This window comes from Desulfoscipio geothermicus DSM 3669 (assembly GCF_900115975.1).
GTDB classification, from domain to species: domain Bacteria; phylum Bacillota; class Desulfotomaculia; order Desulfotomaculales; family Desulfallaceae; genus Desulfoscipio; species Desulfoscipio geothermicus.
The window spans coordinates 1-57,671 of record NZ_FOYM01000020.1 but is presented as its reverse complement, the minus strand read 5'-3'; the positions used below and the strand labels follow the sequence as shown (position 1 = coordinate 57,671).

Sequence of the window (57,671 nt, the reverse complement as noted above, 5' to 3'; positions counted from 1 at the left end):
TTTGCGGCCCCGGAACCGGTCGTTGTCGGCGCCGATGCCATCCAGGCTTATCCCCACGTAACTGATGCCGATTTTCTTGATGTGCCGGGCTACCTCATTGGTAATCAGCGTTCCGTTGGTGGAAATGGTGGCCCGGATACCCCTGCTGCGGGTGTATTCGGCCAGAGTAAAAAAGTCCTGCCTCAGCAGCGGTTCGCCACCGGAAAAAAGCAGCACCGGCACCTTGTATGCTGTCAGGTCGTCTATAAACTGTTTCGCTTCCGCTGTGTTCAGTTCATTGGCAAAGGCGCGGTCCTCGGCGCTGGCGTAGCAGTGCAGGCATCTCAAGTTACAGGTACGGGTCATGTTCCAGACAACTACGGGGCCCATCCCAGCCGTGGTCCCGTTGCGCTGGCAGCCTGAATCATTTTGATAACGCAGCGAATCACCGTAGTATTTGGCCCCGCAAATCAATCTGCTGACGCTGATCATTTTTTTCTCCTTTATACTTAGAAAAAGTTCGCTTAGTCGGGGACTACTAACCCCGCATGTTTTATACCCAACTATCCATGTTAAAAAAATAGGTGTTTACCGATCAGCCGGCCGATAATAATCCAAAATGGCCTTTAACAGCCCGGCAATGGTATATTCCTGTGCCGTTATGTCCACCGGCAAACCCAGTTCACCGGCGGTTCGGGCTGTGATGGGGCCAATGCAGGCCACCCGGGCCTGACCCAGCAGACCTTTCGGGTCGCCGCCGGCGCCCAGCAGGTTTACAAAATTACGCACGGTGGATGAACTGGTAAAGGTGATAATATCAATTTCGCCGCCGGCCAGCATTTCCCGGATTACGGGCGCGTTGCCGGAACCGGCTATCGTGCGGTATGCCGTTACTTCATCAACCACCGCGCCCAGTTCGGACAATGCCTCGGGCAGTAGTTGTCTGGCAATGTCAGCGCGGGGCAACAGCACCCGATCGCCGGCTTTAATGCTATCCCGCAATCCGGCCACAATGGCTTCAGCCCGGTATTCCGCAGGGATATAATCAACTTGCAGGGCCATGGCCTGTAAAGTTTTGGCAGTTTGTGGTCCGATGGCGCATAGCTTGATCCCTTTCAAGTCGCGTATATCGCCGTTTAAATAACGCATGCGGTTGAAAAATGCCCTGACCCCGTTAATACTGGTAAAAATAATCCATTTATATAAGGGAAGATTACCGATAGTCCGGTCCAGGGGGGCGTAATCTGCCGGTTCGGTTATGGAAATGGTGGGAAATTCCACCGGCTCGCCGCCCAGCCGTTCAATGGAGCGGGAAAGCGCGCTGGCCTGCTCGCGGGAACGGGTCACCAGTATTCTTTTGCCGAACAGCGGCTTGTTTTCAAACCAGCGCAGCCTTTCACGCAGCTTGACCACTTCCCCCACAATAATGATGGACGGGTTTTTAAAATTTTTTTCCACCGCCAGTACGGTAATGTTGTGCAAATTGCCCACCAGGGTTTTTTGTTCCGGCCGGGTGCCCCACCTGATAAGTGCTACCGGCGTTTGGGGGGAGCGGCCGTGCTCTATTAGTTTTTGTGCTATCGCGGGCAAATTGCTCATACCCATGAGAAATATCAACGTCCCGGCGCCGGTGGCGATTTGCGACCAGTTAATATTAGAGGTTTGCTTCAGGGGGTCCTCATTGCCGGTAATAATCGCCAGAGAAGAAGTGAAATCCCTGTGGGTCACCGGTATCCCGGCGTAGGCCGGTACGGCTATGGCGGAGGTTATACCGGGGATGATTTCAAAAGGTATACCGTGCCGGGCCAGTTCTTCGGCTTCTTCGCCCCCGCGACCGAAAACGAAAGGATCCCCCCCCTTGAGCCGGGCAACGGTAAGGCCCCGCAATGCTTTTTCCACCAACAATTTATTTATTTCATCCTGTGTCAGGGTGTGCCGGTCGGGTTGTTTACCCACAAAAATGCATTCGGCGTCCGGGCGGCGCTGTTCCAGCAATCGAGGGCCGGCCAAGCGGTCATAAACGATTACGTCCGCTTCTTTTATGCATTCCAGGCCCTTTACTGTAATCAGCCCCGGGTCTCCCGGCCCGGCGCCTATGAGATATACGGTTCCCTTGTTGTTATTCATGAATTCCAAACTCCTGTCTTGCTTGCTGCAGAATTTTGTCCGCGCCCATTTCTATCAAAATTTCGGCGAGCTGATTGCCCAATTGCCCGGCGTTTTCCGCCGGGCCGGAAATGCTGCGGCGGATGGCGTTTTTCCCGTGCAGATCCGCCACCGTGCCTTCCAGCGACAGCCGGTTGCTTTCCACCCGGGCGTAAGCGCCGATAGGCACCTGGCAACCGCCTTCCAGTCTTTTCATAAAGGCTCTTTCCGCTTCGATGGCCAACCTGGATTCCCGGTGATCGAGGGGCGATATAATAGCCCGGGTAGCATCATCATCACTGCGTATTTCGATACCGATGGAACCCTGTCCCACCGCCGGCAGGCATATTTCAAAAGGAATCATTTGAGAAAGCAGATTTTCGTAGCCCATGCGCTTGACACCGGCATAAGCCAGGATAATTCCGTCAAGGTCCATTTCCCTGAACTTGCGCAGCCGCGTGGGCAAGTTACCGCGTATATCAACCATTTGCAGGTCCGGCCGGTAATGTAACAACTGGGCACGGCGCCGCAAACTGCTGGTGCCGATGCGGGCGCCCGGTCTCAATTCCTGCAAGGTTTTGTTATTCTTGGCGATTAAAACGTCCCCCGGGTATTCCCTGCTGCAAACGGCTCCAATGGTCAGGCCATCCGGTAATTGCGTAGGCAAATCTTTCATGCTATGTACGGCCAGGTTGATTTTACCTTCCAGCAGCGCAACTTCCAACTCCTTGGTGAAAAGACCCTTATCGCCGATCTTGGCCAGCGCTACATCTAAAATGTTATCACCCTTGGTTTTCATGGCGGTAACGTGAAAGTTCAGGTCGGGATGGGCCCGACGCAGTCCCCCGGCCACCCATTCGGCCTGCCACATGGCCAGAACGCTATCCCGGGAACCCAGTGTTATATTGTTTAGCATATCGGCCTCCGCATATAGTTCGGCATTATTTTATAGCTCTCAGGCAAAGGATGCCCATATTCCTGTTAAAAATTTCGGGTGTGGCTCATATGCCTTGCCCCACCCGAAATCAAAGCGTTTTTAGCGCCGGCTTGATGCTTTGGCTGGCATTTCCATCCGCCCGGAGTCATTTGCATCTTGCATCATTTCCTCCAGGCGGAACAATTTATTGATGGTCTCGGTGTAAAGTGGTCCCTGGTCAGTCAAGGCATACGTCTTAAGTTGGGTTATGGGGGTGTGTAGCAATTGATTAACAATGGAATTGGCCAGAGATCCAATCACCTTGCGTTCCCGCTCGGACAGATCGCCCAATCGGTTGTACGCCCGAATCAGTTCCTTCTGCTTGATTTCTTCACCGCGTTGCTTCAGGGCCGCTACCGTGGGAATGACAAATTGCATACCCTGCCATTTGGCAAACTCATCTACTTCTTGATCGATAATGGCTTCGGCCAGAATGGCCGCGCGTTTGCGTTCCATGAGATTGTTGTCCACCACGTTTTGCAACGCGTCTATGTCATAAAGCGTTACGCCTGGTAAATCCCGCACGTCGGGTTCAATATCCCGCGGCACGGCAATATCAATCATCATTATTTTCTTATCCGGGTTTTTATTTAGCACTTCTTGCACCTGGGCGGCATGCACCACGTAGTGGGACGCGGCGGTACAGCTGATTACAATATCAGCCGAATGAAGGTGGCAATAAAGTTCATCAAATTTTACGGCCCGGCCGCCGAACTGGCGGGCCAGGCATTCAGCCCGGTCATAGGAGCGGTTGGAAACAATAACCCCCGATACGCCGTTGGCCACCAGGTGTTTGGCGGTAAGTTCGCTCATTTTGCCGGCCCCGATTACCAGCACCGACCTGCCCGTAAGGTCGCTGAAAACCTGCCTGGCCAATTCCACTGCGGCATAGCTGATGGAAACGGCATGGTGATCAATGCCCGTTTCGGTGCGCACCCGCTTGCCAGCGGAAATGGCTTTATTAAACAAAGTATTGATCACTTTATCGGTGGCGGCGTACTTGTGGGCTAACTGATAGGCGGTTCGCACCTGGCCCAGAATCTGGGTTTCGCCCAGCAGCATGGAATCCAATCCGGCCGCCACTCGGAAAAGGTGCTGGGAAGCTTTGTTTTTCCTGTAGGCATAGGTATATTTTTTGATCAGTGTGTAATCCACGCCGGATTTTTGCTGCAAAAAACAGCGAATAGTTTCAATACCTTTTTCTATGTCCGCTACGTGGGCGTAAATTTCGGTGCGGTTACAAGTAGAAAGAATGACACAGCCTAAAATCGCCGGGTTGTCAAGCAGCCTGAAATAAGATTCCTGTAAAGAATTATCCGAAAATGACAGCCGTTCCCGGATTTCTACCGGAGCAGTTTTATGGTTGACGCCGATGGATATGATAGACATTTTTTACCCGCTCCTTTGCCTTCTCTATATCTCCCTGCTTAACCAGTGCAAGCGTGGTTTCATCCGTCAGATTTTTTAAAATTTGTTTTCTCCGGGAAGGGTCTGTAACCCTGTCCAACACCTCAGCACGCACGTTACCCAGAAAATCAACAAATTCTGCAAACTGGGGCCCGAATTCTTTTTCCAAACTTTGGCGCAATGTTTTAGCCAGGTGCGGGCTTTTGCCGCCGGTGGAAATGGCAAGTTGCAACGCACCCCTGTGTACCACGGAGGGGACAAAAAAATTGCACCGGGGTGGATCGTCCACCACATTGACCAGGATGTTGCGACCAGCGCAATCGACGGCTACGACATTATTCACCTCTTCATTATCCGTGGCGCTGATTACCAGGAAAACGCCATCCAGGTCGGCGGTTTGATAAAAACCCCGCCGGTAAATGATTTGCCCGTGATCGAGCATTTCCTGCAACCCCGCGGTTAACACGGGGCTGACTACATACACATGCGCGCCGCAGCGGACCAGGGCCCTGACTTTACGTTCCGCTACCCGACCGCCGCCCACCACCAGGCACTTTTTCCCTTGGAGGTTCAAAAATACAGGATAAAATTCCAACCTATCATCTCCGGTTTTAAAATTTCCTGATGGCAATAAAATCGGCAATGATCTGCATGGTTTTTTTGACCGGAACATCAGGCAACCGGCTCAGCTCTTTTTTTGCCTTTACAATGTATTTGCGGGCCATTTCAGCTGAATAATCAATTCCCCCGCATGCGGTTATCAGCGCAATGGCTTCGTTTATTTCTTCCTCGGCTTTGTTGGGCTTGGTGATAAGTTCATGCAGTTTTTGGCGCTCACTGCTGTGTTGCAGGGCATAAATGGTCGGTAAGGTAATGATACCCTGCTGCAAATCACCGCCCACCGGTTTGCCCAGTTTAATCTGTTCCGCCGTCATGTCCAGAATATCATCGGTAATTTGAAAGGCCATGCCGATATGATGACCAAAACGCCGTAGGGATTGATGCAGGGGTGCGGGGGCTCCACAGGCCACCGCACCTAACTGACAGGAGGCGGAAATTAATAAAGCTGTTTTCCTGTTAATTCTATAGAAATAATCCCGGATGGTTTGATCGGTATTATACGAAGTCGTAATTTGTATTATTTCCCCTTCACACATCTTTACGCTGGTATCGGCCAGCACTTTGGGAATGAGGGGATTTTCATACCGGGATATTAGAATTAACGATTTACCCAGCAAGTAATCACCGATATGCGTGGAGATCCTATTTCCCCACTTCGCTTTAACGGTAGGTATCCCCCTTCTGGTGAGGGATGAGTCAACCACATCATCGTGTACCAGGGTGGCCATGTGAATCAATTCCAGCGCCACGGCCAGTGGGATTAACTTGTCCAGGTTAAAATTATAAAACTTACCACCCAGTAAGCAAAATGCGGGTCGCAATCGTTTTCCACCCGCATTTATCAAATGAGTGGAAGTTTCGGTCAATAACGGGTCGGAAGAACGGACAGCCAACTTAAGTTCATCTTCCACAATACGTAATTCATTTTTAATCTCGTCGAAAAAATTCAGCATCATTTATTCCACCCACTTATTGTGAAAGATAGCTTTTTTTAATCAAACTTGCTGTCCGCACACTCCTAAACTTTCGACGGGGCCGGGCAATTTTCCTTCCCCACTGAATATTCCCTGCTTGTGCTTAAATGGTAGTATAAAACGCTTCACAAATCCACTATAATAGATTATTATATTTTGCGTTGAAAATCAATGGAATGTATACACGCAACTTGTTTATTTAACTCTGATTTGCTATAATAAACAATGTCGCAAAAATGCATACCAGTGGGGGTGGATGGGGCCTGGTGGCCCTCCTGGTCTTCAAAACCAGTCGTGGGGCGGCGATCCCGTCCCTGGTGAGTTCGATTCTCACACACTCCCGCCAGTAATGACAAGGCCTCCGGGGTTCGGAGGCTTTTTTGTTTATGGTGAGATAACGATTCATCCCACATTTTATCCCACATTTTATTTTTATTGCACCAGTTCCTTCTATAAGCATACTCTCTCCGCTTTACAAAAATACAAGATTGTTGTCATACTCAGTTGGGGGTTCTATCATTAAATTTAAGTGCCAGAACTGTAAAAATTGAAGCTCTTTTAATCGCCTTTGAAGCCTGCGTTTTTCTTTTGTGTTAATGATTTGTTCAATATACTTTAACTGCAAGCGGTAAATAATTCATATATAGGCGGGCGAAATCCCCAGCCCGGAATTATTTATTGGTCAGTATGGCAGACTCGGTAGTATTGCTATCACCGATGAGTAGCAGGCTTAGTTCAAAAATTACATGGTTTTAATTTTGTTGTGAGAGCAAGTCATTTTGTTCAATAAGCTTCCGCAGCCCGGCGGAAGGGCGTGCGCGGTAACGCGCGTGGGGCCGCAACTGCGGCCCCCGTCCCTGGGGCGGCAACGACGCCCACCCGGTGGTAATAAAACCCTGCGCGCACGCAAGCCTGTACGCTGGGCGGGTGTGCGGGACGATACCACTATCGCGCGGATACGGCTGCGGGCGAAGCCGGCCACACTCCGGGCCGGACCCGAAAGCCATTCAGGAAAAGTCGGCCTGGTGTGTGGCCGACATGCACGCATCGGCCCGCCACCCATGTTTCTTCCTGGCAAGGTGCGGCCGGCAATGACCCGTAAGTATAACCGGTAAGTGCCGGCCACACTTTGCCCGGCAGCAGGGGGTTTGCCGGATTCGTCTACCACCAGGCCCGCGGTTACAACCACCCGGGTAAGGCGTACTTCGGAGCGGGGTGGTAATTTTCCGCTGTTTATGGCCTCGCTCCAATGTGCGCCGGGCCGTAAAGGGGATCAGGTGAGCACTACCGCCCAGCCAGGCACACGACGGCTCGGGCTGTGGTATGCCCGGGGAAAAGCCAGGTGTGCGCGTTGGCAGCCGCAGCAGCGGTGCCGCAACCCAGATAAAGTAGTACCAGCAAATGTTGCGTAATGCTTGAGCGGCTCCGAGTGTTGTACAAGCGCAGCTGCGTCATCCCATCCGACCCGGGGCGCAACTGCGCCCCGGTAGAAGGGGGACGGGATACCGGCGCGACCAAAAAAAGAGCCAGGCATCAGTCCAGCCCCGGCAGCTGCCGGTATGCACTGCGTGCCGCCACAGCCGCGGCCAGCTCCGCCATAGCCACAAAGGCGATGTGCTTGCAGAGCACCCCACGTGCCACCGCATCGTCGCAGCTGCACCGCGCTGTGCAGCGGGCGCCCCGCTGCTCAATCACCCGGTACCGCTTATCGCTATAGTGCACCAACCCTTCAACCCGCTCCGCGCGGCGCACCGTGCACCCCCACTGCCAGCCGGCATATAGACCCACCAGCGCCCGGTCGAACCGACCACCCTCAATTCTTCCAAGCAAAAAAAATCAAAAGGAAAGTCCCTATTCGTAATGGGAATACCCAATGGATTTTTATTCTATCCAAAAGGGACAATGGTTTAGTAACTGCTTTTATTACCCGTTGCAGCATTTATCTAATTATGGGGTGAGTAAGCTCTACATCGAAGATCATAAATTATTTAATATCCCGCTTAAATATGAAAAGAAACAAATTATTGACCTTGCTTTAAATCACGAACTTCAAATCGATGGCCCAGCCAAGTGGGAGGCAATTTCTGAGTTGGTTGAAGACTTAGGTCAGGTAGATGCAGGATTTTTTAAGCAAAGAGTAAAAGAATTTTTTGGAATATGGAAGAATCGAAAAGGTTTTAGAAGAAATAGATAAGGAAAATGTGGATGAAACCAATGAAGAGAATGAACAAAAGGAGGAGTTTTTAGAGAATTAGTAAAAAAATAAAAAACTACCAAAGAAGTTTGGTAGTTTTGAGGACTGATATTAGCGCGTTCACGAGAACGAACTTATCAGTCTCAATATTTGCTCGCACTCACAAGAATGAGAACAAATATTACACTGTTATAGTATCTAATCGAACACAATTTGTCAATCTTGATTATTAGAGAAATGAGGTTTTATCATGCAAAGAGAGCAATCGATCAAAGTGTTTTTTGATGAAAGTGGTAAAGGTTCGGAAAAACCAAATTTAATGGCTGGACTTGTAATCCCGGCTATTATTTATAATTCTCCAGACCTGGAATCATATTCTCAACAATTGAGGGATAATAAACTAAAGCTTCATTGGAAGTCCTATGCCGGAGATGCCAAAAAAAGAGAAGATATCACCGGTGTTATAGAAATTTTTAACAAGTATTGTGGTATGACCAAGTTAAACGTCATTAATTATGATTATTCAGTTCTTACCGGTCGTAAAGAATTCGACAGTAAAACGGTTGAGCGGATGATTTATACCAAGTTCCCGGAAAGAATTATTTACGGACTTCTTCGAGGCTATGGGAAAAATGTTTATATCAAGACCGATATCTTTATTGAACATTCAAGCGAATATGAAGTTCTCCGGCTTCATGATGTTGTCAAGGAACAACTGAATACTCAATCACTTTACAGGGGAGAGCATTACATCGTTGAGAATAGTAAACTTGTTCCTAAAGGCGTGGAAATTGGTGTCGAATTAACCGATTTGTTAATTGGGATTATTCGTACGATAATCAAAAATCAACCTGATGATAAATCAAAGTCTGTAAATAGTAAAAATAATTTGGTTATTCAGTTATTGAAAAACAAGATCTTTCATTCATTTATCGAAAACATCAGGTATTTTGAATGGACAAGCTCAAAAGAGCTGATGGAAATTAATTTTAAGGATTATTTGCAATTATTCTTATCCAATCATTATGAAAAATGGGTCGCTAATACTTAGTAGGATTTTGGAATGATACATGCGAAAGAATATTCCTTCTGTTTTTTCCCTTTATTAGCAGAATTCGTGTTTTTGCTCATCACCGCGCTATCTTGTAGTACAGTTTGGCCCGGACGCGCTCGCCATCACCCGTGCTATCTTGCAAGACTGTTTGGGCCAGGCGGTCCCGCACCTCCGCCAGTGGAAAATATTTACCAGGGCATAGAGTATTCGCCCCCAGGACTTCCCGGTGGCCCAGTATATTTTTCGCCGGGGTATCGTGCGGCTTCATCAGCCGGGCCAACAGCTCAAGCAAGGCCTCCACCTTTAAATTAAACTTCGGAAGCAACCTTGACATGTTTAAACTGTACATCCGGCAACACTTTAAAATGGGCCTTGCCGCATCTGATCTTGTCCCACTCGCTGTCGCGCAGCTTGGTTGGATCGGTGGTAGATTTGGTTTCGCTCACCAAATATAGTTTTTCATCCTCTCCCTCCGCCTGTTTAACTATGGCCCAGTCGGGGTTATAGGTGCCCAGCGGCGTGTCCACTTTAAACCAGCGCGGCAGCTTAATAAACAATTTAATATCAGTGCGGCTATCCAATTCTCGGGCAAAATCTGCCTCCACTTCAGAGTCAAACTCTATGACATCATAGATGGATTTTTTCACTTCCAAGCATCCGGCTGATATATCCCTGGATTTCATGGCGGGGATCTTCAAAAAGAAACATTTCGTATTCGGCCCCGGCAATGCGCTCATATTTAATCCCGTCAACCATAATATCGTTTAATGTTTTACGAATCGCCCGGGTGGTCTGTTCCAGGAACCGCTGGGGGTTTACCATTACATCGTCCAGCCTGCCCGACCTAATGAGAATATCGGCAATGGTGCCCCGGATCAGTTCGGTTTCCCGCTGAATATAACCTATTAAAATCGGGTATTTGTAAGGTTTCATACGCAACATTACTTTCCTGCACCGCCAGCATGCGCTCGGTTACGCCTTGTTTGGTGATATCCAGGCTCATCTTTTGGGCAATTATTTTCGGGCTTTCGATCGCGGGCATGTTGCGTACTTCCCGGGCGGCTTGGGCAATCAGGTCCTCTGTTTCATATTTAACTGAATAGCGGGTTTGTGTTTTGCCGGTCCCGGGCGGTCCGGTAAACAGTAGTCCTTTGCGCACGTCGGGCCATTATTGATTAAATACCTGGCCATGCCGGCGGCTTCTCTGTTTCCGGCATGTGCCGTCAGGCATCGTAGCCAACGGTCCGGTTGACATAGCCGGTATATTTGCTCACACCTCCCTGCGCCCGCCCGGGCGCTTTGGATTTATCTTTTAAAAAGTTTGTCCGGGGGTCGCTCTCGGATTTGAACTTATCAAGCCCGCGCAGCAAGAATTCGTCCAGGCGCCACTTGTGGGTCCAGTAGTAATCGTCACCGTGCACCACTTCCGCGTAGTTGTCGATGGCCTCCAGGATTTCACCCACCGTGTAACCCTCGGCCAGCCTGGCTTTAATGTGCCCCCATAGATATGTCTTTAGAAATGTGGCCCGGGGTAGCATGCGTGGCTGGAATTTTATCCGGGATTATAATACCCGGTTGGAATAATTAAAGCTAATCAAAAATTAATTCATTTCTGCGTAAGATGTTTAGCAAGTACCCGGAAAAACCGATAAATACGTTGATTACACCAAAGATCAAGTATAGGGAGCCGATAAAATCGGCTTGCAGAGCGGCAATCACCAGAAACGCCGTCCCCAGCAAAACAAAAAGCAGCGCTCTTTTTTTAGATGTCAATATGTTTTCTTTAATGGACAGGGCCATTTCCAAGCCGGTTATGGCATATTCGTTGTTTTTCTGCCATTTTTCTTCCGGAAAAATAGGGTGCCCGGCGTGTTTTGCCATGCGCAGTACAGTATAACCGTCAAAAAGATGGATCTTTTTCTGCCCCTTCATGCGCCTTACAAACCGGTGGGCATCATCCGAAAATGCCCCGGTGGTTACTACCAGGCCTACATCAAAATGATATCGTTTTATGTCCTCAAAAAATTCTTTAATTTGTTTGTCACAAACTTTAAAATCATCTTTATCGGCACTGATACATAATACAGCTATTTTATGTTTGCCAAGTTCGCCATGAAGGTCAATACTGGATTCATCCTTGATGAAAAAAGTTTCTAACTCCTTCATAGCATATGTTTTGGTGAGCAAATCTTTCACCAGCAGCACAAAATCCTGCCGGGAATCAATGTTTTTAATTCTTTCCCGGCACTTGCGGGCGGAAAACCAGATATTTCTGTGCATACGGAGGTGACAATTTTTTCTTACTTTTAAAGTTACGATTAGTGCGGTTTCCAAGACCAGGATCAAAGGCAGCAATATGTTCAACGTTCGTTGTTCCAGATGCGTTATTTGGATGGCCGAGATGGTTATAGACCAAAAAAACAACAGTGGTAACATTAAATCCAGGGCGTGGGCCAATCGGGTGCGGTCATCACGCGGCGGATTATGCATAAAGTAATGCAACCGGTCTTTAAGCATGCACTAAACCTCCATAATTATTGCTATTGGTATCAAGAAAAGTATTGCCATTTTGTTGATTTTATAGCCATTAAAAAACAGTACCCTAATAATAATTGCACTCTACAATACCACCAGTGAATGCGTAAAACCGCCCGGAGCAGGGCGGTGTCAATGCTTGTATGTTAGGATTAAACGGCTTTTTTCTCTGTTTCCGGGTTCTTTATTTCTCCCACCCGGAAATGTTGCACCATGTCGCTTTCAACAAACTTCCAAGTTTCTTCCGCGTTGGTCCGCCAGTTTGTCGGGCAGGATGACAATGCTTCCACAAAGGAAAATCCCCTTCCGGCCATTTGATTTTGCAATGCTTTTTTGATATAACCTTTTAGCTGTCTGAGATTGGCTATGGTACCCCGGGCCACGTATGCTCCTTCCTGGGTGATGGCGGCTACCATTTCCGGTCCCAACATGGGGTAACCCGTTGGTTTGGGATCTCTGCCGTATGGGCTGGTTTCCGTTTTCTGGCCGGGCATGGTTGTAGGGGCCATTTGCCCGCCGGTCATGGCATAAACGGTATTGTTGGCCAGCAGGACCATGATATTTTCGTTGCGGGAGGCCGCGTTGACCAGATGCTGGGAACCGATGGCGTATCCGCCGCCATCGCCCATGTAAGCTATAGCCAACAGGTCGGGGTTGGCCCTTTTGATACCGGTTATCACCGGGGTGGTGCGACCATGGTGGGTCTGCACGGTATCAACATTGAAAAAGTCCCATGACAGTAGTGAGCACCCGATGTCGCAACCGAATACGGTGCGGTCCTGGATATCCAGTTCGTCAATTACTTCACCCAGGGCCTTTAACACCAGCCCGTGGCCGCAGCCCGGACAGAATTTATGCGGCTTGGTTTCCACGCGCCAGCTACGGGGCATTACCGGTTGGGGCATGTCATTTCCTCCTTTTATACTTCATTCCTTTAATATCACCCGGTAAAGCCCTTGCTATACTAAAACCCGGCTAAATCATTCTTTTTGCGGATATGTTTACATTTACAGGTTTTTAATCACGGCCACTTCTTCACATTTGGGGAACTTGGGGCAATTAATGCATTCTTTCCATACTTTTTGCGGCAGATCTTCCTTGGCAATGATCTGAAAACCGCACTTAACAAAAAAGGGCGCCTGGTAAGTCAGGGCAAAAACCCGGGGTATTTCCAGGTCAATTGCTTCTGCCAGGAAAGCGTCAACCAGCCCGCGTCCGATTTGCCGCCGCTGGTATTGTTCGTGTACTGCCAGGGCCCGTATTTCCGCCAGGTCTTCCCAGATAATGTGCAGAGAGCCTACTCCGACAATCCGGCCCTCCAGTTCGGCCACGGTAAACTCCCGCACACATTCATAAAGGGAGGAGCGGGACCGCGCCAGCATCAAATCTTTTTCGGCGTAATAATTAATAAACTCGTGAATGGTTTCAATATCGGAAATTTTAGCTTTGCGAAAAAGCATGATGTTCTACCTACCTTTATTTATTTAGCGCGTAATCAACGGCGTTGCGGAACAATGCCATGCCGTGCGGTTCGGAAAAAACGATGCGCCGCCAGTTCGGGTGGTGATGGGTTTCCACAAACCTTTCCGGGTGCGGCATCAGTCCCAGCACGCGACCGGTCTGATCGCATATGCCGGCAATGGCATGCAAGGACCCGTTGGGGTTAGCCGGGTAATCCTGCGTGGGGTTTCCCCGGGCGTCCGCATACCTGAAAACAACCTGACCGGCGCCCTCTATTTCTTGCAGCGTTTGTTCATTAGTATAAAATTTACCTTCACCGTGCGCCACCTGGTACTGTAAGATGGTTCCTTCCAGACCCCGGGTAAATACACAGTTGCTGTTTTCCACCCGTAAGTTGACCCATCGGCATTCAAATTTCCCGCTATCGTTTTGCATCAGGGTGGCCCGGATATTACCCAGTTCTCCCCGGGGTAGCAATCCGGTGCGGACCAGTACTTGGAAACCGTTGCAAATACCGATAATCAATTTGCCGTCTTCAATAAATTGCCTTAACTGATCTTGTAAAAACGAGGCTAATTCAACGGATAAAACTTTGCCGGAATGAATATCGTCGCCGTAAGAAAAGCCACCCGGTATAGCCATTATCTGGTAGTCAGCCAATTTTTCTCCGCCGTTTCTTAACTGGTTGACATGTACCAGGTTGCAGTTACCGCCCGCTTTGGCAAAGGCGTGTAAAGTTTCCCGGTCACAGTTTGTTCCGTCCGTTCTCAATATACAAACCCGGGGCTTCATGCTCCGAACACCTCCTGCATGGGCTTTTGCCAGGCATTGAACAGCTTATGCGTGGAAACGGTAAACAATTTGTTTGGGCCCCGGCATACAGTTATTCGTTTTTCGTTTGTGGTTCGCCCCAGTACCAGGTAAGGAACATCACCAAATACTTGCGCGGGATCGGTGGAGTTATCCATTTCCACCAGGAAACACCCCGCTGTTTCATTAAACAGGAAATAATCGGGCCGCTGCGTTTCGGGTATGGTGATTTGCGCGCCGGTATCCCCGCCGAAACACATTTCCGCCAGCGTGGCCAGTAGACCCCCTTCGCTGATATCATGGCAGGCTTTGATGTTTCCGTTCCGGCAGGCCCGGTAAATAGTTTTAAGGGTTTTGGGTAACAGTCGCATATCAATAACCGGTACCCGGGGTGAAACGGCATTGTAAATATCATAGTAGGTGGAGCCGCCCATCTGGTCGATATCGCGCCGGCCTACAAGGACTACGGTGCTGTCGATACACTTGAAATCAGCCGATACTGTGGCGGTAACGTCATCTATCCGGCCGAAACAGGATACACACAGCACGGGCGGTATTTTAATCACTGCTCCGTCCTGGCCCCGGTAAGTGCTGCTCAGGCTGTCCTTCCCGGAAATAAAGGGCATGCCGGTGGCTCTGACAAAATCCACACAGGCGTCCACGGCCCGGTCCAGGTCGTACAACGATTCCTCGTCAGGATAGGGCCAGATGAAGTTATCTATTAAAACCAGTTCGTCGGGATTGGCGCCCACGGCTACAGCGTTAGATACTGCTTCTGTAGCCGCCCAGATGCTGCCGGCGTAAGGGTCAAGTTTATTTAACACGGGGTTCATACCGTGGGCGATAACAGCACCGTATTTTTTACCCAAGATAGGGGCAACAACCACGGCATCGTTGGGCGCGTCCCCCTGGACTCCGCCAAACGGGGGTAGCGCGCTGGAGCCCTGCACGCCGTGATCGTACATACGTACAATGGGCTCTTTGGAACACACGTTCAAGTGCTGCATTACCAGGGTGCACGCTTGTTCCCAATCCCGGGGGGGATCAGGTTCCTTGTGCTCAACCGGCTGCGGCTCTTTACGGGCCGTCATGGTGCGCGCAGGTAGACCGTGGTGCAAGAACTCCATGTCCAGCTCGCATACCATATCCTCCCGGTAATATACTTCCAGTTTGCCGGTATCGGTGAATTGCCCGATTACGGTTGCCTCCACATTGTGTTCATGGCAAATTTGCAGCAGGCTGGCCAGGTTTTCCGGGGCCACGGCCAGGGCCATTCTTTCCTGGCTCTCGGACAGCCATATTTCCCATGGCGCCAGCCCCGAATACTTAAGCGGGGCCCGGTCCAGGTGGATTTTAACCCCGGTTTGCTGGCCCATTTCTCCAAAGGCAGAGGCGAAACCGCCGGCGCCGCAGTCTGTGATAGCCCGGATCAAGTTCTGGTCCCGAGCCCGCAAAAGAGCGTCACTCATACGTTTTTCTTCAATGGCGTGGCCTATTTGCACGGCGCTGGCGTTTACGTCAATGGTACGGTCGGTCATTTCACCGCTGGAAAAGGTAGCTCCGTGGATGCCGTCCCTGCCGGTCCGGCCGCCCATAACCACGGCGATATCACCGTTTTGGGGCCGCCCTTTTTGCGCGTCCCGGGCGGGCATTATCCCGTAGGCGCCAACGATTATAGTAGGCTTGGCCCGGAAATCCCGGTGAAAGTGCACCGAGCCGTTGTTGGTAGGAATGCCCATGCGGTTCCCGTAATCACGAACCCCGGCCACTACCCGGCGCAGCAGGTATTGCGGGTGCAGGCATCCCCGGGGCACGTCCGACGCAGGAAGTTCCGGTGGGGCAAAGCAAAACATGTCCGTGGAGGCGATTACTCTGGCTCCCTTGCCGGTACCCATGATATCGCGAAAAACGCCGCCGCTGCCGGTCATGGCCCCGCCGTAGGGCTCAATGGCCGACGGTGAGTTGTGGGTTTCCACCTTGCCGCACAGCGCCATTCCTTCATAGAAATCAATTACGCCCGAATTGTCTTCAAAGGCGGATAAAACCAGTGGGTGCCCGGCGGCGGCAGTGGCTTCCTGCAACCGTTTAAACAAGGGCTTTTTGGTTGCGTCGCCCACAATTAAAGTTGCTTTAAAGGTTTTATGCACGCAGTGTTCCGACCAGGTTTGGGCCAGGGTTTCGATTTCACAATCGGTGGGGTCCCGGTTCAGTGCCATAAAATATCTTTGGATGGCCTTCATTTCCTTAAGGTTGAGAAACAGGTTATCCCGGCTGAGTTCCATTAACTCGGCTTCGTTCATGGACCGGATGGGAATGACCGCGGTCCGGCCGGGCCGGCCCTGGATCACCAGCGAGGACGGTTTTTCATGCACTACCCGCTCCACCGTTTCATTGACCAACAACCTCGACAGGATAAGTTGCATATCGGCATCCGTAACAGAGCCGAAAAAGCCATATTCATAACTGGAGTCAGCCGCCACCAGCCCCCTGACGCCTAAATCGGCGGCAGCCTTCAGGATGGAGCCGGCTTCCGGGTTCATCACGCCCGGTTTGTAGGCAACTTCCACCAGTTTGTCGGCATTTTCAATAATAGGTTCATTAACCTTATATTGTTGAAACACTTCTTCGGCCAGCAAGTTGCGGGCCAAAAAATCGGCGTCCGCGGCGGAGATGCCTTCAAATCGGTAAACCTTGGCGGTTACTATGTGGTTAATGGTAGTGATATGCAACGTGTCCTTGATTTCCTGCAGTAAATTTTTCCCTCTGGCATCTGTAATATGAGGCAGGTTGATAACCCGCACTTCCTGGACGGCCATAAAATTACACCTCCGGGTTAAAACGGCATTGAAAAAATAAAATTCCGGCCCACTGGGGGCCGAAAAGCACAGAATTTATTACTGTTCTATTTTATTATAAATAATAATAAAAAACAACTTGAATATTACCTGATAATTAATACCGGGCAATGTGCGTGTCGGGTTACCCGGTTGCTCACGCTGCCCATCAGATATCCCTTTATTTCACTCAATCCACGGCTGCCGATAACAATCAGGTCATAATTCCCTTCCCGGGCTTCCAGGCAGATTTCCTGGGCCGGGTTGCCCCAGGTTAACTTTTTATTAATTGTTACACCCCGGTCTTTTAAATCTTCCATTGCTTCATTAAGAATATTTTCTCCCATGGTTTCAAATTCCTTGACAATTGTTTTCTGAGCAACCCCCAGGCGATCTCCGTATGGACCTACCAGGGGAGTTAAGTTGGGTGCTACATGAAGTAAGGTTATATTGGCATTTACCTTGGCCGCGATTTGAATGGCATGTTCCGTTGCCGCCAGGGAACGATGGGAACCGTCCAAGGGAACCAGTATTTTATTGTACATGGTGCCACCCCCTTACAAGGAAGTTTTCACTTATATAAATATAAAAACATATTTTGATTAAATATTCAATAATTTAACGATAGTTTAAAAAAATATTTACTATGTAATAATATTCACAAGTGCTTCTGGTACTTCCCCGGTTTCCATAATAAATGACCGGTGGTAACCTTCGTTGGGGATATCATTTATTGTTTTTTTTAGCTGTCTTTGATGCTTTAAGATAACAGCGGGGTCAACAGTTCTTTCCCTGGATGCATTTTGCTTGAGGCAAAGTTCAAGCGGAAAATTAAAAAGTACCAGGGTAGTGTAAAAATTATGTTTATTTGCCAGTTTTTTTAATCTTTTTCGGGCTGGTCTGGTCAGTGCGGTGGAATCGGCGACGGTGAGCCGATTGAAGGACAGCCGCATATCTATAAGCATGTGAAATAACTTGAATGCCTTGCCCGAAACCGCCATGTTTTCTTCATCGTCGCTGATCATGGCCCGGCACCTGTCTGAAGATACAATTTGCGTTTCTTTAAAATGCTTGCGGGCAAAGGTGGACTTGCCGCAGCCGGCCGGTCCACATAATATAACCAATGACCGATAGGGGATCTCAATTGTTTGCACGCTGCATCCTCCTGCGTCAAAAGAGCGTTGGTCAATGCCAATGGCTGTCCTACACTGGCTTTTATAAATTATTATTGTAAATTATTATGATCAAAAAAAGAAAAAAACACCCGAAAAGGTGTTAATAATTTAATCGATAAATCTAACCCGACCGCCCGCCAGGGAGGCGATGGGCGCCAGGGATTCAATGCGGATGCCCTTTTCCCGCAGCGCCTGCCCGCCCCCCTGGAAGACCTTTTCAATCACTATGCCCACGCCCACCAGGGTAGCCCCCGCTTGGTTGATAATATTCACCATCCCCCGCAGCGCTTCGCCTTGGGCCAGAAAGTCATCAACAATTAAAACCCGATCTTCCCGACTGATAAATTTCTTGTTAACATAAATGTCCACCGCTTCCTGCTTGGTAAAAGAAAAAATATTGCTGCTGTAAGAATGGGGGGCCTGGGTGGCGGCCTTATTTTTTTTGGCGAATACCACCGGAACCCCCAGCGCCAGACCGGTGGTCAGGGCTACCGCTATTCCCGATGCTTCGACGGTCAATATTTTGGTTATACCGGTTCCGGTGAACCGGCCGGCCAATTCCCGTCCCAGTTCCATGGTGAATGCGGGGTCAACTTGATGGTTTAAAAAGGAATCTACTTTCAATACCTTATCGGATAAAACTTCTCCCTCGTTTAAAATTTTTTCTTTTAATTTTTGCATGATAAATCCAATCTCCCTTTATCATTCATCCTATCTTTCTTCCCGGTCATAGGGCAGCCCCAGCGCCTGAGGGGCGCCTATATGGTTGGTTATGTTGCGTTTGGTTACTAAAATAAGCACAACTATGGTAAATATATAAGGCAACATTTTTAAAAAATACGGAGAAATCATGACGTTAAGGGTTTGCAGGCGAAATCCGAGGGCGTCCAGGCCGCCGAAGAAATACGCCCCCCAGAGGGCATTAGCCGGGTTCCAGGTGGCAAAGATCACCAGGGCAACGGCGATCCATCCTCTGCCCGCGGTCATGTTTTCCATCCAGCTGGGCACATAATGCAGGGACAGGTAGGCGCCGCCTATGCCGGCCAGCATACCGCCGATAATAACGTAAATATAACGTATAAAGAATACATTTATGCCCATGGAATCAGCTGCCGCGGGGTTTTCACCCACAGCCCGCAGGTGTAATCCGGCACGGGTGCGAAAGACAAAAAACCATAGCGCCGGAACCAGGATATAGCTAAGGTAAACCAGAGGGTCGTGCTGGAAAAAAACCGGTCCGATGACCGGTATATCGCTCAGCACGGGAATGGGAGTCACCTTGAACGGGACAGGCAGGGGTTTGCCCACATAAGCTTTACCCAGGTAACCGCTGAGACCGGTGCCGAACATGGTCAGGGCCAGGCCGCTGACTACCTGGTTGGCTTTCAGGGTTACCGTCAACAAGGCGTGTATCAGGGCCATCAATCCGCCGGCCAGCATGGCTACCGCCAGACCGGTCCAGGGGTTGGCGGTATGCAGGGCTAATATGAATCCGCTGACGGCGCCGACCAACATAATCCCCTCTACCCCCAGGTTTAAGATGCCGGCGCGCTCCGCCAGCACTTCCCCCAGGGCCGCGTATAAAATTGGTGTGCCCGCAGTAATGGCGGTGGCCAGGATGGCCACGATAATTTCCTGGTTCATACGCTATCATCTCCTGCCGGAGCTGCCGTAACCTTTTTTGCCGGCACCTTTTTAACTTGATAATTGGTCAACAATTCTCCCCCCAGGACAAAGAAAAGCAATAATCCCTGCAGCATGGTTACCATGGAGGACGGGATACCGCTGGTTTGGACGATATAACCGCCCACCTGCAGACCGCCGAAAAGGAAGGTGACTATGACGATAACAAATGGGTTGAGCCGGCTTAACCAGGCGATAATAATACCCGTGAAGCCGTATCCCGGGCTGAGGCCGTGCTGCAGGCGGTGGGCAATGCCGGATACTTCCGACATGCCGGCCAGTCCACAAACGGCTCCGCTGAAAAACATAACCAGCATAATATTTTTCTTGATGTTTATTCCGGCGTACCGGGCAGCACCGGGATTTTCCCCGGTGACTCTAATCTCGTAGCCCCAGCGGGTTCGGTAAATGACTACGTAAAATATGACAGCCAGAATCAGCCCGAAAAACAGGCCGGCGTGGATGCGGGAGTTTCCCAGGCTGGGCAAAATGGCCCCGGAAGAGAATGTCGCGGTTAGGGGGAAATTAAAACCGTGCGGGTCCTTCCAGGGTCCGTAAACAAGAAAATCCACCCAGAATATGGCCACATAATTTAGCATCAGGGTGGTGATAATTTCGTTTACACCCCATATGGCCCGGGGAATGGCCGGCAACAGCGCCCATAACCCCCCTACCAGCATACCAAGTAAAATCATGGCCGGCATGACCCACCAGGCGCTGCCCCCGGGAAAGGTCAGGGCCACCCAGGTGGCGGCAAACGCACCCATGTAGAGCTGACCTTCGCCCCCGATATTCCATAGCTGCATGCGAAAGGCCAGGGCTACCCCCAGGCTGGTCAAGGTAAGGGGTATGGTCCTAACCACCGTTTCCGATAACCCGTAGGTCGAGCCGAAAGCGCCGCGGAACATGGCGGTGTACACCTCGAAAAAGTTATGTCCCGAAAGCACCAAAAAAGCCGCGCCCACCAGCAATGCAAGGATGATGGAAGAAAATGGAATAACTACGTATGCACTGGAAGAGGGTGCCAGTTTTTTCTCTATGACATATTTTGTACCGTATACAATCATAGTGCTATTTCTCCCGCTTGATCAGATCCCATCATTAATAGGCCAACCTCCTCGATGTCAGTCATTTCCGCTGGAATAATGCCGGTGATCTGCCCGTTGCAGAGCACGCCGATACGGTCGCTCAGTTTAAATATTTCGTCCAGGTCCTCCGAAATAAGCAGTATGGCCATACCCTTTTCCCGCTGCTGCAAAAGCAGGTTATGAATGGCTTCGGTCGCTTTGATGTCCAACCCGCGTACCGGGTATACCGCCACCAGCAGGTGCGGTTCAGCGGTGATTTCCCTGGCTAAAAGCAATCTTTGCAAGTTGCCGCCGGATAAGAGTTTTACCGGCGCATCAAGACTGCTCAATTTTATTTCGAAACGGTTAACCAGGTTCTTGGTATTTTCCCGGGCCTGGCGGAGGTTTAAAAAAGGGCCGCGTTGCAGCTTGCCGGTGCGGTAATCTTTAAGTATAAGGTTGTCCACGGCTCCCAGGTTGGGAACCAGGCCCGTACCCAGCCGGTCTTCAGGGACCAGGGCCACGCCGTGGTCGATTATCCGGCGGGGAGAGCCACCGGTTATTTCGTTGCCTTTAATGTAAATGCTGCCGCCGGTGACGGGGCGCAAACCGGATACTACCTCGGCCAGTTCCCGCTGCCCGTTCCCAGCCACGCCGGCGATACCGAATATTTCGCCGCTGTGCACGGTAAAGGTGACATTTTGCAGGCAGGGGCGTCCCAGGTCGTTCATACAGTGGACCCCTTGCAGTTCAAGGACTTTATGTTCCCCCGGCGGGCTTTTTTTCTTGTATTGCCGTACCACGTCCTGGCCCACCATCAGCCAGGCCAAGTCGCGTCGGTTTATTTGCTTTTTCTCCAGGGTGGCCACGGCTTTCCCTTTGCGCAAAACGGTGACCCGGTCTGCTATTTCCATCACTTCTTGCATCTTGTGCGTTATTACCACTACGCCCCGCCCCGACCTGGCCATTTCCCGCAGGTTTTTGAAAAGCTCCGCTGTTTCCTGGGGTGTGAGGACGGCGGTCGGTTCATCCAGAATCAGTACCCGGGAGCCGCGGTATAACATTTTAACTATTTCCACCCGTTGTTTTTCGCCCACTGATAGCTGCCATACCCGGGCGGAGGGATCTATATGTAATCCATAGCGCTGGGAAAGCTGCGCCAGGTTGTTTTCAATGTCTTTCATATTTAAAACCGGAGCCACGTTATGATCGCCCAAAATTACGTTTTCGGCCACGGAAAAAGAATCAATCAGTTTAAAATGCTGGTGCACCATTCCAACACCGGCGCTGATAGCGTCGCCGGGTGAGCGGAAAACCATCTGGGTGCCGCGGACAATTATTTCACCTTCATCCGGCCGGTACAGGCCGGCTAAAACCGACATCAGCGTGCTTTTTCCCGATCCGTTTTCCCCCAATAAAACGTGGATTTCACCCTGCTTGACATTGAAATTAACTTTATCGTTGGCTATAACACCGGGAAATCTTTTGGTAATATTTTTAAGTTCAATGAGGTATGGCTTTGTCATGGTTTAACTTGACCCCTTAGCAGCGGTTGCTGGCAGTGAAACTGCCAGCAACCGGTAATCTGTGTATAAATTATTTGATGGTACCTTCCACGCCTTCGACAAACCAGTTCATTTCCAACAACTCTTGATCGCTCATCTTCTGACCGTCCGGAATCTTGATTTCGCCCTTCTGATCTTTGATGGGCCCGGTAAACACATCCCATTCGCCGCCGATGATGCGTTGTTTTTCCTGTTCAACCAGCTGTTTGGTGTCTTCCGAAACCATGGGACCGAAGGGGGCAAGTCCCACTACGCCTTCGGCCAGGCCGCCCCAATAAGTCAGGCTGCCGTATTTGGGTGTGCTGTCAAAGGTGCCTTCCTTGATGGCCTTTACCGTATCCACATAATAGGGACCCCAGTTCCATACCGGCGAGGTCATGACGGCTTTGGGTGCCATTTTGCTCATATCGCTGTTGTAACCGATCCCCAGCTTACCAACTGCCTCGGCTGCCTGCTGCGGTCCGGGGGAATCCTGGTGCTGGGCAATCACGTCGGCCCCGGCGTCCAGAAGCGCCACGGCCGCATCCTTGGCGGCGGCGGCATCAATCCAGGTATTGGTCCAGACCACCTTGACTTTGGCGTCCGGGTTGACCTTTCTCACGCCCAGGGTGAAACCGTTAATGCCGCGGATTACCTCTGGAATCGGGAAGGCGGCTACGTAGCCGATGATATTGCTTTTGGTGGCTTTACCTGCGACCAGACCGGAAAGATAACGCGCCTGGTACATCCTGCCGAAATAGGCGCCTACATTTTCAGCGGTTCTGTAGCCGGAGCAGTGCAGGAAAGTTACGTCGGGGTATTTCTTGGCTACGTTGATGGTGGGATCCATATAGCCGAAACTGGTGGTAAAGATAATCTTGTTGCCCTGCTCCACCAACTGGGTTATCACCCGCTCGGCGTCGGAGGGGTTTTCGGGTACGTTTTCCACATAATCACTGGCATCCACATAAGGAAGCTGCTCCTCCAGGTACTGGCGGCCCTGTTCGTGCGCGGCCGTCCAGCCGGCATCATCCACCGGTCCTATGTAAACAAATCCAACTTTTAATTTCTCTTCACCCTGTTGATCCTTGGACTGCTCACTTTGCTTACTTTCCTGGCCGCCGCATCCTGTGGCCAGCAGTGCCACCAGTAGCACGGTTGTCAAAGCAAGCACGGCTTTAAAATTAATTTTTTTCATTTTCTTTTACCTCCTTCCAAATTTGAAAGATAGAAAAATATAACTGTACTTCCCTCCCCCTCCGGCGATTGTGAAGGTAAAACATACCTAATCCGTATTCTTTGTTTTAACGTAAAATCCTGCTGGATACGACAAAAAATATGTTGGTGAAATGGGATATAATATTGCCGGAATATAACAGGCATGGTAAAATTACCAGGGTTCTAAAAACTTTTTTCAAGGCAGGTGATAGGGTATTAAAGAAGTGGAAATTTATACCGACGGGGCATGCAGCGGCAACCCCGGGCCGGGCGGCTACGGAACCATTCTCAAGTACGGCCCGCATGAAAAGGAATTAAGCGGTGCGTACGACAATACTACCAATAATCGCATGGAACTGATGGCCGTGATCAAGGGGTTGGAGAGCTTAAAAGAGCCCTGTCAGGTCACCTTATATTCCGATAGTAAATATATAGTGGATGCCATGACCAAGGGTTGGGTAACCAGGTGGCGGTCCCGCGGGTGGATGCGCAACGATAAGGAACGCGCCAAAAATGTGGACCTCTGGGAAAGGGTTTTGCAGCTGTCGGACAGGCACCGGGTGCGGTGGGTATGGGTGAAAGGACATGCCGACAACGAATTTAACAACCGCTGCGACAGGCTGGCGGTGGAAGCTATCAAGCACAAGCCCCGGATTATGGATAATCCCCAGTAATATTTATTAAAGCGATATCAAATAATATAACCGGGGTGAAATAGGTGAACACAAAAAAAAGAAACAGCTTTATCAGCCAGGTACAAAACAGGATTGACGCAGAGGAAATCGGCGAGGAAGTTTTACGGGACGCCGGGAAGAGAAAGAAAGATGTGGCCGATTTTCAGCTGAACGAGGCCGGCGGGCCGCTGGCCGAGGAGTTTGACGAACAGGATTAATGGTAAACGGCCCAGAAAAACCAAATGATCATAATTATTTCTATAGCCAGTTTCAGCAAGCTGCCGCTCAATAGGCCCACCATGGTGCCGATGCCGGACCGTACGGCGGTGTCCAGGGTCTTTTTATTAAGCAGTTCCCCCGCTACGGCCCCGACAAAGGGGCCGAAGATAATGCCGGCGGGCCCGAGCAGGACCAGGCCTAAAACGGTGCCGATCACGCTGCCGTATATGGCGGAACGGGAGCCGCCATAGCGTTTAACTCCCCAGGCCCCGGCTAAATAATCTGTTAAATAAACCAGGAGCACCGCCAGTGCCTGGCCGATATAAAAAACAAGGCCTAATGTGGCGAATTTGGTTAAATAACCGTAAACCAGCATGCCCAGCCAGATTAATACGGCTCCCGGTAAAACCGGTAACACAGACCCGGCGATACCGGCGACAAAAAAGATAATGGCCAATATCATGGCCAGCGTATTCATCACCAGCCCTCCTTTATTCCCGAGTTATTTAATTTATATATGTACTTCGAATATTTATGTCAAGAATAAACGGGGCTGTTGGGCCCCGTTTCAAAAATTTACAAGTCTTCTGTGGAAGATTCTGCGGAACAACCACTTTCTGCGCTGGAACTCTCCAGCGATTCCTCGCAGGGCGATTTGCCGGTCAAAGTGGACTCGCTTTTGGGACATTTGGATTTGCTTGAACTTGAATTTGAACTGGAACTGCTGCCGGAACTGAATGGAAATGTCAAGATTATCACCTCCTGACCTTATTCTGCCCGGCAGCAACGTTATTTTTACCCGGTGATACTAACCGGTAGAGGAATTTGCTAGAAAATTATCCACCAGGTCACGGCACAGACGGGTGATCTGTTCTATATCAGCGGTACCGGCCTTGTCAACGTGGATACCCGCTACCAGTACCACCGGGCTGTTCATTTTTTTAGCAATTTTTTCGGCCAGCGGCTTGGCCAGTTCGTCCTCCTTGTGGCCCAGTTCGGGAATGACAATGGAATTGCAGCTGACCTGCTCCGCGGATAGCAGGCTGGGTCTGGGGTGGGTAACCACGGTGGCGCCTATGTGCGGCCGGTCGCCGCCCAGCAGTTGCACGATGATGCCGGAAGCGGTCTTTGTGACCAGCATGTGCACTTCCAGGGGATGTTCACCGGCGTGGAAATGTTTGACTTCCATTATTTTTCCCTCCGGTGTTTATTATTAAACTGATAATTTTCTTTTAAAACCGCTCAAACTCGGCACAGGATCAAAACCCTTGCTCAGCGCCAGCACCTTGAATATGCCGCCCATCCCACCGGGCAGGACCAATTGTTTAATGGCCGAGGTAATCTTGGCTATTTCCGGGTTATAAGTAAAATCTTCCTGCCTCCGTAAAACGTCAAGGATACCCAGGTTCAATAAAAACTGCGGCTGGGTAACCAGGCCCAGTTTTTGTAGACCCAGTTGCTCGCCCCATAAAGCCAGGGCCGCGAAATTGACGTGGGCTGTGATATCCTGCCGACCGATATTTATAAAGGGGTCTTCCACCAGCCGGTGCTTGTGAAAACAGCGCAAGGTGCCGTTAAAACGTTGTGGAACGTATAATTCCGCCGTGGTAGCGCCGTAATCCACGGTTAATAAAAACCCTTGTCGAAGACTGGCGGCCACTTCCGCCAGCCATTTTCGGGCCTGCAGATTTACTTCGGCTTTCTGGCCAGAAGCCAAGGTTATATTTTGCATGTCAAAATAATTTGCCAGGTCTGCTGACGAAAGGGGCCCTGCAACAAAAGTAAATCCGGCGGTGCTGTCTAAATTAACGTATAGTTCCTGCAGGCCGGTGCTGCCCATTTCCACCAGGTGCACAGGAAAGGCGTCCACCAGTTCGTTGGCAAAAACACAACCGCCTTCGATACCGGCAGGGTCAATATCTGCCAGGTTGTTTACCCACTTGAATACAGCCCCGGCGGGTGCACGATGATTCAATTCATTCTGTTGGCATTTCCGCAAGGCGGGGCTAATTTCTATTAAATAGTAATCCAGCGCCGTCCGGAATTCAGGATGGTTACGGTAAACGGCGCTGGTTATATCCCGGGCCAGCACCCCGGTGCCGGGACCGTATTCAACCAGCGCCCAGGAGGACGGGCAGCCGGCCAGGCGCCACATTTCATGGAACTGTCGGGCCAGCACGGCACCGAAAAGCGGGCTTACCGTGGGTGCGGTGTAAAAATCGCCGGTACGGCCGATTTGGGTCCCGGGCGAGGTATAGTAGCCCAGCTCGGGGTGATAAAGGGCCTGTTCCATAAACCGGGCAAAGGTGATGGGTCCGTTGGTTTTTATTTCTTCTTTGATTAAGTCGGCCAGTCTTGGCATATCACACCTCGTTGGTTTTTTTCGGGTTTATCCCGATGAAAGCGCCCGGCCCGCCACGCGTATGTCGCCCACCCGGCGGGTTATTTTTTCTCGGTCCAGATATTCTAAAAGCGGTAGCGTGTATTTGCGCGAGGTTTGTAATAAATCCCGAACTTCTCCCAGGGAGAGTTCGCCTTTTTGGGTTAGGTGGCCTTTAACAAGGTCTATCGCACTTTGCAGGGCCCGGCTGTGGAAATACAGTCCTTCGGCTATTTTTACCAGTATGCCCCGGTTCAACAAGTAACTCAAGTACTCCGATTCGTCTCCCGCCAGTCCCGCTTCCTTGGCGGCTTCCGGCCACCCGGGGGGCTGGAAGGGACTGGCCAGATACATTTCTTCGAGCCGGTTGATTTTTTTGCCCTGGGTTGGCGTTGGCTGTGGTCTGAAACCCTGCAGCGATACGGTTTGCGGCTGGACGGCCAGTATTTTGTTCTTTGCAAAATGATTCAATAGCATTTGAAATTGTTTATTGTTTATGGCGGGGAAAAGGCGGGACCGCATTTCTTCCTTCGGGTATCCTTCCCGCAGGGGGTACTTGGCATGGTATTCCGTCAGCGCCCGTATTATTTTTTTCTCCCATTCCGCCAGTACCCGGGTGGCAAGGTATACCTTCTCCCCTTCTGCTTGAATAGCCGCCGCCCGATTGTCATCCAGCAATTCCCGCAGGGCGGACGCGGTTTCTTCGCCGGTCAGGCCGACCCCTGCGGCTAATTCGACCGGGGTAAATACGCGGCTGTTTGTCGCCAGATATTGCTCCAGTAGTTCGTCGGGCGTACCTTTTTCCGCCGTGGCCAGGGCCTGGATAACTTCCTGGCGGTTGCGCCTGTGCTTGCCGGCGGCGGGGTTGATTACCGTGCCGCCCCCGATGGTGCGCATTGGCGAGTACGAGCGGATGACGAAGTGATCTCCCCGGGCCGCAGCCACTTTGGTTTCCAACTGCAATTGCACGTAAGCATCGCCGCCGGGCTGCAGTTCCTCCCGGTCCAGGAGTATGACCCGACCCAGAATTTCAGCCGTTCCAAGGTAAACCCGGACCCGGGCCCGGTGCTTTAAAGGCTTGGGGACGTCAGGCAACAGCTTTAACTTGACGTCCACCCGAAATGACGGCTGGAGGCTGCCGGGAGACGCCAGTGTATCGCCGCGGTTCAGGTCATCCGCTTCGGCGCCCGACAGGTTCACCGCTACCCGCTGCCCGGGTTCGGCGGTATCCACTTTGTGCCCGTGCACCTGGATGTTGCGCACCCGGTATACTGCGTCGCCGGGGTATATTTGTAGGATGTCGCCGGTATGAATTTGCCCGGAGAGCAGCGTGCCGGTGGCTACGGTACCGAATCCGGTAACTGAAAAAACACGGTCTACCGGTAGCCGGGGCGGTCCGGTATATTTTATCCGGGTTGTGCCGGCAGCCAGTTGACTGATAGTTTCGCGCAAATAGTCCATCCCTTCGCCGGTAACGGCGGAAACGGCCAGTATAGGGGCGTTTTCCAGCAAAGTGCCGGCCAAAAAGTCTTTTACTTCCTCATAAACCAGTTCCAGCCATTCCTGGTCCACCAGGTCTTTTTTAGTGATTACCACAAGGCCTTTTTCTATTTGCAAAAGTTGAATAATATCCAGATGTTCCCTGGTTTGAGGCATTACTCCCTCATCAGCGGCTATTACCAGCAGAACAATATCTATGCCGCCGACCCCGGCCAGCATATTTTTTATAAATCTTTCATGGCCGGGCACATCAATGATGCCGGCTGTTTGGCCGTTGGGCAATTGCAAGTAGGCAAAGCCCAGCTCAATGGAAATGCCCCTTTCCTTCTCTTCCTTGAGCCTGTCCGTATCCGTGCCGGTCAGGGCCCGGATTAGAACCGTTTTACCGTGGTCCACGTGACCTGCGGTGCCGATGATTATATGATTCATGGCGACCCACCTCCATCCAAAAGCGCCCTGGACAGCACTTCCACCAGCGCGTCTTCTTCACCCGGCAGCAGGGTACGCACGTCCAGTAGCAGCCTTTCGTCCTGCAACCTGCCGATGACGGCGGGCTCTTCATCTCTCAGTCGGTCGGCCAGTTGCTGCGCGGTCATGGTGCGCGGCAGCACTTCCACCGCCCATGAGGGCAGGTCGGCGGTAGGCATGGCGCCCCCGCCCACCGCCGACGGCGCCGCCACGATAGCAAACCGGGCCTGCTGCGCGGCACCGTCGCGTAGTTGTTCCACCAGCCTTTCTGCCAGGTGCTTCAGTTCTTTCTGGCGGGCAGCAAGCATTTGCAGGGTGGGCACCCGTAACCAGGCCTGTTGCGGTGCCAGATACTCCCGTAGCGTGGCTTCCAGGCCAGCCACGGTGAATTTGTCGATGCGTACGGCGCGGGTTAGCGGGTTTTTCTTCATCCGGTCTATGTAAACCTTTTTACCGACGATAATCCCGGCCTGGGGGCCGCCCAGTAACTTATCACCGGAGAAGGTAACCACATCGGCTCCGGCGCACACTACTTCCTGCACCGTTGGTTCCACCGGCATTCCCGCTGCACTGAAGTCCACCAGGGAACCGCTGCCCAGGTCGCACATGACCGGCAGGCGATATTCCCGGCCTATGGCAACCAGCTCGGCTGTGGATGTTTCCCTGGTAAAACCGACAATGCGGTAGTTGCTGGTATGTACCTGCAGTAACAATGCGGTTTCCGGGGTGATGGCATTTTGGTAATCCCTGGCGTATGTTTTATTGGTGGCGCCCACTTCCACCAAACGGGCACCGCTCTGGGCCATCACTTCGGGAATGCGGAAAGAACCTCCTATTTCCACCAACTGTCCCCGGGATACTATTACCTCCCTGCCCCTGGCCAGCGTGCCCAGGGCCAGCAGCACGGCTGCAGCGTTGTTGTTGACTACAAGGGAGGCTTCGGCACCGCTGAGTTTGGTCAGCAATTCCTCCACGGGGGCGTAACGGGACCCCCGTTTGCCGGTTTGCAGGTCCAGTTCCAGGTTGGAATAACCTGAAGCGGCCTGGTTGATGGCCTGCCGGGCGCTTTCTCCCAGGACCGCCCGGCCCAGGTTGGTGTGCAGCACCACTCCGGTAAGGTTGAGCACCCGGCGCAGGTTGGGGCGGTTTCGGGTGTTGGCCCGGCGTGCGGTTTCTTGCACCGCCTGCGCCAGCAGGAAATTGCGGGCGTGATCATTAGGAGTAATCTGTAGCCGGTTTGCCTGCAGGTCGTTGCGCAAACCGGCGATAGTGTCCCTGGCCGCTTCCAGTACCAGCGACCGCGGCATTGATTGCAGCAGCATTTCAACGTCCGGCGCTTTAAGCACTTCGTCCACTGCCGGTAAGAATCTGAACAATCGGGTGCTGTTATTATCTGACATGTTCCATCCTCCCGCTCAACTGTCTTAAACATTATATGGCAGCAGCACGCTACAGCGCAAGGGGACTGTAGTTGTGCCATAACCCGGTAAAACTATTGACCGCTTGTAATAAACCTAATTGGCAATTGATTCTGCTTGTAGTTTTTTATTTTTTAAAATTGGCTTTTTCAAATTTATTGAGTTTTGTTTTTTTACCGAAGACAACCATTATATCACCCTTGTTTAACCGGGTAGTCGCCGTGGGCTGTATTGGCTCGCCGTCTTTATATACCAGTAAAATCCAGAAACCAAATCGGTTTGAGGCGTTGAGTTTTTCTATAGTTTTACCGGTAAAGCCGGGTCCAACTTCCAATTGCTCGATGATAAATCCCTGCGGCAGTTCCAGCATTTCAATTTCGGCTTCCGTTGATATGACATGGGCCAATCTGCGCCCCATATCCCGTTCTGGAAAAACCACCCGGTCGGCGCCCATTTTTTTCAGTACGTTACCTCTTCTCAGGTTAGGGGCTTTTACCGATACATTTACACCGGCATCCTTAAGAATATTGGTGGCGATCAATGCTCCTTCGAAATCAGCGCCCATAGCCACCACCGCTTCATCAAAATTTTTGTCACCCACAACCCTGGCCAATTCTTCGTCATCTTCCCCCACGTCCAGAATGGCCCCCGATATAATCATGTCCCGCACATCATCCAGGGCTTCTTCGTTCTGATCTATGGCAAAAATATCATGTCCCCGCTCGTATAACCCTTCAATTACACCGCGGCCAAAACGACCTACCCCGATGACCAAAACTGACTTCTTCATTAGCTCTTACCCCCTATCCGATTAAAATATCCTCTTTCATGTAATGCAAGCGCCGTTTGTCAATACCGGTTAAAACTACGATCAGTGTTAATACGCCGATACGTCCAACAAACATCAATAATCCGATTAGCACTTGCCCAAAGGCGGATAATTTAACGGTAACTCCCATGGACAAACCAACTGTGGCCAGGGCAGAAACCACTTCGAACAGAATCGGCATAAACGGAAGATGTTCAACGGTCATTAAAACCAGCGTGCTGGCAGCGGCCAACATTCCCGCTATAACCATAACCGTAAATGCTTTGGTTACACTTTCTGGCGCGATTTCTCTTTCAAATATGACGACCCCTTTTTTTCCCCGGACAATGGACCATATGGCCAAAACGGTTGTACCCAAAGTAGTCGTCTTAACTCCTCCACCTACTGAACCCGGGCTGGCTCCGACAAACATCATCAATATCATCAGAAAAATAAACGGTTCAGTCCATTCCAGCACCGGTATGGTGGTAAATCCGGCTGTTCGCGTTACAGCCTGAAATAAACTTGTTACAATTTTGTGGGTTAATGGAACACTTGCCAGTGTATTGCTGTATTCGGTCAAAAAGTAAAATATACTGCCGACCAGAGAGATAATTCCAGTCACCAGCAGAACCAAACGGCTGTGTAAACTCAGCTTGTGCCATTTGCGTACCAAAAACAGTTCCTGCAATACTACATAGCCTAGGCTGCCCAGTAAAACGAGAACAATGACTGCCAGGTTAATGCCCATATTGTATCGAAAAGGTTCCAGGCTATGTCCCGTTAAGTCAAAACCTGCTCCGTTAAAGGCGCTTACAGCATGAAAGACAACGAACATCAATCCCGGTATCAATCCCTCGCTCCATACATCCGGCAGGAGTAAAGCAAAAAGTACCGCCCCAACGCCTTCCAATGCCAAAGTAAGTAAAACTATGCTGCGCACCAGGCGTACCACGCCGGACATATTGAAATAATTTCGGTCCTGGACGATCAGGACACGGTGTCCCAGATGAATTTTCAGCCCCAGCATGGATAAGGTGATGGTGGCCAATACCATAAGGCCCAGGCCGCCAATCTGCATCAATACCAGTATCACGGCATGTCCGAAAAAGGTCCAGTATTCGGCTGTGGTGACAACTGTCAATCCGGTAACCGTCAAAGCTGAAGTGGCGGTAAACCAAGCTTCCAGCAGGGTTGCGGAACCGGGGTTCGTGGAAGCAAAGGGTAAGGTAAGTAACAGTGTTCCCACGAGATCAACCAGCGCGTAACTGATAACCAGCAATTGCCCCGGCTTTATATTGTTAAACATAGGCCGCTCCTACTTTTTTAGATTACTGGATATTATTTTACTATGGCCGATACGTTGTAATCAAAACAAAAAAGGCTGCCGTTGGCAGCCATAGCAGATATTATATTATGCGATCACAATCAGCGCATCGGCTGCACAGGCGCCCCGGCCTTCCGAAAATACCATGAGCGGATTAATGTCCAACTCGGCAATTTGCGGGAAATCATCCGCCAGGCGGGATACGCGCAGCATAATATTCTGCACGGCCTGTCTGTCGGCCGGCGGCTGCCCGCGCAATCCTTCAAGAATTCGCCTGCCCTTCAATTCATCCAGCATTTCCCGGGCATCCAGCGGCGTTACGGGCACCACCCGCAGCGCTACATCCTCCAGTGCTTCGACAAAAATGCCGCCCAAGCCTACCAGCACCGTGGAGCCGAATACCCGGTCCTTGCCGATACCGACAATCATTTCCGTGCCCCCGGGCAGCATTTCCTGAACCAACACACCGTTTATTACCGCGTCGGGTTTATAGGCCCGGGCATTATCCATTAGCACCTGGAATTTTTCCCGCACCTCGGTTTCAGAGGAAATATTTAAAAATACGCCTCCTGCGTCGGTTTTGTGTAAAATATCCGGCGATTCTATTTTCATTACCACCGGGTAACCGATGGTTTTGGCTGCATTCACGGCTTCCTCCGCAGTGGCGGCCAGAATCTCCCTGGTAGTGGGGATGCCATAAGCGCGCAGTACCTGTTTGGCGGTATACTCTGTCAATTGGGACCCGGGCGGGAAACGGTCCAGTATTTCACTGGCTTTTTCCCGAGCATTTTCCGCTATCTTCGGTTTTGACAGGGCACTGTTCAGGCGGGTATGAACAAAGTTGTTGTATTCGGCCAGCGAGGTCAGCGCCCGGATGGCAAAATCAGCCTCCCTGGCCGCGGGCACCAACTGGTCGTTCAGATAACGGATGGCGGCCAGAGCCTCCCTTTCCGGGCCCCAGACCAGGTTTAATATGGGCTTGTCACACCGCGCGCTCACCCGGGTCATTTGTTCGAGTCTGCTTTGGTCACCGTGCAGGGCCCAATTGTTGACTATCATCATATCTACATCGGTATCCCCGAGAACGATTTGTGCGCATTGTTCCAGCAGGCCCGGCTGGGTCATAATCGCCGAGGTGATGTCCACAGGATTGGCGGAGGAGGCGAAATCGGGCAGTATGGCGTCCAGTGCCTCCCTGGTTTGTTTTTGCAGGGGCACAACTTCCAGTCCGTAATGGGCGCATTTGTCCGCCAGCGCTACGCCGCTGCCGCCGGAAGTGGCCAGTATGGCCACTCGTTTGCCCCTGGGGATTTTACCGGCGGCCAGCACGGCAAGCATCACCTGAAATTCCTCCAGGCTTTCCACCCGGATAATGCCCTTTTGCTTAAATACGGCGCTATAAACCTTTTCCGACCCCACCAGGGCCCCGGTATGTGAAGCTGCTGCCCGGGCGGAGGCCGGGTAGCGGCCTGCTTTGATCAACATTACGGGCTTGCCTTTCTCCAGGGCCATATCGGCCGCCTGTAAAAATTTTTGCCCGTCCTTGATGCCTTCCAGATAGCCGCCGATTACCCTGGTATGTGGATCATGCGCCATATAGCCCATATAGTGGGAAAACTCCAGGTCCGCTTCGTTGCCTGTGCTCACAAAATGACTGAAGCCAATCCCCTTTTCTTTGATTATTTCGTAAATGGCGACGCCAAAGCCACCGCTTTGGCTGATAAAGCCCAGGAAGTCGGGTACCAGCACGTGGTCGGGCAGGTCGGTCACGGAGAAATTGGCCATCAACGCATTGCGGGAACTGAAAACACCCATACAATTGGGGCCACAAATGCGCATGCCCGTTTCTTTGGCCAGCCGGGTCATTTCCCGCTGTATTTCCGCACCATCGGGTCCCACTTCGGCGAATCCGGAAGTAAATATAATCACGCCTTTGACACCCTTTGCCGCAGATTCCAGCAGGGCGGGCATGGTCATCCGGGCCGGTACGGCAATAATACACAAGTCCACCGGCCCCGGGATATCCTTCAGTGACTGGTAACACTGTAAATTGCAAAGCGTTTGATACTTGGGGTTAACCGGGTAGATTTTCCCCTTAAACCCCCAGCGGGTCAGGGAAACCAGCGGTTGGCCGCTGGGTTTGGCGGGGTTGTTGGATGCACCGATAATGGCTATTGATGCGGGTTGAAAGATTGGTAATAAACTGCTTAACTCCTGTTGAAAGTCTGTTATTGCCAATTGTATTCCCCCTTTAAAATGCAGTAAACTTATTGAATGAATATTCACTCTGTTTAAAATAATTTTATCATAAAAATATAACCGGTTGTATAAAAAAAATCACCGTACCGGCAATAGGCGGTGATTTAGTGGATTTCCTTGATAATTGTGTAGTCAGTCCGGCGCTGGGCGGGGATAAAGCCGGCATCTTTGATGCAGCGGTGAATTTCCTGCAGGGCTACCCGGTAATTAACCCCCGCGGCCCGCACCACGTTTTCCTCCAGCATGGTGCTGCCGAAATCGTTGGCGCCAAAGCTTAAGGTCACCTGGGCGATCTTGGCCCCCTGGGTAACCCAGGAAGCCTGAATGCTAGGTATATTATCCAGCATGATACGGGCTACCGCCAGTGTTCTTAAATACTCCACGCCCCCCGCCGTGCTGCCGCCCAGGTCGGTGTTGCGGGGCTGAAAACTCCACGGGATAAAGGCGGTAAATCCGCCGGTGGCGTCCTGTTGCTCACGCACCCTGACCATGTGCAGCACTCGCTCGGCGGTGGTTTCCACGTGGCCGAACATCATAGTGGCGGTGGTTTTCATGCCCAGGCGGTGGGCCCGGTCCATGACCTCCATCCACTGGCGCCAGCCGATTTTACGGGGGCTTATTTTTTTCCTGACCCGGTCCACCAAAATTTCCGCTCCGCCGCCGGGCAGCGAGTCCAGGCCGGCTTCTTGTAAGCGGCTTAACACGCCGGAAATGGACAGCCCGGACTGGCGGGCCAGATGGACGATTTCCGGCGGGGAAAAGGAATGAATATGGATGTCAAACCGCTTCTTGATGGATTGCAACATGTCAATATAAAAATCGAGTTGCAAATCGGGGTGCAGCCCGCCCTGAATGAGCAACTCCGTGCCGCCCGCGGAGATGGTTTCTTCTATTTTATGAAACAGTGCATCCTTGCTAAGAATATAAGCGTCGGCGTCGTTCGGGCGGCGGTAGAACGCGCAAAAGCGGCACTGGCAGGTGCAGACGTTGGTATAGTTGATGTTCCGGTCAATGATATAAGTGACTCTTCCCCGTGGGTGCAAGCGCTGCCTGATTTGATCGGCGGTACGCCCCAGTTCCAACAGTTCGGCTTCTTCCAGCAAAACGGTTCCTTCTTCCAGGGACAGCCTCTCGCCGGCCAGGGCTTTTTCCAGCAGGACCGATACAGCGTTCAATGTTATTCACTCCATATGTTTAGTCTTACTCGTTCTTCAATAATACCGCTTTTATAGGCAAAATCATAATAAGTCAGCAGGGCTTTGCGCTCCGCTTCGTCCAAGTCGTGGTGAATGGTATCGATGTAATGGTCTACAATTTCGAAAGGAAGCCCGGAACGCCGGTGAGCTTTTTGGACCAGCGCATCCCGGTGGGCCAGGCCGATCAGCTTGGATTCGTACAGCAAATGGCTGGCCTGTTCCACGATGTGCGGCGCCGTTTTCGCCAGTTCCGTGCGGACCACCCAGATGGCATAAACCATTTTCTGTCCCGTAAACTGCTTCCAGGCCTCACCCAGGTCGGTGACAATGATGTCCCGGTTTTCCAGCAATACTACCCGGTGGGCTTGCATGGCGTCATCCCCAATTAGCAGGGCGCCGTCCGCCCGGGCCAGCATGGCGTCCAGGTCGGGGGACGCCGACACTATTTCCACGTCCACGTGGTAGTAATGTTCAAACAAAATACGCAAAAGCACCACCGAAGTGGCCGAGGAGGTGGTTACGGAAACAGTTTTACCTTCCAGTTCGGTCAACGGCAGGCGGCTGAAAAAAAGAATGCTTTCCACCTTGCCGTCGGCGCTGATGGACAAATTGGGCAGGATGATGCATTTGTCCACGTGCCTGGCGTATTCAATGGAAGATATCGGGGTGATGTCCAGTTCACTGTTTAAGAACATGTTGTTTAATTTGGTTGGCGGCCCCTTGACCAGTTCAATGTCACTGACCAAAAGACCTTCTTCCAGGGCGTGGTAAACCGGGATACAGTTAATATAGTCAACCTGACCCAGACGTAATGCGGGCAATTAGAACCCCTCCTCCACTACATTGTACAGCGTGTCTCTTTGCACGGGGCAAAAACCGGCGTTCTTGATCATGCGTACCAGCTCGCTTTTGGCCATGGACTGACCGGTTTCGGCCCCGGCGTCGTGGGCGATTTTTTCCTCCACAACAGTGCCGTCCAGGTCATCTACGCCAAAGGAAAGGGAAACTTGGGCCATTTTGGGCCCCACCATAACCCAAAAAGCTTTAATGTGATCGAAATTATCCAGCAGCAGGCGGGCTACGGCCAGGGTTTTCAGGTCGTCATACCCGGTGGTGCCGGCCAGGCCCATGGGCTCCAGGGCGGTATTTTTAGGGTGAAAAGCCAGGGGGATGAAGGTCAAAAAACCGCCGGTGCGATCCTGCAGTTCGCGCAGGCGCAGCAGGTGATCCACCCTTTCTTCTATGGTTTCTACGTGACCGTACAGCATGGTAGCGTTGGTGCGCATGCCCAGTTCATGGGCCGCCCTATGTACAGCCAGCCACTTGTCGCCGTTAATTTTTTTCGAACAGATGATTTCCCGCACCCGGGGGGCGAAAATTTCCGCTCCGCCGCCGGGCAACGAATCCAGGCCGGCCTCCTGCAGGGCACGCAGCACCGCGTGGTGCGTCATGCCGTGCAACTGGGCCAGGTAATCTATTTCCACAGCCGTGAAGGATTGAATGACCACCCCGGGCAGCACGCGGCGCACCCGCTGCAGCATGTCCACGTAGTAATCCAATTTCAATTCCGGGTTCAAACCGCCCACGATGTGAATTTCAGAAATGCCGCTGTTTGCTGAAGCGCGGGCTTTGGCCTCTATTTCATCCAGGCTCATGGTATAGGCGCCCGGGGCGTTCGCGTCCCGGCCGAAAGCGCATAACTTACACCTGTTGATGCAAACATTGGTATGGTTAATATGGCGGTTGACAATAAAAAAAGTATTGGTGCCGTTTTTTCTTTTCCTGACCAGGTCGGCCATTTTCCCGATAGCCAGCAGGTCGTTTGATTGGTAAAGCTTAACCCCGTCTTCGCGGGTGAGACGTTCCCCTGCTGCAACTTTGGCGGCGATGTTTTCCAGCTCGCCCTTGTGGTTATGCATGGTGATCTCTCCTTATAAAACAGGTATCGGGAAAAAAATATCCAATAAGGTAAAGCAAAACATTATCACGCTGAGCATTCCGTTTAAATTGAAAAAAGCAACTCCTGCCCGGCTCAGGTCGTCCGGAGATACCAGCCTGTGCTGGTAAAATAGCAGCGCCACGGCAATTAAAAGTCCCAACAGGTAGAAAAGTCCCAGGTGCAGGGTCAGACCTGCGGCCAGTAAAAAGAGGGGCGCCAGTGCATGAAAAAATGATGATATACTCAGCGATTTGGCGATCCCGAAACGGGCCGGGATGGAGAAAATGCCGTACTTTTTATCAAAGTGATAATCATCGCAGGCATAAATTATGTCAAAACCGGCCACCCAGAACAGTACGCCAGTGCCCAGCAGCACGGGCGCGGCGGCAAAATGGTTGGCGATGGCTATCCAAGCGCCCAGCGGTGCCAGTCCCAGGGCCAGTCCCAGCCAGAGGTGACAGGTCCAGGTGAAACGTTTGGTAAAGGAATAAAAGGACAGCGCCGCTACGGCTACGGGGAACAACCGGAACGCCAGAGGTGAAAGCTGGTGAGCGGCCAACAATAATAAAGCGAACGAGAGAATGGTATATACCCATACTTCCCGCACTGAAAGCAGGCCCCGGGGAATGGCCCGGTTGGCGGTGCGGGGATTTTGGGCGTCAATGTGCCGGTCAATAATCCGGTTCAGAGACATGGCGGCGGTGCGGGCCCCCACCATGGCCAGGGTTATCCATAGCAGGTCGTTTCCGGCAGGTATGGCCCTGTCAACCATCAGCGCCCCCATGTAGGCAAAGGGCAGGGCAAAAATGGTATGCTCAAACCGGATCATTTCCAGAAACACTTTGGTTTTATTTGCGATTGCCAATCCCATAACTTTGCCACTTCCTGTCTACAAGGGCCTTGATTTCCTCATTCATAACGATGTCACCGGGCCATTCGCGCAGGTGTCCTTCTTCTCTGGTTTTTGTGGTCGCGTCTATGCCCATCTTGGAACCGTAGTGCGGCAGTGGTGAAGAGTGGTCTAAGGCGTCCAGCGGCCCGTCCACCATCATAATGTCGCGGCGCGGGTCAATATTGTTGAATACACGCCACATGACTTCGGACACATTTTGCACGTCCACGCCGGCGTCCACCACGATGATCAGCTTGGCCAACATCATCAAACCCATGCCCCATAGTGCGCACATTACTTTGCGGGCCTGACCGGGATAACTTTTGCGTATGGAAACAATTACGCAGTTGTGGAAAACGCCTTCGGGAGGCATGTTCATATCCACCACCTCCGGCAGTTGCATGCGCATTAAAGGTAAGAATATACGTTCAGTGGCTTTGCCCAGATACGCGTCCTCCATGGGCGGCCGGCCGACGATGGTGGCGGGGTAAACCGGTTTCTTGCGATGGGTGATGCAGGTCAGGTGAAATACCGGGTACTGGTCGGCCAGGGAGTAATAGCCGGTATGGTCTCCGAAGGGTCCTTCCAGCCGGGTTTCCGCCGGGTCCACATATCCTTCCAGGATTATCTCCGCCCTGGCCGGCACTTCCAGGTCCACCGTTTCGCACTTGACCATTTCCACCGGCTCTTTGCGTAAAAAACCGGCGAAAAGAATCTCATCCACCCCGTGCGGCAGGGGCGCGGTGGCGGCGTAGATGGTGGCGGGGTCGGCTCCCAGGGCGACGGCCACCGGCATTTTGGCGCCCTTTTTACGGTAGTGTTCCGCCGCATCCTTATGAATGTGCCAGTGCATACCGGTGGTCCGGCTGTCGTATACCTGCATTCTGTACATGCCTACATTGCGCCGGCCTGTTTGCGGGTCCCGGGTGAAAACCAGCGGTAGCGTGATAAACGGCCCCCCGTCCTCCGGCCAGCAATACAAAACCGGCAGCATGTCCAGCGACGGGTTATCCTTGTTGATGACTTCCTTGCAAGGGCCGGTACGTACTTGTTTGGGTAAGAACGAGGACAGCTGGGCCAGCTTGGGCAAAGTCTTTAATTTATCCATGAAAGTGCTGGGTAGTTCCGGCGGCTGAATGATATTGATCAATTCGTCGCCAATCCGGTCCAGCGCATCAACTTCCAGAGCCAGTTGCATCCGTTCCAGAGAACCGAATGCATTGGTCAACACGGGCATGTGATAACCTTTTACATTTTCGAATAACAGGGCCGGTCCACCCTGCTTGCATACCCGGTCAGTAATTTCAGTAATTTCCAGCTTGGCATCAACCTCGGTGGTAATTCTGTGCAGGAGATTATTCTTTTCTAGTTTTTGTATAAAGGATTGTAAATCGGGATAAGCCAAAAACTACACCCGCTTTCTGCAAAATTAATATTAATTCCATAAAGTGTGAAAATAGCCACCTTTTAACCCACCATGCGCTGGACGACGATATTTTCTTTGGCCAGTAGATCAAGTAAATTTTTCAGGCTGGCCTGTTCATCGCTGGGGGGGAATTGTTTTATGATTGATTCCGCCGTGGTTAAATATTTATTTATTTGATTCAGGGAAGCACCTCTTTCCAGCAGGGCGTAAGCCATGCCCAGGTTAATGCCGTAGTCGTACATCCGCTGTCGGGAAGCGCTGTCGGCCCCGCCCAGGTCAGCGCCCAGACGGGCGCAGCAGGCGAAAATTTCCGCGGACTCGCCGCGCACTATGTCGATATACTGTCGCTTGTCGGCAAACTCAAGACCGGGGTTATTGATATTTAAAATGCCGCATTTGTTAATGGCGCAGATCAGTTCCGCCAGGTTGCTCAGGTAGCGGACAATACCCGCCTCGCATAAAGTGGTAAAAAATTTACCGTATAAAAAGTCGCCCACCAGTACGGGAAACTGGTACGCGGAACGGATATCCGCCGATTTATCCTTGCCGGGACCGCTTTCCGAAAGGCGGATATGAACCTGGGAGGCCATGTAGATGAATTGTAATACGGCGCCCAGGGCAATTGTTTGCGGGGTTACCGGGCCGAATAATCGATTGCTGATAATTACCAGCGCGGGCCGCAGATTAATGTCCAGGTAATTGTAGTCCTGTTTGATGAAATCGTTTACATTACCAGCCCGGACATTGAAATTTTTTTGGATCAATAGCTGCACTTTTTTTAGGTCTTCACAAATATGATGGAATAAATGCATTTTCGGGAGTAGACCTCCTTTTACCCTTAAACACTAATATATTCGGTACGGCCATCAAATTTCCTCCCGCAAGTGTTTATTTGCCTGAAAAAAGCAATGACCTTGCTGTTTGTTATAACCAAACGGCAAGGTCATGCTAATCCTCACTTAAGTAGGTACTAATAAAAATCCCTCCTAAAGATTTACGGCTTCCTGCGGTAAGATATCCGGCAGAATTCCCCGTTTTGTCTCTTTAGCGGTGAGATGCTTGGCACCGAATTTTTCGGTCAGGTAATTACAGGCATCCCAGGGATCCACCTTTTCACCACAGGTAAATACATCAACTGCGGCGTAACCCAATTCGGGCCAGGTATGGATAGCCAAATGAGACTCTGAAATGACAACCACTCCGCTTACTCCCTGTGGGCTGAACTTATGAAACACAAACTCGCGAACTTCGGCTCCTGCTTCAAGGGCTGCATCAACCATGATTTTTTCCACTTTGCCGATGTCATTCAGTACATCAAATTCACACCCGTAGATTTCAGCTAAAACATGGCGGCCCAAAGGTTTCATTCTAATTATCTTCCCCCTTTAACATTATGTTGTATTATCGGTACCTGGCAAAATAATGCCGCCGACCAATCAAACTCAATTTTAGCATAAAATCATGTATTGTCAACAAATTTTTATGATTAGTTGATGATTTCAATAGGTTAGTGCTATTTTTCAATATGATACCCACGTTTTACTCCTTATTTCTTATTGATATGTTGTGAGTTAATTGCTGGTAAATGTGGGTGCGTTTATTACGGCATTCCCGGGTTGAATTCAGGGTCCGTTGACATTATCTTTCGTGTCCCAGCCGCTGGGCGCGTATCACCAGGTAAAGTAAGGGAGGCGCTCCGAAGATCATGGCGGTGGCGGCGGCCACAATGCCGGAATCGTTAAATATCAGGGCCAGCACACTGGCTGTCACCACACCGATGAACCCCTTGTACATGTAAGTGTACTGGCAGCTGATTTGCTGCATCACGCCCACCGGTCTGTAAAAAAGGATCGCCAAACTGGCCAGGCTGGCCAGGAATATACGACTCCAGATGGTGTACTTGATAAGTTTGATATTCATACTCAATTTGCGGGCTATAATATTAAAAATTTCAGCGGGGCCGCCCTGTAAAATCAAGTTTACCGTACGACCGATATGTGATTGGCTCTCCAGCGGCCGTAGCATATCGTAAGTTAAAATTGTCAGCAGGAAAAACAGCACGGTTGCCGCTGTTTTTAATAAGGTTTTTAAATTAAGCCGCACGCCCCATAACAGCAAAAAAGTTACCATGAATGAGCCCGCTCCCGCTATTGACCCGCCGACATTGGTGCCCAGTTGGGGAGCGGCGATGATATATAAAGTTGTAATGTAATAAATACCCACCGGCCACAGTATTTTTTTTGTTTTGCCGGACAGGCGGGTTAACAGGGCAGTGGTGCCGATAATGGTGGACCCGAGCAGCACACCCATATATTCGTTGCCGATTCCGTAATACCGGGCCCCCACAATTGGGTCATAACCCAAAAGTGAATTTTTCTGCAGGGGCGCCCCCAACAGCAAATCCACCACTATGCACAGCGAAGTGAACAGGCTGATTAAAATAAAGGGATCCAGTTCGTTCCGACTTTGTTTCAACCACAGATGCAGGGCTGCCACTATGCCGGCGGTGATTGCGACCAGTTCGATAACCAGGCTGGTCAGCGAAGCATGCGGCAGCAAAGGAAGCAGCAGCAGCGATACGGGTACGGACATTACTGCAAGCAACAGTGGCTTTAACACCAGCATTAAATAATTGCGCCCGGGCGCCAAAATAGCTGCCAGGGATAAAATCACCAGAATCAATTGAATCAATACATAGTTACGCAATACCGGCGGGCGGGCCTGGTAAATTAACTCCAGTTCTTCGTATAAAGCGGACAGCCTGTCAACCGGGTTATCCACCGCTATTAATTGTATGGGGCGTCCATACATTAAAGGTGGCATGGCAACGGAATAATAGTTAAGGATGCTGGGCGCCAGATCGGTATTTTTGATAATTCCCGGCCGTCTGGTGGTTGGTGAGGTTAAAATACCGGTAGCGACACCGTTGCCGGAGATCAACACAGGTGTAAGGTAATTGGTACTAGGTAAATAATCACCACGCGGGGTGGGCGAGACAACCACCAGCAAATCATGTTTGTCCATGCGTAACAGCAGGCCGTCAATAAAAGCGGCTATCCGTTTGATGGACTCTTCTCTTTGGGCCTGCAGGACGTTTGCTTCCAGGTGAGCCCCTAATCGCTCCAGTCTTTCCAGGTCGCCCAGTTCAACTACCGTCAATCCGGAATTGTTATTGGCGGTTAGCGTTAAATCCAGCAGTCGGGCGTAATCGGTGCGGATACCTCCGGGGAATGCGTTATCCTGTAAAACCGCACCTTTGCCAACGTCCCCTTCGGGTATAATTCCGGTCCGGTTCATGGCCAGACCTACCGCGTGCCTGTGCCGGCTGTCTTTGGTATCAGCATTGCCCAGCACTTGCACTCCGAAGCCGTTGTTTTGCAACAACGTACCCAGGTAACCGGGGACGGCTGAATAACGATTATTCTGATTTAAATGTTTCAGACGGGCGATATCCAGCTGCAGCACGGCATTTTCCGGCGCGGAAAGCCCGGTGCGCTGCCGATAGACATCCTGCGCCGGCATCCCGTTGATTGATTCTCCGGCATTGACTCCCCACGCGCCGCTGCCCGTAGCGTTAATGGGCGCGCCGGCTCCAATGGACGCAAAGTTACTGTCGGGGTTATTACTCCCTTCCACGCTGCTGCTCATCAGCCCGACGGCGCCGTTATTTATTATTCTGTTAAACAGTTCTTCGTTATTAAATATGTCAGGCAGGGTCAACCTGTTCACGGTAATGACATAAACATTACCCGGTTCGGCGGCATGGTTGATGCTTTTCGGTTCCGGCAGGCCCAGGCCGTAAACGGGCGGAATCTTTTCCTGGCCCATGGCGTTTCCCGGCAAAAGGAAGCTAAAAAATAAATGCAAAACTAGAAAAACAACTATAAATCCGATGCGCGGTTTTTTCATCGTTAATAGCCCTTTCCAGCAGTTTTCCCTCGGTCATTAATATTCTTTTTCCATTGAGGTAAACCTTTTTCTTAATAATACATAATCACCAAAAATAAGACACGGCGAACCATGTAAAGTTCAGCCGTGCCCTGTTAAGCGTATTGGTTTCCGGTTCAGTTGACAGTTATGGCATCGGTGGGACAATTTTCGGCCGCTTCTGATGCCTGGTCTTCCAGTTCAGGTGGTATCTCATCCACGACGGAATGAGCCTTTTCATCGTCGTTCCATTCAAAAACATCAGGGCACACGTCAATACATGTGCCGCAACTGATACAAAGGTCCTGATCTACTTCTGCATGCAATTTTATGCACCTCCAGGCGAAATACTTGCTAAAGCATTAATAGTGTTACAATTTTATAAAAATATTATTCCCAAATTTTACGATTGGAAAAAAAATTATACAGATATTTATCGGTAGATTGCGGAAAGGTATTTGACAATGAATGTGCAATGAAAAATAATGATATGGGGGTGGCAAAAATGGCTCGAAATAATGCTGACCGTGGGAAGCGCAGGTGGTTTTTGTTTTTAATTTTCGCACCGGGAATTTTTTTTATCCTTTACTGGTTTGCAATTCAATCCGGAGACAACGCCCGGATGCAAAAAGTCAAACCGCCGGCAGAGTACGTGCCGCTGGGGCGGGAGGTGGTTGCCGGCGGGGAATCCTTCAAGATTTTCGGTGGTGATATAATATTTTCGGATACGGTTGACATAACCAATAACAATAAAGCTGTGGCGGAACCGGGAAAGGTGTTTATGGGGGTGGCCCTGCAGAGCACCGCAGCGGCGGGCGGGCAACACATGCGGGTTATAGATCCACAGGGGCGTTCCTTCGCTCCCTTGGGGGTGGATAGCACCATTGTTGCCCGCAATTTCGGGATTGCCGGCAGTGCTACCGGTGTTTACATATTTAAAGTTGATTCCGGTTCCGATTGTTATTTTATTCAGGTGAATAACAACCCGCGGTTGACCTGGCGCATTGTCAACAGCTACAAATGACCGGGGAACCTGTCGGGAGTCTTATGATGGATGGTAAAAAAATGGGGAAAAGGCGGACGCTACAACCCATAGCTTCCGCCCTTTCGGAATTAGAAAGGTTTACAGTTTAGAAAAGTCCAACGTGGCAAAATAATCATCTATTGTTTCCGCCCGCCGAATCATTTCCACGGTTCCGTCGGGTTTGAGCAACAATTCGGCGGAACGCAGCTTTCCGTTATAGTTGAATCCCATGGCATGACCGTGCGCCCCGGTATCGTGTATTACCAATATGTCGCCTATTTCGATTTCAGGCAGTTTTCGGTCAATGGCAAACTTATCGTTGTTTTCACATAACGAACCGGTCACGTCGTAAATATGATCGTGTGGCCAATCTTCTTTGCCGACCACGGTAATGTGGTGGTACGCACCGTAGATACCCGGGCGCATCAAGTTGGCCATGCAGGCGTCCAGCCCTACGTAGTTTTTGTAGATCTCTTTTTTGTGCAGTACTGTGGCAACCAGGTATCCATACGGGCCCGTAATCATCCGACCGCTTTCCATGGCCAGTTTCAACGGGTGCAATCCGTTGGGGGTAATCTTTTTTTCGTAAGCATCCTTTATGCCCTGGCTTACATAATGCAAATCTACAGGTTCTTCATGCGGCAGGTAGGGTATGCCGATACCGCCGCCCAAATTTACAAATTCAACGCGGATATTTAGCTTCTGATATATTTCCACTGCTAAGTCAAACATCATGTTAGCCGTTTCTATAAAGTAAGTGGGGTCCAACTCATTGGAAATAACCATGGTATGTAGGCCAAAGCGCCCAACGCCTTTGTTCCGCATGATTTCACAAGCTTGAAAAATCTGTTCTCGGGTCAGTCCGTATTTGGCTTCCTCCGGTTTACCGATGATGGCATTGCCGCCTTTGCGTAATGGCCCGGGGTTATAGCGAAAAGAAATCACTTCCGGTATCCCCGCATGCTTTTCCAGGTAATCAATATGGCTGATATCATCGAGGTTGATAATAGCCCCCAGTTCCCTGGCCACCTGGTATTCCTCCGCCGGGGTATCGTTTGAAGAAAACATGATGTCTTCACCGCGTATTCCCGCTTTATCCGCCAGAATCAATTCCGGCAAAGAGCTGCAGTCAGCGCCAAACCCCTCTTCTTTCAGGATTTTCATTATATATGGATTGGGGGTGGCTTTTACCGCAAAATATTCCTTGAATCCCGGCGCCCAGTCAAACGACTGGACTAAATTACGGGCGTTTTTTCGGATTGCCGCCTCATCGTAAATGTGAAACGGGGTGGGGTACTGTTCGATTATCTGCATCAGTTGTTCTTTTGTAAACGGTAATACTTTTTCAGGCATGGATCATATACTCCTCTCTAAAACTCAAGCCATCTCCAAAATCCAAATAACCATTCGACATAAATAGCTTGATTCCTCCAGGTTATCCGGAATAAATGAATCTTAATCTATAAATCAATTGCGTTAAGCAAATGCGCGCAAGGATAAATCATCTGTTATATTGTATCCATTGTCATTTTGGATAAATGAATTATAGGTACTACAAAAAAGCCACTCGTGTTAAACGAATGACTGCAAGGTTTTATTACGCCAGCAAGGCCCGGTCATTATCAAATACCGTACCGCTGCACGAGGCAAACTTGGCGATCAGTTCAGCCACCGTCAGCCTGTTCTTCTCATCAGATCCGATATCCAGGATTATCCGACCCCTATGCATCATAATCAACCGGTTGCCGAAACGCAGCGCCTGTTCCATGTTGTGAGTGATCATTAAGGTGGTTAATTGATGCCTGTTTACTATACGCTCGGTTATATCCATGACCAGGCTTGCCGCTTTGGGGTCGAGGGCGGCGGTATGCTCGTCGAGCAGCAGCAGCCGGGGTCGGGTCATGGTGGCCATTACCAGGGCCAGCGCCTGCCGCTGGCCGCCGGAAAGGGTGCCCACCGGCACCCGCAGCCGGTCCTCCAGGCCCAACCCGGTATCCCGCAGGGCTTGCCGGAATCGTTCCAGGCGCGGGCGGGTGACTGCCCTGGCCAAAGCGCGCCGTTGCCCACGCAGACAGGCTATAGCCAGGTTTTCTTCAATGGTCAGTTCGGCGGCGGTGCTGGCCATGGGATCCTGGTCGATGCGTCCGATGTCGCCGGCCCGCCTGTGTTCGGGGAGGTTGGTCACGTCTTGCCCATCTATTTCGATGCATCCGGAGTCCACCGGTATTACCCCCGCCACAGCCTTTAACAGGGTTGATTTTCCGGCGCCGTTACTGCCGATGATGGTGATAAAATCGCCAGGGTTTACCTGAAGGTTTATATTATCCAGCGCTTTTATTTCGTTTGGTGTATTGACAAAAAAGTATTTATTAATACCGGTCAAGTTAATCAATTGTCTACCTCCCGACCGTGGTTCCTTGCGCCGGCGGTTTTTCCGGCAGCGCCCGGTGAAAAAATGGCCTGCCGGCAGAACAACCGGGCTTTTTTCGGCAGCCCTTTCGCCATACGATTGCCAATTTCCATGTTGGGCAGGGTCAAAACCAGCAGTACCAGCAGGGCGGTCATAAGTTTGAAGTCTTCGGCGGGCAACCCCAGCCGCAGACCAAGGGCCAACAGCCCCCGGTAAACTATAGAGCCCAAAATCGCCCCGGTCAGCAGGCGGCCCACCCGGTTGCCGCCGAAAATAGTTTCCCCCAGTATGGCCGAGGCTATGGCCGCCACCAGTACTCCGATGCCCATGCCCACATCGGCGAAGCCCTGGGCCTGGCAGGCCAGGGCACCGGAAAGGCCTACCAAAAAGTTGGCTATTATCAGGGTCAGCAGCTTGGTGTTGTCGGTGTTCACACCCAGTGCCCTGATCATACGCTCGTTGCTCCCCGTGGCTCGTACGGCCAGCCCCAGGTCCGTGTTCAAAAACCAGCCCAGCACCACCCGTACGGCCAGGGTCAATACCAGCAGCGTAAAAATGACGCTAAGGTGCGTTTCACCCAGCCCGAACCAGCCCAGCACCTGTCCGTAAACATTTTCATAAGCCAGTAGTGGCGTATTGGGACGGCCCATGGTGCGCAACATTACCGTGTATATGGCGCTGGCAGTCAAGATGCCGGCCAGGATGTTATTGACCTTCAGCCTGGTATGCATCAGGCCGGTGGCCGCTCCCGCGGCACCCCCGGCCAGCGCCCCCAGCAGGACCGCCAGCAGCGGGTCAACGCCTTCAACCACCGCTCGCGCGGTGACCGCGGCCCCCAGGGGGAAAGTACCCTCCACCGTCAGATCGGGAAACCCGAGAAGCCGGAAGGTCAGCAGCACTCCCAGCGCCATAAAGGCAAATATCAGCCCCTGCTGCAGAGAATTAATAATTACGCTGTCCATAGGCCGCTCCTTCTTTCTAAATAAGAAAATAAGTGGTTATTCTACAACTTCATCCGCCCGGTCCAGCACGGTTTGCGGAATTTCAAGGCCAATTTTTTGTGCCGCTGATTTATTAACCATTAAACTGCGCTTGCGAATTTCCTCAGGCATTATATCTCCCGCTTTCTCGCCCCTTAAGACCCTGGCCAACATAGTGGCGCCCTGACGCCCGCAATCGTATTCATCGTTGCCGATGGTGGCTATGGCCCCCCGTTTTACTGATTCGGTATCGCCTGTAAACAGCGGAATATTGTTGTCCTGCAAGACTTTCAGCAGCGCCTCCAGGGCGGAGATCACGGTGTTATCCTGGGGCACGAATACGGCATCCACCCGGCCCACCAGTGACTGCGCGGCTGCCTGCACCTCGTTACTGCTATTTACGGGTGCTTCCACCACTTCCCAACCCTTGCCCTTTACGTATTCTTTCGCGCGGTTGGTGTTGCTTACCGAGTTTGGTTCACCGGGGTTATAGATAAGCCCCAATTTATGCATGCCGGAAACCATTTCTTCAATAAGGTCCATCTGCTGCTCCACCGGGTCAGCGCTGTAAACGCCGGTGATGTTGGTGCCGGTGGGCTGGTCCGTGGTTTTAATCAGTCCAGATCCCACCGCGTCGGAAACCGCAATAAACACCATGGGTATATCGCTGCCCTTGGTAGCCATGGCTGCGGCCTGGGAACTGGGCGTGGTGATGGCGAGAATGGCGTCCACTTTGTCGGCGACAAATTTATCGGCAATTGTTTTGGCCAGGTTGGGGTCGCCGTGGGAGTTTTGAATATCAAACTGGATGTTCTCTCCCTCAAAAAAACCTTCTTTTTTCATTTGGTCCAGAAAACCCTGCCGGTCCAAGTTCAGCGCCGGGTGCTCCAGGAACTGGGTAACGCCGACGCGGTAAACTTTGGTATCGCTTTCACCTTGCTGCGCCTGCTCGCTTCCATTGCACCCGGAGGCGGCAAAAACTATAAACAGCACGGCTGTCAGGATCAGTAAATTTCTCTTCATTAAATGTTTAATCATAATCATTCTCCCCCGTAATTAATAGATTAAACAATTTTTAAAAACAATTGGGCTGTTGTTCCGCAAGGTAAATTCAGGCGAAATTAGCGCCGCTTTAGGAAACGTGGTTTAACGATTGTCCTTAAAGAGGTTGTTCGAAAAGTCCGCGCGAGATCCACGTCTAATTTCACTTTAGAACTAAATCCTTGCCTAAAATAGGTCGTCAGTGGTCAGTGGTCGGTAGTCGGTATTAAAGGGTAATGCAAAGGGTTAAATTGACCCCAAAGGAATACCCGAGAAAACCGACTACCGACGACCAAATGGCAAGGGCTAAGGACTAAACTATGGAAAGGCGCACGCTAAGGGAACTGATTATAGCGTGCCTTACCAGCTGCGTTGGCTCGGCTTTTCCGGTGCTCACGTATTATATATACGCTCCGCTCCTCAAAGCCTTCACCGCCTTGAAATTCTCGTGTCTATCGTGCTCCTTTTCGAACATACACTTAAAGTGGAATGTTTTTAGTAACCGGGGCACCTCCTTTGGCAGTGCGAGGAGGAAATATAAAAGCCGGCACTCAAATGAGCACCGGCTGCTTCTGCCTTTCCGGCTCATCTATGCTCTCCTCGAACTAGCTAATCTCATCTCTGCTCGACTGCCGAGCTTATTTAATATTTTATTTACAACAGATTATAACATTGGACTGCAACACTTGTAAACCACTTATCCCTTTGCAAGAAACATGCGTATTGCCAAAAAAACCAGAATCAGGGCAAATATTTTGTTGAATACAGCTTCGGGGACGTGTTCCACCAGTCGGGAACCGATCTGGGCGCCAATGATGCCTCCGATCCCCAACAGCACGCCCAATCGGTAATCTACATTGGCCAGTTTATTATGTGCCAGCAGCGCGGATATGGAAATGATAAAAATAGTTAAAAATGAAGTGCCCACTGACTTGGCGGCGGAGTAGCCCATGAACAGCAGCAGGGGCACCACTAAAAAGCCGCCTCCCAGCCCGGTAAAACTGGCCAGGGTGCCCACCAGCACTCCGAGCATTAATAAACCTACGGAAGAAATGCCCACCACCCCTTTTGTATTGCGGTTATATATTATATGAACATTCCCTGGCTAAGACACAAAAATACCGCGGCGTGACCGCGGTTGGCACGATGGTATGCAAATTATGCGCCCAGTTCCTTGATTTCGTTGTCATAAACATAATACTTGGTATCGCAGTTAAAGCAATTGTAGTAACCAATTTGTTTCAATACCTTGTCGGAATGGCCGCATGCCGGACAGGTAAAATGCCCCACCTCGTAAAGGGAGCCGCACGCCAGCATCAAAAAGCCGGCCACTCCGGCCAGTGAACCTCCTATGGCAGCGGCCAGACCCCAGGTGGCGCCGGCCACAACCGCCGTAAGCCAGGCGGAAAAACCAACGATAAGGACTACGACTGTAAAAGCCAGAACCCGTATCCAGGACAAGGCTGCCTCCTGGTAACTGTTTTTAACCCGCGGGCTTGCCATATATACCCCCCCTCCTCTGATGAAAAATATATGCCAGACTGCTTTAATATATATACTTCTGCAGCCATTTAATTAATCCTTTAACTATTTTGTTCCCATGATCAATTTTTATTATAGCTGTCTTTTGCCGGCGTGAGCAATAGCTATTAAGACTGTGTTTTATTAAGTAAAATCTTTTTAAAAGCTATTGACTGATTTTCATATATTAATATAATATAATATATAAATAATTAAATATAGTGACAGGAGGAATTATAATGAAAAACAACCGGGTTTTGTTGCGCAGAGTAAACCGGCAGGCCTTTACCTGGGTGGGGCTTCCTTTGGTGGCAATTGGTGGGTGGTTTTACCCCATGCTGGGATTCTTACTATTCGGGTGCATGCTGGGTGCTGTCGGTCTCTCCTTTTTCAGGGGGCGCAATTGGTGTGATTGGATGTGTCCCCGGGGTGCTTTCCTGGATCTGGCACTGGGGCCAATCAGCCGCAAAATAACCATTCCTAAATTTTTCAGACATGAAGCAGTGCGGGCCTTTATGGTGTTGTTGATTTTTACCGTTATCGGTGTTCAGTTTTACCTGAACTGGGGCAACCTGTCCGCTATGGGACTGGCCCTGGTGCGGGTACTTACCGTGACCACGGTGGTGGGTATTTTGTTGGGGTGGGGTATTCACCCCCGTACCTGGTGCCATATTTGCCCCATGGGTACTGTAGCGCACTGGATTGCCCGGGGCAAAAAGCCGCTGACAGCCGGCAGCAATTGCGTATCCTGCGGGCTTTGCGCCAGAGCTTGCCCCATGCAGCTTGCGCCCAATGAGTTTGGTAAAGACGGTTCCAGGGATCACAGCGACTGTTTAAGATGTTCTTCGTGCGTGTACAGCTGCCCCAAGAAGGCTTTATCCTTTGGCGATGGGAGTTCAGACATTAAAGAATGCCGGCATGCCGCTTAAACGTGTTGTCTGCCCCCTTGATAATAAATACGGGGTACACGGGAACTGACCATGCACAATACTTCATAGGCAATGGTGCCGATTTTGCCAGCAATTTCATCTGCGGATACCCTGGCTTTAAGGGTCATGGCGGGCAGCAGGGACACGCGATAGGTATTTACTTCGTTTGAAGGGTAGATGCCGTACATGGCGATTCCGGCCCGGACCATGTTCAAATGGGTTTCCGGCAGGTCTATCAGGGCGGCGCTGTTGGCAGCATGCTTCCAATTTAATTCTAAGCCTTCCCTGTCGAGGGCCTCCAGCAGCCCGGTAAATTTCACCAATTGCTCCTTGGTATACCGTTTGTCCCGGCAATCTGCGGCGGCAAAATGGGTAAAAATGCCCTCCACTTCCAGGTGGGGCAGGGCGGCGACGGCGGCAATTTCCCTGACGGCGTCCCGGTTGCACGGAAAACCAAGCCGGCCCATGCCGGTATCGACTTTTATGTGCACAATTGCTTTTTTGCCGTACCGGGCTGTGGTAGCGGACAGTTCCCCGGCCATGGCGAAACTATAAAACCGTCTGGGCCGGGCCGTTGGCTAGTAGGGCCGGGTATTCCTCCGGCGGGGTTTGATTTCGCGGGGCACACCAATAATCAAAGTTTATACCCCCTTGTCTTTAAAATACTCGTAATCTGTTTTTTTAATAAGCATATGGCTTTAGGCTGGTAAACTTCTCGCTTACCGGTTACAATTCAAATTTTTTTAGCACATCGGGTAACTGTTCCAAAAGGTCTGAGGCCAGCAAGCCGGCCATGCCCCGCTCTGTGGCGGCGGCATCGCCGGCCAGGCCGTGTAGGTAGGCACCCGCTGCGGCGGCATGCAGGGGTGTCATACCCTGGGCAATCAGGCCGCCGATTAGCCCGGCCAAAACATCGCCTGTTCCACCGCTGGCCATGCCCGGGTTGCCCGTCCCATTTATGAACAAGGTGCCGTCCGGGCCGGCCACCACCGTACCCGCTCCCTTGAGCACCAGTATGCATTGCCAATCCGCCGCCTTCCCGGCGGCTGTTTCCAGACGGGCGTCTTGGATTTGTCGGGTGTTGTTCCCGGTTAGCCGGGACATTTCCCCCGGGTGGGGTGTAAGCACCAGCGGCGCTTTTACTAATTTGAATAGTTCGGTTTTGCCCACCATGACGTTGAGTCCGTCGGCGTCCAGCACACAGGGAGTATTTATTTTTAATAGCAACTCCTTAACCAGCGCGGCTGTATCATTATTTGCGCCCAGGCCCGGGCCCAGTACCAGTATATCGGACGACCGGGCACGTTTTTGTATTTCATCCAGGGCGGAGCAGCTAAATGTACCCCTTTCGTTTTCCGGCAGCGGGAAAGTCATTACTTCGGTCAACTTGGCCTCGGCTATGTCATGTATGCCCGCGGGAACCCCCAGGGTGACAAGGCCGGCTCCGGACCGGGCCGCTGCCTGGGCAGCCAGCACCGCTGCTCCGGACATACCCCGGGAACCGGCAATCACCAGCACCCGTCCGAAGTTACCCTTATGTGCCCCGCCGCGGCGGCGGGGCCACCAGTCACGTACCAGCCGGTCGGTTATGTAAAACCGTTGGCTTTCTGCCCCGGCGGTTACAGCGCTTGGTATGGAGATATCTACTATGTGCAGTTGGCCGACGAACTCCCGTGCGTCCGGCAGCACCAGCCCCAGTTTGGGCAGGGCAAAAGTAATTGTATGGGCGGCATATATACACGGCCCGTATACCCGGCCGGTATCGGCTTCCAAACCGGACGGTATATCCACCGCCACCACGGCTTTTCCGCAGCCGTTGACGGCCTCGATCACGGGCACCATGTGCTCCCGTATGGCTCCCTTGAATCCCGTTCCGTACAGGGCGTCCACCACCAAATCGGCGTTCATCAGGGCCAACCGCAATAGATTGAGGTTGTTGTTTTTAGTCAGTGAGTAAACTTTTTGCCCCATGCGTTGCCAGATATTAAGATTTATCTGGGCGTCGCCTTTGATCTGCTCTTGCTCCGCGGCCAGGAATACCTGCACTTCCGAGCCACGGTTATGCAGGTGTCGTGCCACCACGAAACCGTCCCCGCCGTTATTGCCCTTGCCGGCAACAACTACTACTTTTTTGCCGTTCAGGTCGTTCAGCAACCCGCTAATTACTTCCACGACCCGTAATCCGGCATTTTCCATCAGGATCATACCGGGAATTCCGTAATCTTCGATGGCCTTCCGGTCCATAGCACCCATTTCCCCGGCGGTCACCAGCCGCATGTTAACTCACCTCCCCGCCCAGTGCTGTGGCAAAGGCTACTGCCCGGCCACGGTCATGGGCGATTGATAATAATACGTTGGCGACTCCCCTGGCCCGGGCTATCTGCCGGGTTGCCCCGGTCAGGGCTATCTGCACCGGCCGGTCGCCGCCTCCGCGGACCTCCACTTCTTGCCAGGCGGTAACTCCGGTTTGCAAAGCCTTAAATACCGCTTCCTTGGCGGCAAACCGGGCCGCCAGGCAGGGCCAGGGGTCGCGGCGGTGCATGCAGAAAGCAATTTCCTCCGGCGTGAACACTCGTTTTAGGAAGTGCTCTCCATGATTTTGTGCCAGCTTTTTAATACGGTCAATTTCAATTATATCTGTACCGATGGCTATTACCCCAATTGAATTACCACTCTTTCTGTGGGATATATTTAATACTGTTCAAGTAAATTCCACGCTCGAAACAAAAAACCTGCCGGGCAGGTTTTCAGATTACCGTAATTTGCATTGTTCATTGATCAAAAGGATTATTAAATTCCCCCCGCAGCTTGAAATTCACCCACTCGGGAAAGGACACGCCTGAACTGGCGAAAAAATCACTTTCCTGGGCCGCCTGTTCTTCCTTGATTTTTAAGAAATCCCGTACCGCCTTGCGTACGGAATTGAACAGGTCCTGGTCCACAATACCTTCTTCTGTCAACAATATGCGCAGGGCCAGGTTTTCTTCCTCCAGGGACTTTAACCGGCTGAACAGTTCTATAAACATTAGTCTGACTATGTCCTCGTCAATTGTGCGGTCAACATTACCCAGTAGGGACCAAATTTTTTTATCACTGAGCATTTCCCATACTGCCTGCATTATTATCCCACCAATGCTAGTTTTTTATATTTTTAACTTGCGCTGGTGGATATATGCATAATCAACAAAGAAAGCCCTGTCCACATAAGAAGGGGCTCTTAAAAACCGAGAATTTTTCTTAGTTTTTTAGCCTGGGCCCGGCTGACCGGCACTTCGCTTTGCTCTTTATCCTCCACTACCAGGTTATATGTTCCGTTAAAGAAAGGCACGATCTCCTTAACTTTATGCAGGTTAACCAGGTAACAGCGGTGGGTGCGGAAAAACATTTGGGGATTGAGCCGGGCGGTCAGATCTTTTAATGTAAAGCGAGTCAAAAGTTTATCATTGAATGTCTTGATATAAATATAATCTTGCTCGGTAAAAGCGTAAAAAATGTCTGATTCTGCAACCAGCACCGTTTTCCCCTGTTTTTCAGCCGGAATGCGGTCTATTTTAATCTGTGCGGCATCCGGCTTACCCTTGCCTGTTTCCGGCGTTTCTTTTTCCGAAGCACCGGCAGCCACTTCCTGATATGCTTTAATTACTTTATCAATTGCTTTTTTTAAACGCCCGGGCTCCACCGGTTTTAATAGGTAATCCACCGCGTTGACTTCAAAGGCCTGCAGGGCATATTCGTCATAGGCGGTAATGAATATGACATGGGGCGGCTTGGGCAGTTCCTGTATTGCCGCGCCCAGTTCCAGCCCCGTCATGCCGGGCATGGAAACGTCCAGAAACAGCACCTGGTAATCCAGTGCTTTGATTAAAGCCAGGGCTTCCTGGGCGTTGGCCGCTTCGCCCACAATCTCAATATTGTCAAAGTTATTCAACAGGTAACGTAGTTCTTGACGGGCAGGGTACTCATCATCAACAATTAGCGCTTTAAGCTTCACCGGCTGCCCCCTCCTTCTCCGAAGTAATTTCTTTCTTCATCAATGGTATTCTTACATATATGGATGTACCCTCATTGGGTACGCTGACGATGCGCAGTCCGTATTCTTTACCGAACAACCCTTTCAATCTTTCGTGCACGTTACTCAGGCCGACCCCGTTGCCCGAACCAAAGCCCGGTGTCAACACCTTGGATTGCAGCGCAGGGTCTATTCCCACACCGTCGTCCCTGATGACCAGCAACATTTCGTTTTCATGTCGGCTTACCGTAATTTGTACGGTTCCCTGCCCCGGCTTGGGTAAAATACCGTGCTTGATGGCGTTTTCCACCAGTGGTTGAATGGTCAGCACCGGCACCTTGTATTCCAGCAGTTCCTCGTCAATTTCCCGCACGACGCGCAATTTGTCTCTGAACCTGGCCCTTTCCAGCACCAGGTAGGTGTTCAGATACTCTATCTCTTCTTTTAGTGTATTGAAATGTCCGTGCCGTTTCAAGGCGTGGCGGAAAAAAGAAGCCAATCTGATTAAAAGGCGCCTGGCGGTTTCCGGGTTGGTCCGGCTGAACATTATAATGGTATTCAGAGTATTGAATAAAAAATGTGGGTTTATTTGGGCCTGCAGGGCATCCAGTTCGGCTTTGGTAACCAGTTGGGCCTGCCGGTCCACTTCGGCCAGTTCCATTTGCATCCCCAGAAGCTGGGCTACTCCTACGGCCAGTTTAACCACCGAGTGGGGCATGGCGCCCTGCTGCGTTTGGTATAGTTTGACCGTGCCCACTATTTCGCCCCTGCACTGTAGCGGTACGATAACCGCCGACTGCAGCGGGCAATTGGGCACCGGGCAGTCCAGCCCATATCCGTCACGCACTACTTTTATTTCACCGGTCTGGATGACTTCTTTGGTTGCGACGGTCATTATGGGGCCACCGGCCTTGTGATGGTCAGAGCCGGCGCCGATATAGGCCAGCACCCTCTCCCGGTCTGTAATGGCCACCGCAGCCACGTCCGCACTCCGGCGGATGATCTGGGCTGTTTTTTGTGCGGTTTCTTCGTTGAGTCCCTGGCGCAAAATGGGCAGCGTTTGGTTGGCTATGTGTAGCGTTGGGTCCAATGGTTCATCATAACCGGTGTTATCATGGCCGGTGCGGGTCAACTTATAAATGGAAAAAAGGGTTGACGTTAAACCGGAAAGGGTGAGTAAGCCCGCCGCCGACCACAGATGGGGCTGCCAGAAATAAATTATACCCAGGGATGCCGCATATGCCGCAACCCAACAGAGCAGTACCTGGTGCGCGGGGTTTTGCTTTCCGGACATGTGGCCCCACCTCACTTTTGCTTAAAAAAAGTTAAAATATTCTAAAAATTAGTTTTTCATAAATACTATTCGACAGAATAAAGACTATTCCTGCAGTAACAAAATAAAAAACGTGGATTTATCTGGCAATAAAATAAATGACAGCTTACCGTTTGCGTACAGCAAACGGTAAGCTGTCAACAGCATATATTTAACTTGAATATATTTGACTGATATAAATAATTAAACCTGCTTTTCTGTCCAAATGGTTTTTAGAACCTAACTCAACTTTCGCAGTAACAAGCAGCCAGTCGTTCCTTGAAAAACGAGGGTAAATTGCTGATCAAGTAGTCGATCAGCTTGCGGATCTCCGC

At 51.1% G+C, this 57,671-nt stretch carries 60 protein-coding genes and 1 tRNA gene (1 of these 61 running past the window's edge); 8 read left to right on the top strand and 53 right to left on the bottom strand.

Translation table 11 applies throughout. The features are described 5' to 3' along the window. The 6 genes from nirJ1 to BM299_RS12430 form a co-directional block, all read right to left on the bottom strand. Window positions 1-471 carry the beginning of a putative heme d1 biosynthesis radical SAM protein NirJ1 gene (gene nirJ1, locus BM299_RS12455; protein WP_092484754.1) on the bottom strand. 708 nt of this gene lie to the left of the window's left edge, so only the first 471 of its 1,179 coding nucleotides appear in the window; its start codon is at window positions 469-471; its stop codon lies off the left edge, out of view. Between the two features lie 96 nt (window positions 472-567). Continuing rightward, window positions 568-2,106: a uroporphyrinogen-III C-methyltransferase gene (gene cobA, locus BM299_RS12450; protein ID WP_092484751.1), complete on the bottom strand. Its 1,539-nt coding sequence runs from the start codon at window positions 2,104-2,106 to the stop codon at window positions 568-570. Continuing rightward, window positions 2,099-3,040, bottom strand: a complete 942-nt coding sequence (gene hemC, locus BM299_RS12445) for a hydroxymethylbilane synthase (RefSeq protein WP_092484748.1) — start codon at window positions 3,038-3,040, stop codon at window positions 2,099-2,101. The genes cobA and hemC overlap by 8 nt, the downstream gene beginning before the upstream one ends. Before the next feature lie 120 nt (window positions 3,041-3,160). Next, window positions 3,161-4,489 carry a glutamyl-tRNA reductase gene (locus BM299_RS12440; RefSeq protein ID WP_092484745.1) on the bottom strand — a complete coding sequence of 443 codons (1,329 nt, stop codon included), beginning with the start codon at window positions 4,487-4,489 and terminating at the stop codon, window positions 3,161-3,163. Continuing rightward, window positions 4,458-5,102 (bottom strand): precorrin-2 dehydrogenase/sirohydrochlorin ferrochelatase family protein, encoded by a 645-nt coding sequence (locus BM299_RS12435; protein ID WP_207545178.1) that lies wholly within the window; start codon window positions 5,100-5,102, stop codon window positions 4,458-4,460. Before BM299_RS12435 ends, BM299_RS12440 begins: the two co-directional genes overlap by 32 nt. Window positions 5,103-5,118: 16 nt before the next feature. Further along, complete coding sequence (locus BM299_RS12430; protein ID WP_092484739.1) at window positions 5,119-6,081, bottom strand: polyprenyl synthetase family protein; 963 nt, start codon at window positions 6,079-6,081, stop codon at window positions 5,119-5,121. A gap of 269 nt (window positions 6,082-6,350) precedes the next feature. On the opposite strand from BM299_RS12430, the gene BM299_RS19405 reads away from it, so the two are divergent. Continuing rightward, a tRNA-Sec gene (locus BM299_RS19405) sits at window positions 6,351-6,448 on the top strand. A 396-nt stretch (window positions 6,449-6,844) separates the two neighbouring features. Here BM299_RS19405 and BM299_RS19085 read toward each other — a convergent pair. Beyond that, complete coding sequence (locus tag BM299_RS19085) at window positions 6,845-7,291, bottom strand: hypothetical protein (RefSeq protein ID WP_131820643.1); 447 nt, start codon at window positions 7,289-7,291, stop codon at window positions 6,845-6,847. 344 nt (window positions 7,292-7,635) lie between these two features. Continuing rightward, window positions 7,636-7,932, bottom strand: a complete 297-nt coding sequence (locus tag BM299_RS12420) for an SWIM zinc finger family protein (RefSeq protein ID WP_092484734.1) — start codon at window positions 7,930-7,932, stop codon at window positions 7,636-7,638. A 43-nt stretch (window positions 7,933-7,975) separates the two neighbouring features. Between BM299_RS12420 and BM299_RS12415 the strand changes: the two genes are divergently transcribed. Beyond that, window positions 7,976-8,296 carry a hypothetical protein gene (locus tag BM299_RS12415; RefSeq protein WP_092484731.1) on the top strand — a complete coding sequence of 107 codons (321 nt, stop codon included), beginning with the start codon at window positions 7,976-7,978 and terminating at the stop codon, window positions 8,294-8,296. A 250-nt stretch (window positions 8,297-8,546) separates the two neighbouring features. After that, complete coding sequence (locus tag BM299_RS12410) at window positions 8,547-9,347, top strand: hypothetical protein (RefSeq protein WP_092484727.1); 801 nt, start codon at window positions 8,547-8,549, stop codon at window positions 9,345-9,347. A 79-nt stretch (window positions 9,348-9,426) separates the two neighbouring features. Here BM299_RS12410 and BM299_RS19710 read toward each other — a convergent pair whose 3' ends face one another. The 16 genes from BM299_RS19710 to BM299_RS12335 form a co-directional block, all read right to left on the bottom strand. Next, entirely contained in the window at window positions 9,427-9,642 is a 216-nt protein-coding gene (locus tag BM299_RS19710) for a peptidoglycan recognition protein family protein (RefSeq protein WP_207545177.1), read from the bottom strand. A gap of 16 nt (window positions 9,643-9,658) precedes the next feature. Next, entirely contained in the window at window positions 9,659-9,997 is a 339-nt protein-coding gene (locus BM299_RS20015; RefSeq protein WP_245779764.1) for a restriction endonuclease, read from the bottom strand. Beyond that, window positions 9,978-10,292, bottom strand: a complete 315-nt coding sequence (locus BM299_RS20010) for a hypothetical protein (RefSeq protein ID WP_245779763.1) — start codon at window positions 10,290-10,292, stop codon at window positions 9,978-9,980. Before BM299_RS20010 ends, BM299_RS20015 begins: the two co-directional genes overlap by 20 nt. Before the next feature lie 281 nt (window positions 10,293-10,573). Further along, a complete protein-coding gene (locus BM299_RS12395; RefSeq protein WP_092484725.1) occupies window positions 10,574-10,813 on the bottom strand; it encodes a hypothetical protein in 240 nt (79 codons plus the stop codon). 127 nt (window positions 10,814-10,940) lie between these two features. Then, the gene (locus BM299_RS12390) at window positions 10,941-11,867 is read right to left on the bottom strand and encodes a restriction endonuclease (protein ID WP_092484722.1); all 927 of its coding nucleotides are present in this window, start codon (window positions 11,865-11,867) and stop codon (window positions 10,941-10,943) included. A gap of 170 nt (window positions 11,868-12,037) precedes the next feature. Further along, window positions 12,038-12,790: a thiamine pyrophosphate-dependent enzyme gene (locus BM299_RS12385; protein WP_092484719.1), complete on the bottom strand. Its 753-nt coding sequence runs from the start codon at window positions 12,788-12,790 to the stop codon at window positions 12,038-12,040. Window positions 12,791-12,892: 102 nt separating this feature from the next. Further along, the gene (locus BM299_RS12380; RefSeq protein ID WP_092484716.1) at window positions 12,893-13,345 is read right to left on the bottom strand and encodes an N-acetyltransferase; all 453 of its coding nucleotides are present in this window, start codon (window positions 13,343-13,345) and stop codon (window positions 12,893-12,895) included. Window positions 13,346-13,361: 16 nt separating this feature from the next. After that, window positions 13,362-14,138 carry a phosphoribosylformylglycinamidine synthase I gene (gene purQ / locus BM299_RS12375; RefSeq protein ID WP_092484713.1) on the bottom strand — a complete coding sequence of 259 codons (777 nt, stop codon included), beginning with the start codon at window positions 14,136-14,138 and terminating at the stop codon, window positions 13,362-13,364. Then, complete coding sequence (purL, locus tag BM299_RS12370; protein ID WP_092484710.1) at window positions 14,135-16,972, bottom strand: phosphoribosylformylglycinamidine synthase subunit PurL; 2,838 nt, start codon at window positions 16,970-16,972, stop codon at window positions 14,135-14,137. The genes purQ and purL overlap by 4 nt, the downstream gene beginning before the upstream one ends. Window positions 16,973-17,097: 125 nt before the next feature. After that, window positions 17,098-17,535, bottom strand: a complete 438-nt coding sequence (locus tag BM299_RS12365) for a universal stress protein (protein ID WP_092484707.1) — start codon at window positions 17,533-17,535, stop codon at window positions 17,098-17,100. A gap of 99 nt (window positions 17,536-17,634) precedes the next feature. Then, window positions 17,635-18,144 carry an AAA family ATPase gene (locus tag BM299_RS12360; protein ID WP_165608305.1) on the bottom strand — a complete coding sequence of 170 codons (510 nt, stop codon included), beginning with the start codon at window positions 18,142-18,144 and terminating at the stop codon, window positions 17,635-17,637. A 129-nt stretch (window positions 18,145-18,273) separates the two neighbouring features. After that, entirely contained in the window at window positions 18,274-18,846 is a 573-nt protein-coding gene (locus BM299_RS12355) for a xanthine phosphoribosyltransferase (RefSeq protein ID WP_092484701.1), read from the bottom strand. Window positions 18,847-18,876: 30 nt separating this feature from the next. Then, a complete protein-coding gene (locus tag BM299_RS12350; RefSeq protein ID WP_092484698.1) occupies window positions 18,877-19,809 on the bottom strand; it encodes an ABC transporter permease in 933 nt (310 codons plus the stop codon). Further along, window positions 19,806-20,915 carry an ABC transporter permease gene (locus BM299_RS12345; RefSeq protein WP_092484695.1) on the bottom strand — a complete coding sequence of 370 codons (1,110 nt, stop codon included), beginning with the start codon at window positions 20,913-20,915 and terminating at the stop codon, window positions 19,806-19,808. The genes BM299_RS12350 and BM299_RS12345 overlap by 4 nt, the downstream gene beginning before the upstream one ends. Further along, entirely contained in the window at window positions 20,912-22,441 is a 1,530-nt protein-coding gene (locus BM299_RS12340; RefSeq protein WP_092484692.1) for an ABC transporter ATP-binding protein, read from the bottom strand. Before BM299_RS12340 ends, BM299_RS12345 begins: the two co-directional genes overlap by 4 nt. Window positions 22,442-22,511: 70 nt before the next feature. After that, the gene (locus BM299_RS12335; protein WP_092484689.1) at window positions 22,512-23,657 is read right to left on the bottom strand and encodes a BMP family ABC transporter substrate-binding protein; all 1,146 of its coding nucleotides are present in this window, start codon (window positions 23,655-23,657) and stop codon (window positions 22,512-22,514) included. A gap of 235 nt (window positions 23,658-23,892) precedes the next feature. Between BM299_RS12335 and rnhA the strand changes: the two genes are divergently transcribed. Continuing rightward, window positions 23,893-24,351 (top strand): ribonuclease HI, encoded by a 459-nt coding sequence (gene rnhA / locus BM299_RS12330; protein ID WP_092484686.1) that lies wholly within the window; start codon window positions 23,893-23,895, stop codon window positions 24,349-24,351. A gap of 44 nt (window positions 24,352-24,395) precedes the next feature. Continuing rightward, window positions 24,396-24,569 carry a hypothetical protein gene (locus BM299_RS19400; RefSeq protein ID WP_165608304.1) on the top strand — a complete coding sequence of 58 codons (174 nt, stop codon included), beginning with the start codon at window positions 24,396-24,398 and terminating at the stop codon, window positions 24,567-24,569. Here BM299_RS19400 and BM299_RS12325 read toward each other — a convergent pair. Then, on the bottom strand, window positions 24,566-25,048 hold the full coding sequence (locus BM299_RS12325; protein ID WP_092484683.1) for a DUF456 domain-containing protein: 483 nt from the start codon (window positions 25,046-25,048) through the stop codon (window positions 24,566-24,568). The genes BM299_RS19400 and BM299_RS12325 overlap by 4 nt on opposite strands. 111 nt (window positions 25,049-25,159) lie before the next feature. Here BM299_RS12325 and BM299_RS19395 point away from each other — a divergent pair, with 111 nt between their 5' ends. Beyond that, complete coding sequence (locus BM299_RS19395; protein ID WP_165608303.1) at window positions 25,160-25,336, top strand: hypothetical protein; 177 nt, start codon at window positions 25,160-25,162, stop codon at window positions 25,334-25,336. 42 nt (window positions 25,337-25,378) lie between these two features. On the opposite strand, the gene lpdD is transcribed toward BM299_RS19395, so the two are convergent. The 16 genes from lpdD to BM299_RS12240 all read right to left on the bottom strand — a co-directional run bounded on the left by lpdD (window position 25,379) and on the right by BM299_RS12240 (window position 44,436). After that, complete coding sequence (gene lpdD, locus BM299_RS12315; RefSeq protein WP_092484677.1) at window positions 25,379-25,759, bottom strand: prenylated flavin chaperone LpdD; 381 nt, start codon at window positions 25,757-25,759, stop codon at window positions 25,379-25,381. Window positions 25,760-25,783: 24 nt separating this feature from the next. Beyond that, on the bottom strand, window positions 25,784-26,932 hold the full coding sequence (locus tag BM299_RS12310; protein ID WP_092484674.1) for a class I SAM-dependent methyltransferase: 1,149 nt from the start codon (window positions 26,930-26,932) through the stop codon (window positions 25,784-25,786). A gap of 27 nt (window positions 26,933-26,959) precedes the next feature. Further along, window positions 26,960-28,879 carry a selenocysteine-specific translation elongation factor gene (gene selB, locus BM299_RS12305; RefSeq protein WP_092484671.1) on the bottom strand — a complete coding sequence of 640 codons (1,920 nt, stop codon included), beginning with the start codon at window positions 28,877-28,879 and terminating at the stop codon, window positions 26,960-26,962. Continuing rightward, window positions 28,876-30,318 (bottom strand): L-seryl-tRNA(Sec) selenium transferase, encoded by a 1,443-nt coding sequence (gene selA, locus BM299_RS12300; protein WP_092484668.1) that lies wholly within the window; start codon window positions 30,316-30,318, stop codon window positions 28,876-28,878. The genes selB and selA overlap by 4 nt, the downstream gene beginning before the upstream one ends. Window positions 30,319-30,463: 145 nt before the next feature. After that, window positions 30,464-31,126, bottom strand: coding sequence for a potassium channel family protein (locus BM299_RS12295; RefSeq protein ID WP_092484665.1), 663 nt, complete (start codon window positions 31,124-31,126; stop codon window positions 30,464-30,466). Window positions 31,127-31,139: 13 nt separating this feature from the next. Beyond that, window positions 31,140-32,453 carry a TrkH family potassium uptake protein gene (locus tag BM299_RS12290; RefSeq protein WP_092484663.1) on the bottom strand — a complete coding sequence of 438 codons (1,314 nt, stop codon included), beginning with the start codon at window positions 32,451-32,453 and terminating at the stop codon, window positions 31,140-31,142. 105 nt (window positions 32,454-32,558) lie between these two features. Continuing rightward, window positions 32,559-34,709 (bottom strand): acetate--CoA ligase family protein, encoded by a 2,151-nt coding sequence (locus BM299_RS12285; protein WP_092484660.1) that lies wholly within the window; start codon window positions 34,707-34,709, stop codon window positions 32,559-32,561. 125 nt (window positions 34,710-34,834) lie between these two features. Continuing rightward, the gene (mqnC, locus tag BM299_RS12280; RefSeq protein ID WP_092484657.1) at window positions 34,835-35,905 is read right to left on the bottom strand and encodes a cyclic dehypoxanthinyl futalosine synthase; all 1,071 of its coding nucleotides are present in this window, start codon (window positions 35,903-35,905) and stop codon (window positions 34,835-34,837) included. Between the two features lie 2 nt (window positions 35,906-35,907). Then, complete coding sequence (locus BM299_RS12275; protein ID WP_092484654.1) at window positions 35,908-36,747, bottom strand: menaquinone biosynthetic enzyme MqnA/MqnD family protein; 840 nt, start codon at window positions 36,745-36,747, stop codon at window positions 35,908-35,910. Beyond that, entirely contained in the window at window positions 36,748-37,845 is a 1,098-nt protein-coding gene (gene mqnE, locus BM299_RS12270; protein WP_092484652.1) for an aminofutalosine synthase MqnE, read from the bottom strand. It lies immediately after the preceding gene. 12 nt (window positions 37,846-37,857) lie between these two features. Then, entirely contained in the window at window positions 37,858-38,736 is an 879-nt protein-coding gene (locus tag BM299_RS12265) for a UbiA-like polyprenyltransferase (protein ID WP_092484649.1), read from the bottom strand. Beyond that, on the bottom strand, window positions 38,714-40,162 hold the full coding sequence (locus BM299_RS12260; protein WP_092484646.1) for a menaquinone biosynthesis decarboxylase: 1,449 nt from the start codon (window positions 40,160-40,162) through the stop codon (window positions 38,714-38,716). The genes BM299_RS12265 and BM299_RS12260 overlap by 23 nt, the downstream gene beginning before the upstream one ends. Before the next feature lie 62 nt (window positions 40,163-40,224). Next, window positions 40,225-40,995, bottom strand: a complete 771-nt coding sequence (locus BM299_RS12255) for a polyprenyl synthetase family protein (protein WP_092484643.1) — start codon at window positions 40,993-40,995, stop codon at window positions 40,225-40,227. A 174-nt stretch (window positions 40,996-41,169) separates the two neighbouring features. Next, window positions 41,170-41,550: an adenosylmethionine decarboxylase gene (gene speD / locus BM299_RS12250; protein WP_092484640.1), complete on the bottom strand. Its 381-nt coding sequence runs from the start codon at window positions 41,548-41,550 to the stop codon at window positions 41,170-41,172. 271 nt (window positions 41,551-41,821) lie between these two features. Next, on the bottom strand, window positions 41,822-44,092 hold the full coding sequence (locus tag BM299_RS12245; protein ID WP_092484637.1) for a hypothetical protein: 2,271 nt from the start codon (window positions 44,090-44,092) through the stop codon (window positions 41,822-41,824). Between the two features lie 155 nt (window positions 44,093-44,247). Next, window positions 44,248-44,436: a ferredoxin gene (locus tag BM299_RS12240; RefSeq protein ID WP_092484634.1), complete on the bottom strand. Its 189-nt coding sequence runs from the start codon at window positions 44,434-44,436 to the stop codon at window positions 44,248-44,250. A gap of 179 nt (window positions 44,437-44,615) precedes the next feature. Between BM299_RS12240 and BM299_RS12235 the strand changes: the two genes are divergently transcribed. After that, window positions 44,616-45,134, top strand: a complete 519-nt coding sequence (locus tag BM299_RS12235; RefSeq protein WP_092484631.1) for a hypothetical protein — start codon at window positions 44,616-44,618, stop codon at window positions 45,132-45,134. 99 nt (window positions 45,135-45,233) lie between these two features. Here the strand turns inward: BM299_RS12235 and BM299_RS12230 are convergent, their stop codons facing one another. The 6 genes from BM299_RS12230 to BM299_RS12200 all read right to left on the bottom strand — a co-directional run bounded on the left by BM299_RS12230 (window position 45,234) and on the right by BM299_RS12200 (window position 51,068). Then, a complete protein-coding gene (locus BM299_RS12230) occupies window positions 45,234-46,487 on the bottom strand; it encodes a diaminopimelate decarboxylase family protein (RefSeq protein ID WP_092484628.1) in 1,254 nt (417 codons plus the stop codon). A gap of 244 nt (window positions 46,488-46,731) precedes the next feature. After that, the gene (locus tag BM299_RS12225; protein ID WP_092484625.1) at window positions 46,732-47,526 is read right to left on the bottom strand and encodes an ABC transporter ATP-binding protein; all 795 of its coding nucleotides are present in this window, start codon (window positions 47,524-47,526) and stop codon (window positions 46,732-46,734) included. Then, on the bottom strand, window positions 47,523-48,506 hold the full coding sequence (locus BM299_RS12220) for an ABC transporter permease (protein ID WP_092484622.1): 984 nt from the start codon (window positions 48,504-48,506) through the stop codon (window positions 47,523-47,525). Before BM299_RS12220 ends, BM299_RS12225 begins: the two co-directional genes overlap by 4 nt. Before the next feature lie 36 nt (window positions 48,507-48,542). After that, a complete protein-coding gene (locus tag BM299_RS12215; RefSeq protein WP_165608302.1) occupies window positions 48,543-49,562 on the bottom strand; it encodes an ABC transporter substrate-binding protein in 1,020 nt (339 codons plus the stop codon). A gap of 700 nt (window positions 49,563-50,262) precedes the next feature. After that, window positions 50,263-50,598 carry a sulfite exporter TauE/SafE family protein gene (locus tag BM299_RS12205; RefSeq protein ID WP_092484614.1) on the bottom strand — a complete coding sequence of 112 codons (336 nt, stop codon included), beginning with the start codon at window positions 50,596-50,598 and terminating at the stop codon, window positions 50,263-50,265. A 125-nt stretch (window positions 50,599-50,723) separates the two neighbouring features. Next, window positions 50,724-51,068: a hypothetical protein gene (locus tag BM299_RS12200; protein ID WP_092484611.1), complete on the bottom strand. Its 345-nt coding sequence runs from the start codon at window positions 51,066-51,068 to the stop codon at window positions 50,724-50,726. A 257-nt stretch (window positions 51,069-51,325) separates the two neighbouring features. On the opposite strand from BM299_RS12200, the gene BM299_RS12195 reads away from it, so the two are divergent. After that, the gene (locus BM299_RS12195) at window positions 51,326-52,015 is read left to right on the top strand and encodes a 4Fe-4S binding protein (protein WP_092484608.1); all 690 of its coding nucleotides are present in this window, start codon (window positions 51,326-51,328) and stop codon (window positions 52,013-52,015) included. On the opposite strand, the gene BM299_RS12190 is transcribed toward BM299_RS12195, so the two are convergent. The 6 genes from BM299_RS12190 to BM299_RS12165 all read right to left on the bottom strand — a co-directional run bounded on the left by BM299_RS12190 (window position 52,012) and on the right by BM299_RS12165 (window position 57,318). Next, window positions 52,012-52,557 carry an alanine racemase gene (locus BM299_RS12190; protein WP_092484605.1) on the bottom strand — a complete coding sequence of 182 codons (546 nt, stop codon included), beginning with the start codon at window positions 52,555-52,557 and terminating at the stop codon, window positions 52,012-52,014. The two genes, BM299_RS12195 and BM299_RS12190, sit on opposite strands and share 4 nt — an antisense overlap. A 184-nt stretch (window positions 52,558-52,741) precedes the next feature. Further along, the gene (locus BM299_RS12185; RefSeq protein WP_092484602.1) at window positions 52,742-54,292 is read right to left on the bottom strand and encodes an NAD(P)H-hydrate dehydratase; all 1,551 of its coding nucleotides are present in this window, start codon (window positions 54,290-54,292) and stop codon (window positions 52,742-52,744) included. A 1-nt stretch (window position 54,293) separates the two neighbouring features. Continuing rightward, on the bottom strand, window positions 54,294-54,662 hold the full coding sequence (acpS, locus tag BM299_RS12180) for a holo-ACP synthase (protein ID WP_281246378.1): 369 nt from the start codon (window positions 54,660-54,662) through the stop codon (window positions 54,294-54,296). 124 nt (window positions 54,663-54,786) lie between these two features. Further along, window positions 54,787-55,134 carry a hypothetical protein gene (locus BM299_RS12175; protein ID WP_245779762.1) on the bottom strand — a complete coding sequence of 116 codons (348 nt, stop codon included), beginning with the start codon at window positions 55,132-55,134 and terminating at the stop codon, window positions 54,787-54,789. A 98-nt stretch (window positions 55,135-55,232) separates the two neighbouring features. Then, window positions 55,233-56,006, bottom strand: a complete 774-nt coding sequence (locus BM299_RS12170; protein ID WP_092484593.1) for a LytR/AlgR family response regulator transcription factor — start codon at window positions 56,004-56,006, stop codon at window positions 55,233-55,235. Further along, window positions 55,996-57,318, bottom strand: coding sequence for a histidine kinase (locus BM299_RS12165; protein WP_092484590.1), 1,323 nt, complete (start codon window positions 57,316-57,318; stop codon window positions 55,996-55,998). Before BM299_RS12165 ends, BM299_RS12170 begins: the two co-directional genes overlap by 11 nt. Window positions 57,319-57,671 lie beyond the last annotated feature (353 nt).

Coding starts and splice junctions, on each gene's coding strand:
- selB (WP_092484671.1), bottom strand. CDS start 28,879: ATGAATCATATAATCATCGGCACCGCAGGTCACGTGGACCACGGTAAA.
- BM299_RS12325 (WP_092484683.1), bottom strand. CDS start 25,048: ATGAATACGCTGGCCATGATATTGGCCATTATCTTTTTTGTCGCCGGT.
- BM299_RS12200 (WP_092484611.1), bottom strand. CDS start 51,068: ATGGCAAGCCCGCGGGTTAAAAACAGTTACCAGGAGGCAGCCTTGTCC.
- BM299_RS12385 (WP_092484719.1), bottom strand. CDS start 12,790: ATGCCCCAACCGGTAATGCCCCGTAGCTGGCGCGTGGAAACCAAGCCG.
- mqnE (WP_092484652.1), bottom strand. CDS start 37,845: ATGCATAACCACAAGGGCGAGCTGGAAAACATCGCCGCCAAAGTTGCA.
- BM299_RS12220 (WP_092484622.1), bottom strand. CDS start 48,506: ATGGACAGCGTAATTATTAATTCTCTGCAGCAGGGGCTGATATTTGCC.
- BM299_RS12365 (WP_092484707.1), bottom strand. CDS start 17,535: ATGTACAATAAAATACTGGTTCCCTTGGACGGTTCCCATCGTTCCCTG.
- BM299_RS12345 (WP_092484695.1), bottom strand. CDS start 20,915: ATGATTGTATACGGTACAAAATATGTCATAGAGAAAAAACTGGCACCC.
- BM299_RS12235 (WP_092484631.1), top strand. CDS start 44,616: ATGGCTCGAAATAATGCTGACCGTGGGAAGCGCAGGTGGTTTTTGTTT.
- BM299_RS12410 (WP_092484727.1), top strand. CDS start 8,547: ATGCAAAGAGAGCAATCGATCAAAGTGTTTTTTGATGAAAGTGGTAAA.
- BM299_RS12195 (WP_092484608.1), top strand. CDS start 51,326: ATGAAAAACAACCGGGTTTTGTTGCGCAGAGTAAACCGGCAGGCCTTT.
- speD (WP_092484640.1), bottom strand. CDS start 41,550: ATGAAACCTTTGGGCCGCCATGTTTTAGCTGAAATCTACGGGTGTGAA.
- BM299_RS12215 (WP_165608302.1), bottom strand. CDS start 49,562: ATGATTAAACATTTAATGAAGAGAAATTTACTGATCCTGACAGCCGTG.
- BM299_RS12190 (WP_092484605.1), bottom strand. CDS start 52,557: ATGGCCGGGGAACTGTCCGCTACCACAGCCCGGTACGGCAAAAAAGCA.
- BM299_RS12340 (WP_092484692.1), bottom strand. CDS start 22,441: ATGACAAAGCCATACCTCATTGAACTTAAAAATATTACCAAAAGATTT.
- hemC (WP_092484748.1), bottom strand. CDS start 3,040: ATGCTAAACAATATAACACTGGGTTCCCGGGATAGCGTTCTGGCCATG.
- BM299_RS12165 (WP_092484590.1), bottom strand. CDS start 57,318: ATGTCCGGAAAGCAAAACCCCGCGCACCAGGTACTGCTCTGTTGGGTT.
- BM299_RS12230 (WP_092484628.1), bottom strand. CDS start 46,487: ATGCCTGAAAAAGTATTACCGTTTACAAAAGAACAACTGATGCAGATA.
- BM299_RS12380 (WP_092484716.1), bottom strand. CDS start 13,345: ATGCTTTTTCGCAAAGCTAAAATTTCCGATATTGAAACCATTCACGAG.
- selA (WP_092484668.1), bottom strand. CDS start 30,318: ATGTCAGATAATAACAGCACCCGATTGTTCAGATTCTTACCGGCAGTG.
- purQ (WP_092484713.1), bottom strand. CDS start 14,138: ATGAAGCCCCGGGTTTGTATATTGAGAACGGACGGAACAAACTGTGAC.
- BM299_RS12390 (WP_092484722.1), bottom strand. CDS start 11,867: ATGCTTAAAGACCGGTTGCATTACTTTATGCATAATCCGCCGCGTGAT.
- BM299_RS12335 (WP_092484689.1), bottom strand. CDS start 23,657: ATGAAAAAAATTAATTTTAAAGCCGTGCTTGCTTTGACAACCGTGCTA.
- BM299_RS12350 (WP_092484698.1), bottom strand. CDS start 19,809: ATGAACCAGGAAATTATCGTGGCCATCCTGGCCACCGCCATTACTGCG.
- BM299_RS12310 (WP_092484674.1), bottom strand. CDS start 26,932: ATGCCAAGACTGGCCGACTTAATCAAAGAAGAAATAAAAACCAACGGA.
- BM299_RS12430 (WP_092484739.1), bottom strand. CDS start 6,081: ATGCTGAATTTTTTCGACGAGATTAAAAATGAATTACGTATTGTGGAA.
- BM299_RS20010 (WP_245779763.1), bottom strand. CDS start 10,292: ATGTTGCGTATGAAACCTTACAAATACCCGATTTTAATAGGTTATATT.
- purL (WP_092484710.1), bottom strand. CDS start 16,972: ATGGCCGTCCAGGAAGTGCGGGTTATCAACCTGCCTCATATTACAGAT.
- BM299_RS12355 (WP_092484701.1), bottom strand. CDS start 18,846: ATGCAAAAATTAAAAGAAAAAATTTTAAACGAGGGAGAAGTTTTATCC.
- BM299_RS12295 (WP_092484665.1), bottom strand. CDS start 31,126: ATGAAGAAGTCAGTTTTGGTCATCGGGGTAGGTCGTTTTGGCCGCGGT.
- BM299_RS12440 (WP_092484745.1), bottom strand. CDS start 4,489: ATGTCTATCATATCCATCGGCGTCAACCATAAAACTGCTCCGGTAGAA.
- BM299_RS12290 (WP_092484663.1), bottom strand. CDS start 32,453: ATGTTTAACAATATAAAGCCGGGGCAATTGCTGGTTATCAGTTACGCG.
- cobA (WP_092484751.1), bottom strand. CDS start 2,106: ATGAATAACAACAAGGGAACCGTATATCTCATAGGCGCCGGGCCGGGA.
- BM299_RS12205 (WP_092484614.1), bottom strand. CDS start 50,598: ATGCTCGGAGTGCTGGTGGGCACCCTGGCCAGTTTTACCGGGCTGGGA.
- BM299_RS12175 (WP_245779762.1), bottom strand. CDS start 55,134: ATGCAGGCAGTATGGGAAATGCTCAGTGATAAAAAAATTTGGTCCCTA.
- BM299_RS12255 (WP_092484643.1), bottom strand. CDS start 40,995: ATGCATTTATTCCATCATATTTGTGAAGACCTAAAAAAAGTGCAGCTA.
- BM299_RS12265 (WP_092484649.1), bottom strand. CDS start 38,736: ATGGGATTGGCAATCGCAAATAAAACCAAAGTGTTTCTGGAAATGATC.
- lpdD (WP_092484677.1), bottom strand. CDS start 25,759: ATGGAAGTCAAACATTTCCACGCCGGTGAACATCCCCTGGAAGTGCAC.
- BM299_RS12245 (WP_092484637.1), bottom strand. CDS start 44,092: ATGAAAAAACCGCGCATCGGATTTATAGTTGTTTTTCTAGTTTTGCAT.
- BM299_RS12415 (WP_092484731.1), top strand. CDS start 7,976: ATGGATTTTTATTCTATCCAAAAGGGACAATGGTTTAGTAACTGCTTT.
- BM299_RS12185 (WP_092484602.1), bottom strand. CDS start 54,292: ATGCGGCTGGTGACCGCCGGGGAAATGGGTGCTATGGACCGGAAGGCC.